Genomic DNA, 57,671 nt, shown 5'->3' with positions numbered 1-57,671 from the left:
ACCGAAGTCCTATCCCTATTCCTACGCCTAAAAGCATGACAAAAAAAACGATAAACATGCTCCTTAGTTAATTTTATCATTTGACGTGATCTCCAGCAATGGAACAGGATAAAAATTATGCTTAGCTGGGTCAAAACTATTTCGACCAACAGCCTGTAATGCTTCTTTTGCTTTCCCCCATCTTCTTAAATCATAGAATCGGGTATTTTCAAGAGCAAACTCCACGATACGTTCATGTTCAATGCGCTTTTTCACCTCATTCGCGGCAAGATTCAATGGTAATGCCGGCATATCCGCTCTCTTACGTACTTCATTAATCAAAGGGATCGCATCTGCGGGACGATTACGTTCATTTAACGTCTCTGCCAATAGCAACAATACATCAGCATAGCGCATTAAGGGAAGGTTGACGGCGGTACGGGATTTATTCAAGTCTGCCTCTGTTTTTGGTAAATACTTTCTGAAACTCGCCCTGTTCGATCCAGGTTCGAATACTTCATCATACTTATAGCCATAAACACCCCCATTTTTTAAATCGTTAAAGTAGGGATCATTGCAGAACACAGTTTGGTACATACGTGAGTCATAACGTCCTGTCGTCGCAATTTTGCCTTCTTTTTTAAACTCGTCCAGTAACATTTTGCTTGGCAGAATTTCATCCCATCCACCAAGTTCACCAACAGCAATCCATTTGTGGAGCGCTGTACGGTAACTCGCGCCGTTAGCTGTGTTGTCGGTAAATTGAAGTTCAAAAATAGACTCTGCGCTGTTTTTATTGGTACCGTCAAACATAGAAAGGAAATTTTTCTCTAAACTATATCCCGATACTGCTTTGAACGCCTGTTCAGCTTTTCCGAGCAGTTCTTCTTTTTTGGCTATATTTTCATATGCTAACGTTAAATAGCTGTAGCCAAGGTATGCATTCGCGGCCCCTCTGGTAGCGCGACCGAGATTGCCCGCTTCCTGTTTCACAGGTAAATTTCCAACCGCAGCTTCCAGATCTCCGATAATAAAAGCCCAAGCTTCTTCACGTGTCGACAACGCTTTATTAATTTGATTCTCGTTTGTGATATATTGATCGCGGATAACGATTTTTTCCCAATTAAGTAACAGTTTTAAATGATAATAAGCACGCAGGAACTTTGCTTCAGCAATAATCTGGTGTTTCTTATTTGCGTCCATATCAATGGGGGCTGCTTTTTCTATCACTTGATTTGCATAAGAAATACCGCGATATGCTTTACTCCAATAGGCCGTAAACTGACTATTACCATTTGTATATGTAAAATTATAAAGCTCAACCCAGGTTTGGTAATTCAATGCATCACTACCGATTTCACAGATATCTTCACGATAAGCTTCCACTGGGAATTTCACTTCAGCAAATTCCCATACATCCGTTGCTGCTTCCAATTGCGAGTAGGCCGCTGAAAGACCCGACTCTGCATCCTCGGCATTCCGCCAAAAGTTATCGGAAGTAAGCTTGTCAGGTGACCTTAAATCCAATTTATCGTTACAGGATAGTGTTGTACTTAGTGCAAATGCAATACAAAACATCCATTTATAGTTATTTATATTCTTTTTCATTTTTTTCTTTATTTATCTACAATACCTTGTTAAATTTTAGAATGTAAACTGAATCCCAAAGGAATAGGACTTGGTAAAAGGAAAGATATAACGATCTACTCCAGTACTTAATACACCAGATGGCGCAAATTCGGGATCAATCCCTTTGTACTTGGTCCATGTATACATATTTTGTCCACTGATATAAAACCTTAGATTTTCTGAACGGATGGCATGCAATAGATTTTTAGGCAAAGTATAACCTAACTGTAGTTGGCGCAGTCTGATAAAGTCTCCCGATTCCAAAAAGCGTGTAGACTCACGGCTATTGCCATTTTGGTCCTCCAACACCGCACGTGGTATATCGGTATTGCGATTATTTTCGGTCCAAGCGTTTAATGTACTGCTCAAGAAGTTGGATCCCGAACTCATGGCTTCAAAAAAGTATCGGTTTCCATTATATAGTTTATGTCCCCAGCCGCTTCCGATCAAAGCCGAAAAATCAAAGCCCTTATAAGAAGCACCAAGGTTCAAGCCTACTTCCAATTTAGGGATCCCTGTCCCACTATATTTCTTATCTTCATCATCAATCACACCATTGCCATCGACATCGACAAAACGGATATCGCCTGGTTTAGCTTTATCTTGAAGAAGCTTTCCATCTTTATTGATGTATTTGTTTACTTCTTCCATACTCTGAAAAATTCCGTCTGTTTGATATAAGAAAAATGCTCCTATCGGATAGCCTGCACGCGTTTGGTTAGGGTAATGCTCTGTCCCAAATTTTAGACCTGTTCCAAAAAGTGTCTGCTCATCATCCGCAAGTCGAACTACTTTGTTTTTTAGAGTGGATAGATTCAAGCCTATATCATATTGAAAATCATTTTTCCGATTTGCATACTTAAGTTCTACCTCGAAACCAGTATTTCGGATTTCGCCAACATTTAACACTGGATCCAATATACCCGCAGATGGAGCTATTTTTCTTGTGATCAATAGATCATTGGTGGTCTTCACAAAATAATTGACCGATCCGCGCAAGACGTTGTTGAATAAACCAAAGTCGGCGCCGATATTTTTTGACTCGGTCGTTTCCCAACTCAGCAAGCGATTCTCAAGCCCCATCGCTATACTACCGGGCCACGGATTACCACTTCCTTTTACATAGCCCATATATAGGCTGTTGTACGTGCTGATAAGGGCCTGATGGTCATAATAACCTAGCGCTACCTCATTCCCCAGTTTTCCCCAACTCCCCCGTAATTTCAGGCTCGAAACAAAGGAATCTTTTGGAAAAAATTCTTCTTCATCCACCTTCCAGCCCAGTGCAACGGAAGGGAAATATCCGTAACGATTATCTCTTCCAAATTTTGATGACCCGTCACGACGCAAAGTCATTTGTACAAGGTAACGGTCAGCATAGGAATAATTGACACGACCAAAAATAGACATCCGATTATAGTAGTATTTGGAACCATCTGCAGAAAACGTCCCGCCTTGTCCCGAACTGATCGTCATAAAATTTGGGTCCAGAAACCCTTCTGCGCTCTCTTTAGTCACTAGCCCTCCATTCTCAACGGAATAGACAATCTTTTTACCTTCTACTCCTACATTATTCCAATTGGATTCCTGCTGATTAAAGGAGGTCCCCAGAAGTGCATTGATGCTATGCTTTCCAAAATCTCCTTTGTAATTTAAAAGATTATCAAAGACCTGCTCCTGCCAATAGCTACGACCTTCCGAATAAAAAGGAAATTCATAAGGGTTCTTTTCATCAGAGGCAAATGGTGGATAATGGAAATAGTCCTGCGTATTAATCGCATTAAAAGCATAACTTGTTTTAAAGGTTAGGCCTTTCATGATGTCTACGCTAACAAAAGCATTTCCTGCGAAATCCTGCTTTTTTGTCCAACTCGTTTTATAATGCTCGTCGGCAACAACATTGACATTATTGGGAATACCACCCCAATTTGTCAAACCAAAACCACCTTTTTGTGCCGTATCATAAACAGGTACCAAAGGTGAAATCATGTAGGCTTCTTTTAAACTAAAATTGGGACCATGATATTTCGAATTCGTGTAGGCCATATTCCCTTCCACGGTGAAAATATTCTTCTTGGTTCCCAATTTCATACGGACATTTTCTTTTTTGAAATCGTTCGCGATAACGACGCCTTTGTCATTACTTAAATTCGCTGACAGAGAATAGCGGGTATTGTCTTGTCCACCGCGGATGGCAACACTATTCGCCGTGGAAAGTCCTGTGCGGAATACCTCCTCTTGCCAATCGGTATTATTGTTACCTGGCTTGTTGATATAGTCAGGGAGTTTGACTGGCGTCGTAGCATACTTATTGTATTCGTCATACATTTGACGGTGCACTTTCACATAACCGTCAGCATCGAGTACTTTTAGTCGATTAGACGTTTCTGTTACATTCGTAAAGCTATTGATGTCTACAAGAATTTTTCCGGCTTTACCAGCTTTCGTTGTGACGATAACAACACCATTGGCAGCCACAGAACCATATATTGCGGCAGCGGCACCATCTTTAAGTACCTCCATGCTCTCAATATCATTCGGGTTGACATTACTGATTGTACCTGGGAACCCATCTATGATATACAGTGGTTCATTACTGCCAAAGGTATTGACCCCACGGATCTTGACCTGTACCCCTGCTCCGGCAATACCACTATTTTTTTGCACATTGACACCAGCAGCTACCCCCTGCAATGCCTCTGCGGGGTTTGTCGTTGCGCGTTTCGACAGATCTTTTGTATTAATGCTCGCTATTGCACCTGTGACATCAGACTTCTTTAATGTACCGTATCCAATCACAACGACCTCCTCAAGTTCTCTATTTCCACTAGTTAAGGTGATATCGACATCTTTTCCCGCTTGTACATTAATTTGTTGGTTTTGGTACCCCACATAGCTAAGCTGAAGTAAATCCTTCGTATTGACTTCCAACGAAAAAGCACCGGATAGATCTGTAGCAACGGTCTTCCCACTGCCTATAGCATGTATACTTACCCCCGCTAGTGGCTCCCCTTTTTCATTTACTACATTTCCTTTTACTTGCCCCTTTTGTTGTTTATTTCCAACCTTAGGTTTTAACAAAATCCGTTTCCCCGCAATGTCGTATGTAATCGAGCTCTCCTGTAACGCATCTTTCAACAATGCTTCCAAGCTGCTTGCCTGACTATCATAGAAAAGTGGTGTCTTGACATCTACATCCGAATTACTGAACATAAATGAATAGCCATACTTCTTCTCAACAATCTCGATAAGTGACTTAAGATTTGAAGACTCCTTTTTGCCCGATACCTGCTGCGCATTTACAGCAAAGAAGGTCTGGCTGAGGAGCAAAAGACTCATCAGAATAGGTTTCTTTTTCATAATTTTTTGGTATATTTTTGTTTTAAGTAGTTTACATCATTAATTTTTGGTTATTGCTTTTTTGAAACTATAGCAACAGATTTGCCAGCTATTGTATAGTGAATTGGTGTAATGACATTGATCAATTCCAAAATTTCACGTAGACTTTCAGTTTTCACTTTGAATGTATAATGTCTATCAGACTCTGCCCCCTTCCAGGCAATATCGACACCATACCACCGCTCTAATTTCTTAAGAACACTTTCCAAAGATTCGTTCTCAAAAACAAGTTCCTCAGATTTCCATGTGCTATATTGTACCGCGTCCAATTGCCGTATCTGCGTATACCGACCAGTCCGTTTATCCAATTGGATCCAATCATTAGGTTTTAATTCTCCGACCAATTGCCCTTTTTTATCTTTTATCGCAACTTTTCCACGCAACAAGGACACCTCTATTTTGGCATCATCCGCATAGGCTGAAACATCGAAAGCAGTTCCTTTCACGACGACATCCAAATGGGAAGTCTGCACGGTGAACGGCATATTTACTTTTTTCACCACATCAAAAAATGCCTCGCCTTCGAGTGTAATCTTCCGATCATGTTGATTGAATGCATGCGAATAGCTCATCTTGGTTCCCGCATTTAACCAAGCTTTGGATCCATCAGGTAATATAACCTGTGACTTCTGCCCCAAAGCAGTATAAACAATTGTCTGCTCCTGCGAAGATGCATTCATTGAAATATTACGCTGGATAAAATACGTTCCCAATGTCCCTGATAGAAAAATAAGAATCGCAGCAGCACTGACCAACCACCAAAAACGCTTACGGTCAAAAACAATAGTTTTTACGACAGGTTGTATACGATCTTGGATTTTATCCCATATCCGTGGACGATCTGCCCGATCGATGATCAGTGGCGATTCTTTGAGATGTATCCATTCGTTTTCCAGCTGCAAAAGATAATGACGATTTTGTTCACTTGAATCGAGCCAAGCTACAATCGCTTCATTTTCCTTTACATCACTCTCTTTTTTTAGATATCGAACTAATTGCTCCAGTGACGGCTTATAACTGCTATTCATTATTTTGGGTTTACGACAAATAGACACCTAGAGCGGAGAAAACCCCTAAAAGATTTTGTATTTTTTTTAAATATTTAAACAAGTGTGGAAAGCCCCGCACCACACATCGTTAAAACCAACAAAATCGAATCTGGATACAGTATTTGATAGCGTTCAAGTATATGTGCCCGTATCTTTTTAGACGCAATGGACATCTGATTTTCGACGGTCTTGATGGATATTTGCAGTTCATGGGCGGCCTGCTGATAGGTCTTCTGTTCTTCCTTACAGTATTGATAGACGATTCTACATTTTTCGGGCAGTTTACCAATCGCTTCCTGATACACAAGGGAAAACTCCTCCATATTGATACACTCCTCTGCCTCCTGACGAGTCATTTCTTCCTTAAACCAACGCTCCAAATGAGCGGTACGTGTACTTTCATTGCGTAAAGCATTGAGTACACGATTACGGGCTGCCCGATAAAGATAGGTCTTGACATGGAAAATATGGATTTGCTCCCGATCTTCCCATAGTTTAACAAACACATCCTGCAAACAGTCCTCCACCAACTGTACATCACGCGTATAATACCCTAAAAAACGGCATAGCTCATCAAAATAATGATGAAACACTTCTTCCAGTGCTTCTTCATTAATCAGCAGTCCATCCATCAAGGTATTTTTACTCATTTATTAGGTTTTGCGACTAAGCTATAAAATAAAACAAGATTTACAAAAAAAAGTAAGTGTGCTCATTTTAACATATTTTACACGGATCTTCACTATTTCTATTTTAAATCTGCATCTACATACTTTAAAAATCTAAAAAACTAAATTTCAGTGATTCTCTGAATACCTTCTCATAAAAAAAGACCTGCCAGTTGTGGCAAGTCTTCTTTTTTATGGATCAGATATTTATCTCAATCTTAGTTCTTGTTTTCGGTATCTATCTCCTGAAAAACTTAGTATCTAAATTCTTTTACGACCTCGATTGCATATTTCACATTATCAAACGGAATATCAGGCATAATACCATGTCCCAAGTTGAATATAAAACCATTCTCTCCACGCATGCGTTCAAATAATTCTATAATTTTCTTTTTGATAACAGGCTTTTCAGCATACAGTACAAACGGATCTAAATTCCCTTGAACTGCTATTCCTTGCGGCAACGATTGTTTCATATTTTTTAGATCTGCGTTCCAGTCGATCGAAACCACATCTGGCTGCGCCTCTACCATCATCGGAGCAAAGACAGATGATCCTTTACAGAAAGATATGACAGGAATATCCTTGCGATTCAATCTGGAGATGATCTGTTTATTATAATAATGTGAAAAATCACGATAATCATTCCATGACAAAGCCAAAGCCCAGCTATCAAATAATTGAATCGCATTTACGCCGGCTGCAATCTGCATATTAAGATATTCTACAGTTACATCAGCAATCTTTTGAAGGATGGTATGTGCCAATTCAGGTTGATTGTTCAACATCAACTTCGTCAATTTGAAATCTTTTGATGAACCACCTTCAACCAAATAACTTAAAATGGTAAAGGGTGCTCCTGCAAAACCGATCAAGGGGATACGATTATCTAGACGCTGTTGAATTACTTTGATGGCATCTGCTACATATTGCAATTTGTCCAGACAGTCAATTGATAATGCTTCTGCATCTTTTACAGAACGAACTGGATTAGAAAAACGGGGGCCTACTCCCTGCTCAAATGACAGATCTCCACCCATTGCCTCAGCTGTGACTAAAATATCCGAAAACAAGATCGCTGCATCTATTCCCAACAAATCTACGGGCAACATCGTTACGTCTGCTGCAATCTCTGGTGTTTTGCACATTTCGAGAAAAGAATACTTGTTTTTGATATCCCAGTATTCTTTCATAAAGCGTCCAGCCTGACGCATCATCCACACAGGAGGTCTCTCCGTTTGCTGCGAAAATGCAGCTCTAATCAATAAGTCGTTTTGTAAAGTAGTACTCACTATAAATGTTTTGAAATTTCGTTTTCTATTTTTGTAATAATACTGGCCTGTCTTGCGGTCAAATGTAATTTGTTGGCCACGTCTGTATACGCCCTTGCTCGTTCATAATCCGTCTTTCGTAGTGCAATATTAGCCAGATTGATCATTACCATACCTTTTTCATTATCTTTTTTCCAAGGCAAGCGGGAAGCCAGCTGAAAATGGTATTCAGCCTCATCGATACGCTCCTCTTTCAAGGCTATATTTCCCATCATAAATTCGTAGAAATTACGACGTCCCTTACGAAGGGTATCCGGATTTTTTATCTCAGACAATAAGCTTTTTGTCTTTTCATAGTCTTGTCGATGAAAAGCTTGTGTTGCCAAGAAAACTGAACCTTCCCGGAAATGGCTCCAGATTAAATAACCAATTCCCCCAGCAAGCAATACAGATGTTTGATAGTGTCCTTGATATAAACCATAGCCCAAAAGTAATGCAGCAATAAAAATAACGGCTATTCTAGCCTTAATCGTCATCATCTTTTATCTACTATGCGTTATTGTCGGTAAACTTATAACCAACACCTCGGATAGAATGGAAATAGATCGGATGCTTTTGGTCAGGCTCAAAATATTTCCGGAATGTCAAAATAAAATTGTCTATGGTACGTGTCGATGGATAGACGTCATAATTCCATACAGTCTCTAAAATCTGCTCACGCGAAACCGCTTCGTTACGACGTTCGATCAACAGTTTCAGCAACATCGTTTCTTTTTTCGTCAATGAGGTAATCGTTCCATCGGCAAGATGCAATTCATAAGAATTAAAATAGATGGTTTTGTCACCGATTTGATAAGAGTTCAATTCTTTCAAATCATCTGGTTTCATACCCCGGCGGACCAAATTTCCAACACGAAGAATCAATTCCTCCAAATTGAAAGGTTTTACCAAATAATCATCGGCACCTTTTTTTAGTCCAGTGATACGGTCTTCACTACTATTTTTGGCAGTCAAAAACATGATAGGAACTTCTGTATTCTGTAATCGAATGGTTTCCGCAACTTGAAATCCGTCAATTTCAGGGATCATAACGTCCAATATAACAAGATTGAAACGTTCTTCTTTAAAAACTTTCAATGCTTTTTTTCCATCAGTAGCCGTAGTAACACGGTAACCTTCCATTTCGAGATTCAACTTGATTGCTTCTAACAAGTGTTCTTCATCTTCGACAAGTAATATTCTTTGTTTACTTTGCATTTCTTTCAAATGTTACTTCAAAAATACTCCCTTTAGGAGTGTTATCTTTAACTTTAATGGTCGCGTCGTGTTTCTGCAACACAGTTTTCACGATGTATAACCCCAAACCGGTACCTTTGGTTTTCCGTGTTGCCTCACTTCCCACGCGATAAAACTTATTAAAGATAAGTTTTTTCTCTTCATCACTGATACCTATCCCATGATCAGCAACAGAAAAAATTATTTTATTGTTCTCCGTATATAATTTAACATCCACCATCGCGCAAGCCGGTGAATATTTAATTGCATTCTCAATGAGGTTTGTCACGACATTACTTATCGCAAATTTATCACCATGGATAACAACATCCGACTCCAGATACGGTTTTAATACTTGTGAGCTACATGAATTTTTTTGAAGCCGATCGACGATTTGCTCCACCAATGAGGTCAAGTTAAAATCCTCCTTCGGCATGCTATAATTGCGGCTGTCCAATTTGGTAGTCATCAAAACATTCTCAACCAAATCATCTAACCGCTCAATATCTTTCAGGGAATTTTTTAAAAAAGCCCGCTGTTGTTCTTTATCTAGGTCTCGTCGCAAAATGGTCTGAATATAAAGTTTGACGGAAGCCAAAGGAGATTTCAATTCATGCGTAATTGCTAAAAGAAAGTTTTGCTGTTGCTGTAATAATTTCTGTTCCCGCTCCACCAGACGCTTTAAACGCCAAGCCCCCCACAAAAAAATGATCAGAAAGAAAACACCCTCTCCTATAATCATATTCTTTTTGCTCGGATCAAAGCGGATGAACATCACTCCCCACCAGATCAGCTGCATCACCGCATAAAACAAAAGGAAATAAAAGAGTAAAAGCGCTTTCTTCATGAAGCAAAAATAGCTATTCATCAAGGTATTCGGAAATATCCTAAAGATTATGACACAAAGAAGAAAATTAGCCGATTCACAATAAGCTAAAATCTCCTCAGAGATGGTATCTTTGTATATGTTTAATCGTGAGAAAAAGGATATTTTCTTTGATTTGGATCACACCATCTGGGATTTTGACAAAAATGCCGAAGAAAGTCTCCACGAATTATATTTTAAATACAAGTTTGACAGTTTATTTGATAAGGAATCTCCTACCCGTTTCATTGAAACTTATACGATCAACAACCATCGACTTTGGGGATTATACCATCATGGAAAGATCTCCAAACCCGAGTTAAGGAAAGCGAGGTTTGCAGATACATTTATCGAGTTGGGTGTAGACCCCGAATTATTTCCGGAAGAATTCGAACTGGAATATCTTACAATCTGTCCCCAAAAGACAAATTTATTTCCCCATGCACATGAAACCTTAGCTTACTTGGACGAAAAATACAACCTGCATTTGATTTCCAACGGTTTCAAAGAAGCTTGTGAGACCAAATTGAAAAAAAGCAATCTGAACAGATATTTCAAAAATATCTTTATTTCCGAAGTTGTTGGCGTAAATAAACCTGACCCGAGGATATTTCAATTTGCATTGGAGACTACAGGTGCAGAAGTACAAAAATCATTGATGATTGGAGATAATCTGGATGCAGATATACGTGGTGCAATGAATGTGGGAATGGATGCGATCTTCTTTAATCCGAACTGTACGGAAAAACCCGAAGATGTACCCCATATGATCTTCGATCTGAAAGAATTACAATCTATATTATAACAAAAAAGCAGCTTTAAAGCTGCTTTTTTGTTATTTTAAAACTTTTACGGTTATGTTTTTAAACCAAACATCGTTTCCATGATCTTGGAGACCAATCAATCCGGATTTACTTTCTCCACCTACATGGCTCAGCAACTCAAACGCCAGAGGCCATTTTTCTTGACTGAATTTACTTTTTTGTAATAGGTCAATCCACGATTTATCCCATAACGTATATTCAACGACCTTCTCTCCATTTTGGAAGTGCTCAACTTTACCATTGTTCACACGGATCTTTACTTTATTCCATTCGCCATAAGGTTTGCTATTTTGTGGTTTCGCAGGAATCATATCATACAATGATGTAGACTTGCGATTCCCATCGACACCCATTTTAGCATCTGGATGGTTTTCGTTGTCAAGAACCTGACACTCGGGTGATGAGATATAAATTGGCTGACCTTCGACTTCTTTGGCCAAAAAGAAAATTCCGGAATTTGCTCCCTTCGCTACCTTCCATTCCAATTCCAATTCAAAGTTTTTGAAGTCATGAGCGAAAATCAAATCACCACCTTCGTCCTTACCCACATTTGCTCCACTATCAAATTTTATTGCGCCTTCATTGATCACCCATTTTTTGGGAACTACAGTTTTATCGTATCCTCTCCAGCCTTCCATCGAAGTACCATCAAAGATAACATATGCCCCGGCTTTATTCTTTTTGAATTTTTTGATATCCACACGTGGCAGATCCAAAATTTTGTAAGCCGGCACCTCTTTTTTTGCTTGCGCTACAGCTGTATTTAGATGGGCTGAAAATGCCATCACCGATACCGCAAGAACTGTTTTTAATAACTTCATTCTTTTTAGTTTTAGGTTTGTTTCAAAATTAAAATTAAGCATTTAGGGTTAAAAAGAGGAATATTTTTTAATATTCCTCTCCCCCACCATTTATCTCGTTGGTGTTTGTATCTTTCTTCTTAGACTTGGTTAGATCCTGCATACCAAAGCGATAGGAAAGCGACAAAGTTACCATTCTCTTCATCCAACGGTGTTCAAAATTAGACACAAGTTGAGATGTCTCTAGCATACCGTTCATTTTTCGGGAATTAAACACATCTCTAACGTTCAGCATAATCGATGCCTTCTTCTTGAATACATCTTTTTTCAGCGCAAGATCCACACCTTTCATCGCATTCATTTGTCCTTGAGCCATGACTCGTGAAGAATTGAATTCTCCTCTCATTTGTGCAGAGAAAGTCGGTGTAAAACGATAATTAGCCGTTAAATTTGCATTGTAAGCAAAGTCCTTTCTTTCTTTTATCTCATAATCTGGATTTGCATTATATTTAATGTGGATCAGGTTGAGATTAAATGTAAAGTCAAAATCTTTTGTTGCGTTGACCTTTGAGATAAATTCAAAACCCGAAAGATTACGGCTGGTCATGTTCTCCCATCGACTGTATGTTCTTCCATCCTCTATTTTGTAAACAAAAGGCTGGATAACCTCGCTGGCGTGATTGAAATAAGCTGAAGATATTAAACTTACTTTTCCAAAAGTTTTCGCAAAACTCATTTCAAAACTGTGTACATCTTCTGGTTTCAGATTCGGATTTCCCTGACGATAATTTAAATCATCGGATACATTTAGAAATGGATTGACCTGCCAACCACGAGCACGTTGCACACGACGTGAGTAACTAAACTGAATTTTATCACCATTATCATCTACATCATAGGTTAAAAATAAGGTCGGGTATAATCTAAAAAAGCTCTGCTTTGCATTGGATTCTTTTTCCTCGGCGTCAGGATCCTTCGAGAGATAAGTAGACTTAAGTTCAAATTGTTCTCCCCTTAACCCGATTTGATAGCCTATTTTATCCGTTAGCCTATTTTGATAGTTAGCATAAATCGCATGGACAGTACTGGTAAAATCAAAATCATTGCTGATTCTATAGTCTGGAAGATATTTACCTGTTGTATCGCGGAGTTCGGAAAATTGCGTATCAAATGACTTTCTAATTTGGGAACGGTAGCCAGCCTCGAATTTGCTTACCTCCGAGAATGGCAACACATAATCCAGCTGAAGATTGATATTCTTACCGTCTTCGGAGGTTGTATTCCTCCGCGCGGTTTCTTTCCGTCCGTCGGTATATTTTTGAGAAAAATCGTTCGTACCATCTTCTTTATCTCTTCCATAGCTTGCATTCCCCGTCAATTCTTCCCCTTGCCGCTTAAATTGATGTTTAAAATCAGCGTTGAATTCATAGCCAAGATCGTCCTCAAATTGGGTAGACTTACGATCGCTGGTTCCTGTTTCGTTTGTTCCTTTAAAGAAACGATAATTTAAGTCCTCTATCCGCTTATTATCTCGAACGCTCAAATTACCGGAAAAACTCAATGAAGTTCGATCAGACATGTTATAGTCAAACCCTGCTTTGACTGTGTGGCTGTTTCCCTTTCTAGACGATTCAGATTCACTATAATTACGGGTGGTATCACTCAAAAAGGTATTGTCCGTCTTCCCACTCCCAACCATGTTACGTTTATTGAAATTATAAGATCCGAAGTAATTGAATTTTCGATCACGATAATTCAATGTTATGCCAGCCATATAATTGTCATAGGAGCCAGCGGATGTATTTACCGATCCGTTCAGCCCTGTTCGAATATTTTTCTTTAAGACGATATTGATAATCCCAGTCTGTCCTTCTGCATCATATTTAGACGAGGGATTGGTGATAACTTCAACTTTTTCTATGGAATTGGCAGGGAGGCTCTGAAGCAAAGATGTGACATCGTTTCCTGCTAGCGCTGACTCCCGGCCATCTATTAGAATCTTGACGCTACTAGATCCACGTAGGCTCACTGATCCATCTTGATCCACCTGAAGCGTAGGTACATTGGCTAACACATCTGTTGCAGTTCCACCTGCACTGACCAAACTCTCTCCAACGTTAAAGGTTTTACGATCAATACCGATCTGCATTGCAGGAACTCTCCCCTCGACAACAACTTCATCCAGCAGCTCACCCGTTGAATTTAGACCAATGCGCCCAAGATCTTTACTACGCGCAGCAAGCACATCAACCCCTTCAATCGTGTGAGTTTCGTAACCAACATAACTAATGCGTACATTATATTTACCCGGTTTGATATCCGAAAATAGAAGAAATCCTTGATCTACAGATTGCGCGCCTTTGACATAGTTATTGCTTGTATCCAGTAGTGCAGCACTGGCAGATGAAATAGGTTTGGAAGTTTTGCTATCGATCAGGATAGCTTTGATTTGACCGGTTTGTGCTAAAACAAGGGTCGGCAGAAAGAGTACAAATACTAGTAAAAATTTAAACGATTTAGCGTTAAATGACATGAGAGCTTCAGCTTAGTTTATAGTTCAGTGCAAATAAAACTAAAACTTATAGACAAACTTGAAGCGTAACCATATTATTACGGTAACAAAAAGGATAGTAATTTACTCCACGGAGACCGTCAATCCTTCTGCTTTCAAAATCTTGCGGTAGATTTCCATTTCCGTGAAAGTGCCTTCTAGAACGGCACACTTTCCTTCTGTGTGCACTTTCCATGCAATTTTTTCAGCTTGCTTTTCTGTATATTGAAGGTGATACATCAGACAATGAATCACATGGTCAAATGTATTTGTTTCATCATTCCATAAAATCAGGCGATTAGAGTCCTTAACAGACGCTAATATCTCTTCTAACGTAAAGGTTTCTTCAGCAGTTTGGGTACCCATGCTGCAAAAATAGAATATTTTTTTCTAAATTAACGACAATATAAAAGGGAAGAATACAATCAATTAGAGGAATTTATTATGTTTCAGTCAAAAATCGCAGGAATTGGCCATTACGTCCCAAAAAACGTATATACCAATAACGACCTAACACGCTTTATGGATACCAGTGATGAATGGATTCAAGAAAGAACGGGTATCAAAGAACGCCGTTATGCCGACCGTATCGGCGAAACGACAACCACAATGGGTGTTGAAGCCGCGAAAATAGCAATTGAACGCGCAAATATTAGCAAGGAAGATGTCGATTTCATCATTTTCGCTACCTTGTCACCAGACTACTATTTCCCAGGCTGTGCAGTTTTACTTCAACGGGAAATGGGAATGAACGAGGTGGGGGCATTGGATATCCGAAACCAATGTTCTGGTTTCATCTATGCGCTGTCCATAGCGGATCAATTTGTCAAAACAGGTATGTATAAAAATGTACTCGTTGTGGGATCGGAAAAGCATTCCTTCGCGCTCGATTTCTCAACAAGAGGCCGTGCTGTTTCTGTTATCTTTGGTGACGGCGCCGGGGCAGTCGTGGTACAACCGACAACCGAAGCTGGTAAAGGAATTTTGAGTACACATTTACATTCTGATGGTGCTGAGGCGGAAAAGCTCGCAATGTATTATCCAGGGGCTTCAAGCGGAATCTGGTTGGATAAAATGCCAGACTGGCCGGAACAGGAGTTGGGCGGCTTATTAATGACCAAAGAAATGCTTGAAGATGGCACTGCTTTCCCAAATATGGATGGACAAGCTGTATTCAAAAAAGCCGTTGTAAAATTCCCTGAAGTAATTCATGAAGCTTTGACCAAGAACAACTTGAAAACTTCTGACATCGACTTATTAATCCCGCATCAGGCGAATCTTCGTATTTCGCAGTTTGTACAGAAAACCTTGGGATTAAATGAGGATCAAGTCTTCAACAATATCCAAAAATATGGAAATACAACAGCAGCTTCTATACCTATCGCGCTATGTGAGGCATGGGAAGCCGGAAAAATAAAAGAGGGCAATCTTGTTTGTTTAGCCGCCTTTGGCGCAGGTTTTACCTGGGGATCCGCATTAATCAGGTGGTAATAAGGGATTACTAGACATAAAAAAGGCGATAATCATATGATTATCGCCTTTTTTATATTTTCTGATTAGGATTAGCCGTTTGACAAAGCCGCTGCTCCAGAAACGATTTCGGTCAACTCTGTAGTAATTGCTGCCTGACGCGCCTGGTTGTAAGATAACTTAAGTGATTTCAATAAGTCACCAGCGTTTTCAGTTGCTTTATCCATAGCTGTCATACGTGCCCCATGCTCAGAAGCATTGGAATCCAAAACAGCTTTGTATAATTGAATCTTGATGGCTTTAGGAATTAATTCTTCGATAATCTTCTCTTTGGAAGGTTCGATGATATAATCCACTTCAGCTTCTATTTTTGCTTTATGCGTGTGTTGCGTGTTTCCCTCCGCAGGTGGTAATAAAGGCAAAATCTGTTCCGCAGTCAGTTCTTGAACTGCAGCGTTTTTGAACTGGTTGTAAACCACTTCAACACGATCAAAATTACCTTCCTTAAATTGTTCCATAATAAATTCTGTCACTGCTGAAACAGATCCAAAATTCAAATCAGAAAACAAATCTGAGTGATTAGCGATCACATTGAAATTACGTTTCGAATAGAAATCGTAACCTTTTTTACCAATACCTATGATACTTAAATTACCCTTTGCATGTTGCTCAGCATATTTGTTAGCGATCAGGTTATTGGTTGTCTTGATCACATTCGCATTGAATGCTCCAGCCAAACCTCTATTAGAAGAAACAACAACGATCAACACCTTATTTGGCTCACGATCTACTGTGAAAGGAGAATTACTTCCCTCCACACTTGCAGAAACATCAGCCAAAATATCTCTTAGTTTATTCGCATATGGGCGCAATTGTAAGATAGCGTTAGTAGCGCGCTTCAATTTAGCAGCCGAAACCATTTTCATAGCTTTCGTGATCTGCTGTGTTGATGATACCGAGGTAATCCGGTTTCTTACTTCTTTTAAATTTGCCATATTTGTTTTAAGTATCAAGTACCTAGTATTGAGTATTGAGTCTAGTCAATGGACTCAATACCAAATACTCATTACTAATTAATATTTTGATGCTAAATCTTTAGCTACTGTTTCTAATACTGCAGTCAACTCATCAGAGAATTTACCAGCTTTGAACGCTGACAAAACTTCTGGATGGCGTTGTTCCAATTGTGTCAAGAATTCTTCTTCAAACGCTCTTACTTTATTTACTGGAACATTACGTAATAAACCTTTTGTTCCAATGTAAATGATCGCAACTTGTTTCTCCACAGAAACTGGAGAGTATTGACCTTGTTTCAAGATCTCAACGTTACGAACACCTTTATCCAATACAGCTTTGGTAGCAGCATCTAGATCAGAACCAAATTTTGCGAAGGCTTCCAATTCACGGTATTGCGCTTGATCTAACTTTAATGTACCAGATACTTTTTTCATCGGTTTGATCTGAGCGTTACCACCCACACGAGATACCGAGATACCTACGTTGATCGCCGGACGAATACCAGCATTGAATAAGTTAGATTCCAAGAAGATCTGACCATCTGTAATCGAGATTACGTTGGTAGGGATATATGCTGAAACGTCACCTGCTTGTGTTTCAATGATCGGAAGTGCAGTCAATGAACCACCACCTTTAACCAAATGCTTGATAGACTCAGGAAGGTCGTTCATATTACGAGCGATATCATCAGAAGAGTTGATTTTCGCTGCACGCTCTAATAAACGGCTGTGTAGGTAGAATACGTCACCTGGGTACGCTTCGCGGCCTGGAGGACGACGTAACAACAAAGAAACTTCACGGTAAGCCACAGCTTGTTTAGATAAATCATCATAAACGATCAACGCTGGACGACCTGTATCACGGAAGAACTCACCGATAGCAGCACCCGCCATTGGCGCGTAGAATTGAAGTGGAGCAGGATCCGCAGCAGAAGCAGCGACAACAACTGTATAAGCCATTGCACCTCTTTCCTCCAAGGTACGAACGATATTTGCTACTGTAGAATTCTTTTGACCTACGGCAACGTAGATACAGAATACAGGTTGACCTGCATCATAGAATTCTTTTTGGTTTAAGATCGTATCGATACAAACCGCAGTTTTACCTGTTTGACGGTCACCGATGACCAACTCACGTTGACCACGACCTACTGGAATCATTGCATCAATCGCTTTGATACCTGTTTGTAAGGGTTCAGTTACCGGTTGACGGTAGATAACACCTGGAGCTTTACGCTCGATAGGCATTTCATACAATTCACCTTGGATAGGTCCTTTACCATCAATTGGTTGACCCAATGTATTCACTACACGTCCCAACAAACCTTCTCCAACTTTGATGGATGCAATACGGTTGGTACGTTTAATCGTATCTCCTTCTTTAATTTCGTCAGAAGGGCCTAGAAGTACAACACCCACGTTGTCTTCTTCTAAGTTTAATACAATACCTTGTAATCCGTTATCAAATTCAACCAACTCACCGGACTGAACTTTAGTTAAGCCGTAAATACGAGCAATACCGTCACCTACAGCAAGTACGGTACCCACTTCCTCTAGTTCGGCTTCTGATTTAAAGCCCGACAATTGTTCTCTTAGAATTGCCGAAACTTCATCTGGTCTTACCTCTATCATTTTAATTATTATAAGGGGTTTTTTGATTTATTTTACTTCAAGTATCAGAATAACTTAGTTACCCTGATTCAAATATCTTTCTAATTTATTCAACTTACCAGCAATACTTGCATCAATCTGGCGGTCACCAATATTAACCACAAATCCACCGATCAAACTGCTATCGACTTTGTTGTTCAATATCACCTGAGCGTTAGTCTCTTTTGCAAGTACATCTTTCATCGCCGCCAAATTAGCATCAGAAAGTGGTGCTGCAGATGTAACTGTAGCTTTCACAATACCTTTTACCTCGTTATACTCACGGACAAATTCCTGAGCTGTAGCATATACTATTGTACCACGACCTTTGTTGATCATGATCTTAAAGAATGCCAAGATATTCGGATTGATCTTATCTTTAAATAAAGCATCCAATATGTTTTTCTTCTTGTCCAAAGGAACAATAGGATTGGCCAAAACAGCCTGCAATTCTGAACTGGATTTTAAAACAGCAATGAATGAATCCATATCTGTCTTGATGGTCTCCAGTGAGCCTTGCTCGCTAGCCAAGTCAATTAATGACTTTGCATATCTCGATGCTACTTTAAATACTGACATAATTCTATTTCGTAATTTGAGTGACCGGATTAGTTCAATTTAACATCATTCAGCAAATCTGCTACTAAAGCCTCTTGCTTACCTTGGTCCTCAAATTCTTTTGTTAACACTTTACGGGCGATATCCAAAGACAAAGAAGAAACTTGTGATTTTACCTCAGCCAAAGCTTTATTCTTTTGTTCTTCAATCTCCTCTTTCGCTTGAGCAATCATTTTAGCACCTTCGGTTTGGGCCTGTGTTTTCGCATCAGCAACGATTTTCTCTTTTAGCTCTTTAGCTTCTTTAAGGATAACATCACGTTCCGCACGAGCCTCTTTAAGCAATTGTTCGTTTTCATTTGTCAAACGAGCCATTTCTAATTTAGCTTTCTCAGCAGCTTCCAATGCATTGGCAATTCCTTGCTCACGTTCATCCAAAGCGTTGACGATAGGTTTCCAGGCAAACTTGCCCAATAAAAAGATCACAACCAATAAGATGATTAGTTGCCAAAAGAACAAACCGTACGAGAACTGATTAATTAATGCTTCCATTTATATACAATTGTAAATTATAATTTTCTTTTGTTTGTATTTTTTTGTTTAAATACAGTTTGCAACCAACCGTTGCAAACTGTATTTAGTAAACTTTTAATCAGCTTGGATTATTTACCTAAGATTAAAGCACCGAATGCTAAACCTTCAACTAAGGCACCAATGATGATCATCGCAGTTTGAATTTTAGATGCTGCTTCTGGTTGACGAGCGATAGCTTCCATAGCTGAACCACCGATTTTACCTAAACCTAAACCTGCACCGATTACGATTAAACCTGCTCCAATTAAGTTGTACATAATAATTATTTTATAAAATTTAACAAAAAAATTCGATTAATGATGTGCGTGTTCTTCGACTGCCATTCCGATAAATAGGGACGACAACATGGTAAAGATAAAGGCTTGCAAGAACGCAACCAATAACTCTAAGAAAAACAACACTAAGGTTAACAACATAGAAACCCCGATACTACCACCTACGGTCAATTGTTGTTGAAATAAATAGACGATTGCGATCAAACCCATCACAACAGAGTGACCAGCGGTAATATTCGCAAATAAACGCAACATTAAAGAGAAGGGTTTAGTAAACATACCCAATACCTCAATTGGTGCTAAAATAAATTTAAAAGGAACCGGAACACCTGGCATCCAAAAAATGTGTTTCCAGTAATCTTTATTTGCTTTAAAGTTGGTAATAACGAAGGTGAACAAAGCCAAACACAAAGTAACTGTAATATTGCCTGTTACGTTAAAACCTAGAGGTGTCATACCCAACAAGTTTAAAACAAAGATCAAGAAAAATACAGATAACAAATAAGGCATAAATTCTTTATAACGATGACCGATATTAGGAACAGCCATTTCGTCACGTACATATAAAACCAAGGGCTCTAAAACACGACCAACGCCTTTTGGAAGGTTATTAACACCTTTCTTATACGTTTTAGCTAAACAGATAAAACCCCAAAACAATAAGAACGCAGCCAATAATAGGCCAACTACATTCTTTGTAATCGAAAAATCTAAAGGTTTTGCATTCGTAGGATGATGAGCTTCATCAAAGTTTAAAGTACCAGCAGCATCTGTTTTGTAGATTTTACCGTGGTAAAGTGTATAATATTGACCGTTTTTCTCAACAACAGACTCACCATGATGAAACTCGCCAGAAGAAAAAACAACCAACCCATTATCAATAAGAATTACTGGCAATGGAAAACCGTAATGTTTTCCTGCTTTTTGATCGGAGAACAAAGAAAAATAATGATCATCCTGTAAGTGATGTTGACTATACTCTTTAATTTCCTCAGCTTGGGTTTTAGGCGCATCCCCATGCGCTTCCTCAGCTGCTTTTAAGGTAAAAGGATTGACAGCAAGAAAAATTACTGCAAATAATAAAAGTGCTCTCTTAAGATTCACCATTTCAGATTACTATTGAATAATAAAAAATTTTGCGCAAAAATACAATTTTATTTGGCATAAATCACCATTTGTTCAAACTTTTTCCAAAAATAGTTTAAACCTTTTTATCTGCTTGATTTAAAGCGCTAAATGCAACATATACATCCACAAATAAAGCAATGAAAAATACAACCAAAAAGTTATATTCGATAAAGTTGTTTTCAATGGTCTTTAAGCCATCTTTGATATAAATATAACCCGCAACAGCCTTCAGGAGCACAAGCCCCAGAAATATGACGCCTAATTTTTCGGGCATCGACCAGTTTGCAAAAAAAACCAAGACCGCAACCAGCAACGAAGAACAGAAGCCAAATGCATACATCCCAACGAGGCTGTAAGCTGTCTGCGACCAATACTGCCCCACATTCATACCGGATATCACTAAATAATGCGCAGCAAAACTTGCTACAAAAACGATCAGCAGTACAAGTACGCTTTTCAGATAACTATTCATTCTTATTAATTTGATTTGCTTGCTTGATGAACTGATACAGCGATACAACTACCCCCAAAAGCGTCAGTCCCTTCATCCCCCATTCACCCGCAATCGCGTATTTATTGTCCAACCAGCTCCCCACCCAATAAAATAAATATATTGTCACGCCCATTTGTATTGGCATGGAAGTAAAAACAATCCATTTGTTAATCTTCTTATTGGTTTTCTCCTCTTTCAATTAGTTTATAATTAAAGGTTGACAAATATACATCATAAATCCTTACGGACTACAATCCTAAAACTTTTTGTCCAATTTTAATATCCGGATAGTCTATATCCGCCCCTAAAAGCATCTTGAGTTCCGAAGAAGATTTATCCGGATTTGCACGAATAACATCAAGGATACGATCCAGTTTCCCTTGATCAATTAATTCCGTTGCTTCGACCTCCGTACCCACAAAATTAATCAAATGCCCATAGATTGTACCTGCGACCATCCCGCGTTTGTCCGCAATATCCGCGATTGTCATACCCTCTTTAAACATCTCTAAAGAAATATCTTTGGTATCCAATTTCTTACCTCCCTCCTCATCGGCACTTTGCGCTGCAAGCACCTCCTTTTCTTTTGTTTTGACCTGAACAGCCACATCAAGCATCGCTGTTTGAAAATCCTCTCTTTTTGATAGTGTTTCAGCAATAATTAAACAATGCTGTAGCTGTTCACGCTTACGTTTATAATCCAACAATATCGCTTTCAACTCATCAACATATTTCTTTGTCCGCTTACGGATCTGGTACTCTTCAATATGCTTTGTCAAAGCTTCAATAAGATCCTTATCCATCCTTGGCAAAAACCAGTTAACTGCAGCAGTTGAACGCTCGCAAATCAGATCGTAATCAATCGCATCTTTATCCCGAAGAAGATCATAAAGGACAACAATAAATTTATGTGCCACTTTTTCCTGTGTTTGGAGCTGTTTAACGATCTCCTGGAAAAACTGAATAGCCTTTTCCTTCCCATCAATATTCCGCTCTTCCATCGATTTAAGCAGTTCTGAAGTTTCTACCAACAGTCCATCCCATCGAAAACCATTCATCAGAATCTGCCCCAGATAATTTCGTTGGCACTGTTCCAATATTTCATTAATATTGGACTGAGACTGTGCTCTTTGTGCAAACTCGACTACCTGATAGTCTGTACGGATAGCATAAGATGGAATAATGGATTTAAGTACAAGTCCATCCAAGCTTGTTAAACGGCTTAACGCAACATAGACCTGTCCGGCGGCAAAGGAGGTACCCGCATCGATAATTGCTTTCTGAAAAGTCAGCCCCTGGCTCTTATGGATTGTAATAGCCCAAGCCAGTCGCAACGGAAATTGAGAAAATGTGCCCAGGATCTCCTCTTTGATTTGATCCTGCCCTTTATCATAATTGTAACGGATATTCTCCCAGGTTTCTCTCTTGACTGTCACCTCTTCAGAGCCGTCAGGAAAAGTGACAGATACTGTTCCTTGGATTGTATCAATATGTTTTACCGTACCGATCTTACCATTGTAATACTTCCGCTCATCACCTGAGTCATTCCGTATGAACATCACCTGCGCCCCTATTTTTAAGGACAGTGTTTCTTCGGCAGGATAAGATCCCTGCGCAAAGTCATCTTTCACAACAGCTTTTAAGTTGAGCATCTTTCCAGATAATGAAGCCAGTTTTGCACTGTTGATCTCATCGGCATTCCGATTATGGGAGGTCAATGTAATATATTGCTCCTCCTCCTTTGGAACGAAATCCTTTTGGTAGTAGCTATTTAAGGTCGCGAGCATCTCATTGGTACATTGGTTATTCCGTATCGCATTCAAGATGGAAATAAATCCCTCATCCTGCTGACGATAAATCTTATTAAGCTCCAGCATGACCAAAGGGCTATCCCTTAAAATCTTCGCATTGAAGAAAAATACAGACGAATAATGATCGCGGAGAATATTCCATTCCGCATCTTTGACCACAGGAGGCAATTGATATAAATCGCCAATAAATAACACCTGCAAACCACCAAACGGACGCATATCGCGGCGAACGGACTGCAAGATCACATTGATCGCGTCCAACGTGTCGGCCCGCACCATCGAAACCTCATCAATGACCAATAGTTCCAGTTCCTGCAAGATTGCCCGCCGTTGTTTCGTTAGTTTTATCGTGCTGAAGAGCCGGGATTTATTGTAAATATGGCTATCCTGCTCGTCCCAGCGCAACTCATAGTCTTCAACAAAAGTTCCAAAAGGAAGCCAAAACAAGGAGTGTAAAGTGGTACCGCCTGCATTCATGGCCGCTACTCCCGTTGGCGCAGTAATCGCCATTTTCTTATAACTATGTTCCCGAATATACTTCAAGAAAGTCGTCTTTCCCGTACCTGCTTTTCCTGTAATAAATACATTCTGATTGGTTTGGTTAACAAATGCAACAGCCTGCATAAAGGCTGTGTTTTCTCGATCGACTTGAAAATTTGACATATCCTGAAATTAGATTGATCACAAAACTAAGGATTTCATTTTGAAAACATATCCTACCGATCAATTGTATATTTTATAAAAAAGTATATTTTATTAATGATTTTAATAAAGCTAAAACGGTTAACTAAAATTATTAATGATTTTTTTCTATATTTAGCTGCTGAATTAATGATCAATAAATTTTTAGAAATTTTACAAGATGGCTATAGATAAAACCGCATTATTTGAAAAAGTGCAAGAGATGTTGACATCCAAAGGATTCAACATTGAGAAATCGGATGCAGCGCGCCCTTGGGGTGGCTTTTTCGTTATCGACGAATCCCAGGCACAAGAGTTCGCAAATGAGTATTTTGGCGGATTAGACGTTCAGGAATTAAGAATTTCAGGAAAATTAAGTCCAAAAATTCTGATCGTTGCTCCAGAAAAGAGACTTTCTTGGCAATACCACCACCGCCGTGCCGAAATCTGGCGTGTTATTCAAGGCAATGTAGGCGTTATGGTTTCCGATACAGATGAGGAGTCTGTGGTATCTACTTTGAAAGAAGGTGAAACAATTCGATTACGTCAGGGACAACGTCACCGTCTAATTGGCTTGGATGGTTTTGGTATTTTAGCTGAAATTTGGCAGCATACCGATGCGAACAACCCTTCAGACGAAGACGATATTGTACGCGTTCAAGACGATTTTGGAAGGTAGAAAATTCCGCAACGATGCTCTCAAAGATTTCCAATACTAAATTGGAAATCTTTGTTTTTAATGACACCCAAAATCTGCCCCGCTTATCCTAAATTCTCCACTGTTCTTTTTACAAATCTTGGGCATTACAATATTTCATGACGTATTACTCATTAATTTGCCACTAGTATTATTCAGAAAAGCTGTATAATAAGAAAATTCAATTACCAATAGACAAATAACCTCCGCACACATACTATAGCGCGAATGTATTACATATCGCCTTGCCTAAAGACATCTTCGTGGTATTTACATTGGAATTAACGGGAGCAGCCTCTCGCCTCCATTCGGACCATTAATTAACCTGATGATGATTTCATTCTGATAAATTTAGCGATCACAATCTTAATTTTTATTATTTTAGTGTAGTATAATAATATAGCGTATTATGAGCAACAACGAAAACCAAAGAAGTTCCGGAATATTAAACAGTCTTAAAAAATTAATTTTCGAAGATGATCAGACAAGCTCTGCCCCTCAGTCTCCGGCGCCAGCACCTGCTGCTCCCACACAAGAAAAATTAAATGCCCCCGCACCAACATATACGTCGGTAGCACACCCCGTAGCAACCGGCAAGACCCCTCCTCCTATCCCCATTACAGCCAACGATGGTTCTACAGACCGCAATGAAATGAAACTAAAGGTATACGCCATCCTCGAAAAACTAAATGAGCAAGGTGTCGATTTTTTTGAAGTATGGAATGCTGCCGCCGCAATGGGCAAAGTAGAAGAAAATACCTTAAAAGCGGCATACACCTCACTTAAGTTTGTTGATAGTTCGCTATCGAAGGAGAATCTTGTGGCAACTGGCACAAATTATGCTAATAAGCTTAAAGCAACCATAGCCAAAGAATCGGAACAGAAACAGGAAGAGAAGAGAAGGACAGAACAGGACCGGACCATGGAGATCGCAAATTTGAACAGTGAAATTAAAGCATTAACTGAAAATATAAACAAATTGCAGGATGATCTACAGAAAAAACAAACAGCTCTGGGACAGATTAATGAAAAGTATGAGCCAAAAATTAAAGAAATCGAACAAAAAATAGCAATAGGCAACGCTGCTGTTGACGAGGTCATTACCGAAATAAACAACGCATTGCACATGATTAATCAATCAATTACATAACTATAAATCAATGGAAAGAAAAGATCAATACATCAATATTCCTGCTGAAATAAAAACACAACTCCCTATATTTCAAGTTTTGGGGGATCATTTACCCGCACAATTGAAGTCTCCGGAAGCAAAAAAAACGGTTTCCACAATTTTCTTTTGGGCGCTGATACTGGGTGGCGCATTTGCTTTTTTCAAATATCTCCCCATTATGCTCGAATATGCTGGAAAGAGCATTTTATTTGTGATCTTCAGTATTATTCTGATTACCTTACTGCTTTTAGCACCTAAGATTATTGCGCTATTGCACCGTTTGGGCACTGTACTGCTATTCAAGGGTGAGAAATCCATTATCCGAAACAATCCGATCGAGACTTTACAATTGTTGTCCCGCGACGCTAAAGATACCCTAAAACGTGTAAAGGAGAAGATCAGTAATGTGGATGGAGTTCGCATCGACATGATTCAAAGCGGTGAAACTGCGCAAAAAACTGCCGAAGAAAAGTACAGTTATGCAAAAAGGTTTACTGCTGAAGCCGCCAATCTTGATGAAAAATCAAAAGAAGAAGCAAGCAAAAATAATGCAGAGAAAGCTAATGCGTATGCTAGAGATGCCAAGGAAACGCGTACTAAAGCATTCTTGCTAGGTAAAGAAGGAGAATCCGAAGAGCAAAATGCACGTAGCTATGTACAATATGCCAATCAGTTTGCGAAAGTACTGGAAGTCCTTAAAGACAACGAAAGTGCAGCACGTATCTATGTAAGCACATTGGACAGCAGTATCTCTATCATTTCTAAAAAGTTAGAAGCAACACAAAAAATGAAAAATGCAACGGATGGGCTTGCCGATGTATTTAATATCAAAGATGGATGGGCTTTTCAGGAGGCCATGAATGCGGCTACAGGTGCTATCAGTCAAAACATCGCATCGATTAGATCCAACCTGGATTTCTTGGACCAAAACAACAACATCACGGTCGGTGGCGCCCCTTCACAAGGAGAATTGGAAGAATTTATCCGTAAGGTTGACGAACGTAATTTGAAAGTACTCAATGTCACTCAGATGTCTGATGCGAGCTACGAACTCAAGCCCGAGGAGAAAATCGATAAAGGCTTTACTTTACTAGATTAATTAACAAAACAAATATCATATTATTCAAAATTATGGAAGAGAAATCGACATGGGCTAGATTAAGATGGCCTATAAAAGCAATTATTATCGCCCTACCTATTCTTGCTATCGGCTACTGGGCCATGCAATCAGGCAAATTCGACGCGAATCCAACTGTCAATAAAGCAGATTCCACCAGCGTCAATGTTGCTGGCCCCGCAACTTCAGGATCGGAAAATACCCGCTCATTCAATTATCAACCTGAAAAACCGATTGATGGAGAGTATAAAGGAGTTGTAGAAGTTGGTGCTTCAGGATTCAATTCCTTTGTTGTCAATATGGATAAAGAAAATCGCTGGGAGATTGTCTCTAAAGATTTCGGTAAATCCTTTGCATATGAAGGTTTGGCCAATACCGAAGATATCCGCAAGGGATTAAAGGATTATATTGGAATGATGCTCGATAAAGGTGTAAAATCCAAAAATATACACTTTGTAATCAGCTCCGGCGCACAGAAAGAACCTAAAACGACTGTAATCAGTTCCGAACTTAGAAAAATGGGGTTTGTTGTGAATTTAGTTACCGCCGAACAAGAAGGAAAGCTAGCGCTTAAATCCGTTCTTCCAAAAGCTTATGAAGACAACTCCTTTATCGTCGATATCGGCTCAGGCAACACCAAAATCTCCTGGATTGATGGCGACACGAAGTCTGTAGAAGCTCCGGGTGCAAAGTATTATGAAAAAGATCTAAAAGACGATGCCGTTTATGCGGAAGTGAAAAAACTAGGCGAAACTATACCAGCTTCAAAAAGAGAAGTCTGCTTTATCATTGGGGGTGTTCCTTTTGAGTTAGCATCTCAGACTCGTCAAGGCGAAGAACGGTTCACAGTATTGAACGATCCTACTTCTTATAAAGCTGATAAAATAAAAACCAAAAGTGGCGTCAACATCTACAAAGCAATTAAAGATGCGACCAACTGCGATACCTTTGTATTTGACTGGGACGCCAACTTCACAATCGGTTTCCTGCTGTCTTTAAATAAATAAGAACATTTTAAAGCAACAAAAAGAGCTGTGCTTTGAGGAAAAAAGGCACAGCTCTTTTTTTGTATCATGAGTACAAAAATTAGCCCATAAAGCTCAACAGATAGAACAAAATAAGGATCAACAGGACCAGAAAGGCGATTTTCCAAAAGCTATAAGGTCTTTGTCCATAAACATTACCATTGAAAGCATTTACCATGATCTGATAGCTCTTGCCTTTATACTGGTAAGCAGAAAGCCAGACCGGTAATAAAATATATTTCAATCTGATCGACTTAAAATCACTATCGATGGAATCAATGTCCTGTGTATCTCCACCAATATCATCTTCTACCTGTCGTACAATTTCACGATCCATAATAGCGCGGGCAGTTCCGGCAGCCGCCACGTGATCAACACTGAAAGTCTCCGCTATAAAACCACTTAGATACTGTTCATTGAACGGTTTCAGGTAATCCAAGTTCCAAGGGCCTATTTTGTCCGAAAACTTTTCGGGTAGTGAAGTTGATCCAGAGATAACGATATCCCTAAATCGACTATAGATGGTTCCCGAAACGGGGTACCAATTCGTACGGCGCTCTTCATATTCCTCTGTTTCGCCTTCAGCATTACGTCTTGTCCGCGTTACATAATAATATTCCCCCCGAGATCCTTGATAAGCGGAATATACATCCGAATCGTATGACCAAAATGGAATATATACCCCCTTCAGACGATCGTTCCGCGTATTAAAGATTCTTTTGAAATCATTGGGCGCAAACCAGACTTTTCCTGCCCATTGAGTTAACAAGCCAAATGCCTGCTTATAATCCACCATAAAAGGCACAAGCCCATGGGGCTTAACGATACGTCTCTGCTGATGATCAATTACCAATGGCGAGGCACAGAATGCACAAACATCCGCTGTGATATTCGGGTTCAATCTCGAATTAGCCCCACAGTTATTACAATGGACCACCTCCGCTACATAGCTATAACGTTCATCTGCCACATCATCCATCGCCTTACCGAAAACTTTATAATCCGTTGCTTCAATTTCACCGCCTTCCGGCATGTTGTCAGCAATTTCATTTTCAGTACCACAATACGAACATTCCAGGTAGGAAGTTCCGGGTCGGTATGTCAAAACAGCACCACAACCCTGGCATTTTAACCCCCGCTCTATTTCGGAAGTCTTCTCTTCAAAACTCATACGCGTGATAGCACTTAGATCTCTAAACTCCAGGAATAGGCGGCGGAGTTTGCGAAAACAAATCCTTCAATTCAACGATTTTGTCCGCTTCCGTCCAGTTATCAAGACCTTCCTTCCATACTAATGTTGAATTGGTCAATGTACCTTCACGTTGTAATCCACGCAATTGCTCCTGATCAAAAGGTCCTTCCTGTTTTCCCTTTATGGCTAGATAATAAGCAACCGCCTTAGGTAATGGTGGCGGTCCAGCTGATCCTGCTGCTACGGTTCCTGCGCCCGCAGCGCCAGTAGGATTATTCCCGTCAAAATTATGCTGTTGAAATACATTGCCCATCTGACCAACCATTCCAGCACCTAAACCAGCACCAAAACCCGCGCCGACAATACCTCCGCTGCTAGGATTTTCCGCGGCTTTCTCCATGGAATTCGCAGCTTGAAATTGCGCATAAGCCCCAAGATTTCCAACCACGCCCATGCTACTTCTTTTATCCAGTGCTTTTTCCACTTCTTCCGGAAATGAGATATTCTCAATCAAAAATTTGGTCAGGCCTAATCCGATCTCCTCAAAATCTCCCGTTATCTTTTGCTGGATCAGTGCAGAAACCTCATCGTAGTTGGATGCTAAATCTAATGCTGGAATTTTTGACTCCGCTATGGCATCCATTCCTCTTGATACCGCAATATTGCGCAATTGCTCAGTAATATCGTCTACCGTAAATACCGGAGTCGTCGCCACCAGCTGTTTCATAAATACAGAAACATCTTTCACCTGGAAGGAGAAATTTCCAAATGCACGGAGTCGTATCGGTCCAAATTCTGGATCGCGTAACATGATCGGGTTTTTAGTTCCCCAACGTTGATTGACAAACTGACGGAGATTGACAAAATAAACATCAGCCTTAAAAGGGCTATTAAAGCCATACTTCCAACCTCTGATGGTCGTCATAATCGGCATGTTCTGCGTTGTCAATTCATATCTTCCGGGTTGAAATACATCAGCAACCACCCCCTCATTTAAAAATACGGCTGCTTGTCCTTCCCGTACGGTAAGTTGCGCTCCCATTTTGATCTCATTCTGATACCGTGGAAATTTCCATACAATCGTATCCGTACTATTATCGACCCATTCGATAATGTCAATAAATTCATTTCTGATTTTATCAAATAACCCCATAAATTTTTCTCTTTACAATTACTTACACTAAATGTAAACATTTCCGTGCAAACCAACAATTTTCCGAATCGAACAAGAATCTGCCGATATCTAAAAAATTTAGCCTTTTAAACTACTTATCGTAGTTTATTTTTTATATTTTTGTTAGCTAAGTTCTACATAAATTTATGAGTACATATAACGAAGACAGTATTAGGTCCCTGGATTGGAAAGAGCATATCCGCCTTCGTCCGGGAATGTACATAGGAAAGTTAGGGGACGGTTCGGCCTACGATGATGGCATCTATGTTTTATTGAAAGAGGTCGTCGACAACTCGATTGACGAATTTGTGATGGGTGCCGGTAAAACCATTGATATCACCGTAAACGAAAACAAAGTTTCAGTACGTGACTATGGTCGTGGGATCCCAATCGGCTCCGTCGTAGATGTAGTTTCCAAAATCAATACCGGTGGTAAATACGACAGCAAGGCCTTCCAAAAATCCGTGGGATTAAATGGTGTGGGTACAAAAGCAGTCAATGCATTATCAAGCCAGTTTACGGTACAATCTTATCGCCAAAATATAACACGTATCGCACAGTTCGCTAAAGGCGAATTGATCAATGACGAACAAAAAGATACTACCCAGCGCAATGGTACATCGGTAACATTCTATCCAGATGATTCTATTTTCAGAAATTACAAATACCGTTCGGAATTTGTAGAGAATATGATCTGGAACTATGTTTTTCTAAACTCAGGTCTTACCATCAACTTCAATGGCCAACGGTTTGTTTCTGAGAATGGCTTAAAAGATCTATTAGAGAGGAATATTGATGCCGAATCCATGCGCTATCCGATCATTCACCTTCGAGGTGATGATATTGAGATTGCGATGACCCACGGTCAACAATATGGAGAAGAATACTATTCTTTTGTTAACGGTCAACATACTACCCAGGGGGGGACACATCAGGCAGCCTTCCGAGAAGCAATTGTCAAAACAATCCGCGAGTTCTACAAAAAAGAATTTGACGCATCCGACATTCGATCTTCAATTATTGGGGCGATAGCCATCAAGGTACAGGAACCCGTTTTCGAGTCCCAAACAAAAACAAAATTGGGTTCTCAGAGCGTCGGACCTGAAGGCCCGACTGTAAGAGGTTTCATTAATGACTTTGTCAAAAAAGCATTGGATGATTATCTGCATAAAAATCCAAGTACAGCAGATGCGCTTCAAAAACGTATTCTTCAATCTGAAAGAGAACGTAAGGATATTGCTGGGATCAAGAAATTAGCCAACGAAAGAGCTAAAAAAGCATCTTTACACAACCGTAAATTGCGTGACTGTAAAGTCCATTTCAGTGATAAAAATGAACGCAACCAAGAGACTACACTTTTCATAACCGAGGGGGACTCCGCATCAGGGTCAATTACCAAGTCACGTGATGTACAGACTCAGGCGGTTTTCAGTTTAAAAGGAAAACCATTGAACTCTTTTGGCATGTCCAAAAAAATTGTTTATGAAAATGAAGAGTTCAATCTCTTGCAACATGCGCTCAACATTGAAGATGGACTCGATGGACTGCGATACAATAATATCGTCATCGCTACCGATGCCGATGTCGATGGAATGCACATCCGTCTTCTATTATTAACGTTTTTCTTACAGTTTTTTCCCGATTTGGTTAAAGCAGGTCACGTATCTATCCTTCAGACACCATTATTCCGTGTTAGGAACAAAAAAGAGACTATTTATTGCTACTCCGATGAAGAAAGGCAGAAAGCAATTGCAAAGCTAGGAGCCAAACCCGAGATCACTCGATTTAAAGGTTTAGGTGAAATATCACCTTCCGAGTTTGGCCTATTTATCGGAAAAGATATCCGTTTGGATCCAGTCATTTTATCAAAAGACAATAAGATTCAACAATTATTAGAATACTACATGGGCAAAAATACACCAGATCGACAAAAACATATTGTTGAAAATCTACGTGTAGAAGTAGACCTTGAAGAAGAACTAACAAAAAAAGCGGGTTAAATTAACCCGCTTTTTTACAGCCTACAACCAATATTCCATGCACGACCAAACCTTAATTCTGATCCAATGTCAAGATGCCGTTGGATTGGTAGCCAATATATCCAACACCCTGGCCAAATATCAGCTTAATATCGTTACCATGCGAGAGTATGTGGACGAAGAAGCAAATAAATTTTTTGTTCGCGTTGTCTGTAATGGTTTATTTCCTGACCAGGCTCAGCTCAGCGATTCGCTGGCTGAAGTACTTCCGCCTTCTGCCCAAATTCAGGTCAACCCCAGTAATCGAAAAAAAATTGTTGTCCTTGTCACCAAAGAACATCATTGTCTAGCAGATATTCTAGTTCGACAGCATTTTGAAACCTGGGGTGCTGAAGTACAGGCAGTCATTGGTAATTATGATACTTTGCGATCGTTCACAGACAAATTTGATATACCTTTTCATTGTATTTCACACGAAGGCTTATCCAAAGAAGATTTCGAAACACAACTGATTACGCAAATCAAACAATACAGTTTTGATTATATCATCCTAGCAAAATTTATGCGCATCCTATCGCCTCTTTTTGTTGCAACATTCGCAAATAGGTTGATCAATATCCATCATTCTTTTCTACCTGCATTTATTGGAGCGAATCCCTACAAGCAGGCACATTCCAGAGGGGTAAAAATTATTGGAGCTACAGCACATTTTGTTACCGATCAGCTTGATGAAGGTCCTATCATCGTTCAGGATATCCGTCACGTCAATCATACCTATACCGTTAAAGATATGGTAACTGCAGGAAAAGAAATTGAAAAAGCAGTTTTAAGCAGAGCGATACGCCTATTGAGCGAAGACCGTGTGATGCTCAACGACTATAAGACCATCGTTTTTGAATAGTGATCACAATCACCACTTTAAACGTATAGTCATTATTTTTTAATCGCGTTATTCTTGATTATTTCGTAAAAGAACTATTTAAGAATGACGCACACTTTCCATATCCCTGTATTGGGGCTAGCTTTTTCAATAGACTCAGCCATTAAAGTCGCACAATACGGAATTTCATCCGTGATGTCCATTGTTGATGATGAACTCATCGAGCGTATGCGCTGCTATTATTGCGGGCAATATCAAATTCAATATCATCCCATCCTTACGACAGATGCTGATTATCGTGCAAATAGAATCACAGCTTATCTCGATCTCGTAGAGCAGGTGGTCAACAGGCAGATAAATTCCCTGAAACATCAATCCTTTACGGAAAATTCGGAACTGACCAAATATTTCCAGCTTCTACCGGATTCACATCCCTCCAAACCGATCTATCATGCGATGGAAATTGAAACAAACCGTGCGGTTAAAACTGCACTACAGGATCTATTGATCACTTACCTGAAACCTGGAGACATTGATGTGAATATCATGTCCAAAGTGGATAAAATAAATTACAGGAACGGCATCGCTTTAGCGCAGCAGCATTCGGATGCCTTATCTGCTTTACGCGGATTCGCCAACTCCACCTTACATTCCGCAGTCGTTCTATCTGCGGGCATGAACCCCCATCTATATGCTTATCTTGCCGAATTACCAGCATTCTTCCCTAAGGAAGACGGCACCTTTGATAAGAAAGTTATATTAAAAGTCAGCGATTTTAGATCATCACTTATCCAAGCAAAATATCTTGCAAAAAGAGGCGTTTGGGTTTCAGAATTCCGTGTAGAATCCGGTTTGAATTGCGGGGGACATGCTTTCGCGACCGACGGCTTTCTATTGGGGCCTATCCTCGAAGAATTCAAAGAAAAAAGAGAAAGCTTGCAAGCTGAGCTCTTTGCAATTTATCAGCACTATTGGCTTACACATGGTGTATCGTTGACAGATTCCCCCCAGATCAGGTATACTGTTCAAGGAGGAATAGGCACTGCCATGGAACATCAGTTTTTATTGGATTATTATAAATTCGACGCAGTAGGTTGGGGATCCCCATTTTTAATGGTTCCGGAAGCTACAACGGTAGACAGTGCAACATTAAAAGCACTCGAGCAGGCTGAACAGACAGACTTCTATTGTAGTGGAGCCTCGCCTTTAGGTGTTCCCTTTAATAATTTCAGGCCCAGTAGTGCTGAAAAACTACGATTGGAACGTATCCAAAAAGGAAGACCCGGAAGTCCTTGTAAAAAAGAATATCTTGTTTCTAATCGGGAATTTGGAGACAAGCCCCTTTGTACCGCTTCACGTGCCTATCAGTATCAAAAGATTCAAGATCTGCAAAAACAACAACTTAGCGCAGAAGAATATAGCAAGGCATTCGATACCATTACCGAAAAAACCTGTCTCTGTGAGGGGCTAGCAGCTCCGGCTTATCTCAAATATGGTATCCAACAAAAAAGAGAGCAGACAGCAGTCTCCATTTGTCCTGGGCCAAATCTGTACTGGTTTAAAAAACAATATTCGTTAAAGCAGATGATTGATCACATCTATGGTCGTGTATCGCTACTGGAGCATGCTGATCGGCCATTTGTACTGATCAATGAATTAAACCTGTATATCGATCATATCCAAAAATATGTGAGTGATAATCAAGATAAACTTAATGACAAGAAAGTAAAATATGTCGATAAATTCAAGGCACAATTACAGGCGGGGATAGATTACTACCATACGCTACAGGATCAGTTTTCCTGTTTTCCTAAAAACACGATAGAAGCGATACCCTTACAACTGGAACTTGCTACCGTCCGCTTAAAAAATATTCATATTTAGGCAAGTTGATATCGGTGAGATCCTAAAAATAAACGCGGCAGGTTTGGTAAACCTGCCGCGTTTTATGTTATTATGGACTTTCCTTTACAAATGGTAAGGTCTACTTTGCAATTTTACGGAATTTCCCAAAAACACCTAATGGTAGTTTTGGTCCTGCAGTAGCCTGTAGAAAAAGCTCACCGATTTCCAAATTCTCTACTTTTGGAAAGGCAGTTTTTATTAAATTCTCCACAATGACCGAAGAAAAACCCAATGAATAGGTATTTAAGATCAAGAAATGCTCTTTAGGATCCAATAATTGAACAACCTCAGTCATCATCTCCATAATATGATCTTCAAGCTTCCATTTCTCCCCTTTTGGCCCATGCCCATATGCCGGTGGGTCCAAAATAATACCATTGTATGTATTTCCGCGTTTAAGCTCACGCTTGACGAACTTCAATGCATCCTCAACTACCCAACGAATATTATCCAGATTGGAAATCTCCATATTTTCATTGGCCCAGGTCACTACCTGCTTGATGGAGTCCACATGTGTTGTGTCTGCTCCTGCGGCCTTGGCTATTAAAGAAGCACCACCTGTATAAGCAAAAAGATTTAAAACTTTAGGTTTTTCAGTTTTGAAGGAACGGACAGACTCCGAAATATAATCCCAATTAACAGCCTGTTCAGGAAATATTCCGACATGCTTAAATGAGGTAAGCCCCAATCTAAATTTGATTGCTACATCATCGTTTTTATATTGAATATGCCAACGGTCCTGAATTTTCGGATTTTTTTTCAACCATTCTCCGGAAGTAGCCGACCGTCCTTTGAATTTGATATGGTAACGTTTGTTCCATTCTGCATCGCTCAAAGCCTTGGGCCATACTGCCTGCGGTTCAGGTCTGATTAATATCAGGTCGCCAAAACGTTCTAATTTTTCAAAATCACCACAGTCAATGAGTTCATAGTCTTCCCAATGTTGTGGGGTCAATAGTTGTATATTTGTAGTTGCCAAAATCAAAATTTTCCGACAAAACTAAGCTAAATTTCTTGCATATTGAAATTTACCACTCCACATCCTCCTTAAAGACATACATCACACTAACAAACCGCATAAAAAACTCATATGAAACAATATGGTGAGCTTATAGAAAAACAACGGCGCCAATCTCGTAGTGCTGGCACACATCATTTCTACCTTATTGCCCCATAGATGCCTTGGCGCTTTTCATCAATGGACTTGCAAACACGAAATTATTTAATTCTTCGACATCCGACCGCATCATATCCTTATTGGATCCCTCCCAAAATTTCTGCCCTTTATATAAGAACAGAATATATTCCCCAATCCCCATAACAGAATTCATATCGTGAGTTACAACGACGGTAGTGCATTTCAATTCCTGCGTAATTTTAAGTACCAATTCATCAATAACAATAGAGGTTTCCGGATCTAGGCCTGAATTGGGTTCATCACAAAAAAGGTATTTGGGATTCATACTGATTGCACGTGCAATACCTACACGTTTTTTCATCCCACCGGATAATTCCGCTGGAAATAACTTGTTTCGTCCCTCTAAATTCACTTGTTCCAAACAATGATTTGCACGGTCTAACTTTTCCGATTTAGACATATCCGTAAACATGTCCAGTGAAAACATAATATTCTGTTCAACCGTCATTGAATCAAACAAAGCTGAATTTTGGAACAGCATACCTATTTCTTTCCGGATCGGGACGCGTTCCTCAAAATTCATCCGTGTGAAATCCGTTTGATCAAACAATACCTTTCCCTTTTCCGGATGATGTAACCCGACAATACACTTAAGCAAAGTACTTTTCCCAGAACCGGATCCGCCAATAATTAAGCTTACTTTTCCCGGTTCAAAACTCGCACTGATACCCTTTAGAACATGATTATCACCAAAGGATTTATTTATATTTTCGATTTGAATCATAGAATCTCCTTAAAGCATTAACGCTGTAATGACATAATCCGCAGCTAGAATGGTAATACAGCCCACCACAACAGCTTCTGTACTTGCCTGGCCCACTTCAAGGGCTCCCCCCTTCACATTATACCCTTTATATGCCGACACCGAAGTAATGATAAAACCAAACACCACCGCTTTTACAAGTGCTACTGTGACTGTAAAGCCATTAAAATTATCCTGAATACCCAAAATATAATCTGCCGGCGTTACAGCTCCAGAAAGAGAACCGCCCAATAGCCCCCCTACTAATGCGCAGACAATAGCGATAATAACCAACATCGGTATCATCGTCACCCCAGCCAATATTTTGGGCAATATCAGGTATCCAGGAGCATTAATACCCATAATCTCCAAGGCATCGATCTGCTCTGTCACACGCATTGAGCCAATTTGAGAAGAAATGGATGAACCGATTTTCCCCATCAATACCAATCCCGAAATAGTAGGCCCTAACTCTAAAATATTTGAATCTCTATTGATAGAACCAATAATCGAATTGGGAATAAGGTCGGAAACCATCTGAAAAGCGATCTGCATTGTCATTACCGCCCCGATAAAAGTCGAAATGATCACAATAAGTCCCAACGATCCTATCCCGATATCCGTCATGGCCAATAAAGTTTCTTTCCAATAAATCTGTCCTTTCTCAGGTTTCTTAAAGACTGACTTCAGGAGTATAAGATATGCACCAATGTGATGAAAAATCATATTATCAATTTAAATTCCACGTATTATACATTCTAAACGTCATGTTTTGTCCATGTATCCACTAAAGGTAATTAATTCCAACAAATATATAAACAAGCAGAATCCCAAAAAGTGGGAGAAAAACGAAATTACTTACCGACCAATTAGTCACATTTACCGAATTTTTATGTATAATAGCCTAATCTTTCATACAGTGTCCAATAAAGCGATTTACTTTTGGGGTATATAACAAAACGGAATTAGTCATGAATACACAACGTATAACAACTGGAATTACAATTCTTTTTATAGGGATTATTCTTTTACTATCCCAACTCAATAGCATCTCCTTTAACTGGGTTGGAATTTTCAGGTATTGGCCCTTATTCATTGTCCTTGCCGGGATCCGCATGTTGGTACCGAAGGATCAACAAATAGGACAGTTTATTGCCATAGGTGCTACTGTGGTCATATTGGGCTTTCTTACTTATATCGGTTTATCCACTCCGAAAGAACCTTTATTAACGCAATTACTCAAAAATAAAGGTTTGCACATTCATAGTGACGACGATCCGAACGATAAGACCAACTATACAACACAAAAACTACAGGTACCCTTGGACAATAAAATCCAAAGCGCAACTTTGAATATCGATCTTGGAGCTACTTCTTTAAAAAACGATAGCACCACAACATCGTCCATCTTCACCGCGTATAATACCTCCGGTGATTACCTCTTGGGGATGACGACTCATGGCGAATCTCCAGATAAAATAAACATCAACTTAAAAGGTAAATCCAAAGACAAAGATTTTAACAGCAAAAACAACAATACCTACATTGCACTCAACCCGGCTATCGTGTGGAAGCTAAACTTTGATATCGGCGCCATCGATGCCAAACTGGATCTTTCACCCTATAAAGTTGAAGTATTGGATATTGATGCTGGTGCGACAAGTCTAAGATTAAAACTTGGACAACCTTTAGCGAATACAAAAATATCCATGGATGCCGGAGCATCATCCATTGAAATTTCCATTCCAAAAAATGCAGCTTGCCGCATTACTAGTGATAATGCCTTATCATCAACTTCTTATGAAGGCGATTTCCTCAAGACAGATGGTATGGTGAAATCCACAAATTATGATGCTGCGACCGAAAAGTTTGATTTCAACATCAATGGTGGAATTACATCAATAAAAATCAGAAGATATTAATTGACAGCGAATTTTTAGTCAAGAAAAGCTAACTTTGTGTTATATATGAACACAAGTAATATGTTGACTTTACCGGGAATCTATTGCAATTCCAAGGTAGAATATTCGAGATGGAAAACCAGGGAAATTCAGATTGGTGATATCCCTATGGGTGGAGACAACCCCATCCGTATTCAAAGTATGACTACGATGGATACGATGGATACGATGGGTTCTGTTGAACAGACCATTCGCATGGTAGAAGCTGGTTGTGAATATGTTCGTATCACTGCACCTAGCATAAAAGAAGCCCAGAACCTAGCAAATATAAAAAGTGAGCTTCGCAAAAGAGGCTACCATGTACCCTTAGTGGCCGATATACACTTTACGCCAAATGCGGCTGAGGTAGCTGCCCGTATTGTCGAGAAAGTTAGGGTCAATCCCGGCAACTATGCCGATAAGAAGAAATTTGACCTGTTATCCTATACAGAAGCGGAATATAAATTAGAACTTGAACGAATCTATGCGAAGTTTACACCACTGGTCAACATTTGCAAGGAGTACGGTACTGCGATGCGAATTGGCACAAACCATGGTTCGCTTTCAGATCGGATCATGAGCCATTATGGTGATACACCGGAAGGAATGGTAGAATCCGCCATGGAATTCATCCGGATGTGTGAAGATCTCAATTTCTATAACCTATGCATTTCGATGAAATCCTCCAATCCTCAGGTTATGGTCAAAGCCTATCGTCTGCTGGTTGAAAAGATGGTTGCCGAAAACATGAACTATCCCTTACATCTTGGTGTAACGGAGGCCGGTGATGGAGAAGACGGGCGTGTGAAATCTGCCGTAGGGATAGGCACCTTGCTGGAAGACGGACTTGGAGATACGGTAAGAGTTTCCCTGACCGAAGAGCCAGAACGCGAAGCTCCGGTGGCAATAGCTTTGGTCAATAGATATAGCAAGCGAAAAGCAACCTTGGCCAATCAACCGACAGCAGAAATTGTACAACTCTCTCCAGATAGCCCCACTATTCCCTATCAGAGCCAGGAGGTCAATACCTTCATTGGCGGTTCGCTGGTACCCCGGATAGTGACAGATATCTCAAATGAGAATCTAAAAGACGCGCAAATTCTAGCCAAAGTTGGTTACCGCTATGACCTGCTTTTGGATAAATATCATATGGGTGAGCAATCCGTAGATTTTGTTTATCTAGGAGATCATCTCCCTTCATTTAATATGCCCGCAAATTTAAAACAGGTATATAATTTTGGGACTTGGTCTAACCTTAAAGACAAAACAAATATCCATCCACTCTATACATTGGAAGAGTTTGTTCATGCAGAAAATAAGGACAGTGTGCTGAATATGGTAAAAATTCGTAATACGGACTTAACGAGCCCGCTATTTGAATCCTTACCGCTAGACAAGACCGTTGTATTTATATTAGAAACCGATCATACACACGGGATGGCCGATCAACGGCAATTTTTCCGAAATCTGCAAGAAATCGGTATCGATAATCCCGTTATTATCAAAAGGTCCTATCGTAAAGAGTACTTTTCAGGTCCTATGGGTGAATTTATGGATCCAGAGGAACCGATCTCGAAAATACAATTGTATGCTTCCACAGACATGGGAGCATTATTAATCGATGGTTTAGGTTCGGGTATATGGATTGATTCTCCGGCTACACCATTAGAAAATATCGCATCTCTTTCCTTTGGAATATTGCAGGCAACCCGTTCGAGAATATCAAAAACAGAATACATCTCTTGCCCGAGCTGTGGTAGAACATTATTTGATCTTCAGGAGACTACCCAAATGATACGTAGTCGTACCAATCACCTCAAAGGCCTTAAAATAGGCATCATGGGTTGTATCGTGAATGGTCCCGGCGAGATGGCAGACGCGGATTATGGTTATGTTGGTGCTGGTCCTGACAAAGTAACCCTATATAGAGGCCAAAAGGTTGTCAAAAAGAATGTAAGTTCCGCAAAAGCATTAGACGAATTGATCAAGATCATCCAAGAGGATGGGCTATGGGTTGATGAAGTTCAAGAATAAATTAAAAAAGAAGGGAATCAAATGATTCCCTTCTTTTTTTTATAATGATTTTGATTTGTCAAATCTTATCTTATTATCAAAAAATTAGCGAACAGAAAATCTTTTTACCACAGTCTCTGATCCCGCAACGACCCGCAGGAAATAAAAACCGGTTGTTAATTTACCGCCATGTTCAAAAGAAAGATTCTGCACACCAGCCTCAAGATTTCCGTTCATTAGTTGTAAAATTTCGTTGCCTAAAGCATCCATGACTTTAATAGATACAGCAGACGACTTTGCTAATTTAAAGGAAAGGTTAACCTGTTCGGCGATAGGATTATAGAATACTTTCACATTATTGATTAATTTCTCGGTATCCTTGATATTATTATCTCCAAATTCCGCATTTTCATTCCAAGTAGCTTGCAAAGAAGTATGGTTATCAGGAGAATTCGCATACACCTGTCCTACCCCGCTGCACAAAGTCAGTGCGGTAATAAGTGTTAAATAAGCTGCTTTAAGTAGATTTCTCCTCATAGTGTTAAATTAGACTTCAAATATTGGTTACGGTTTAATCAAATATAACGCTAACTATTTGAATTATCAACAACAAAGTTAGTATTTTGTTTAAAAGTTTTTTAGTGAAAGTAAGGATCGGTAGATTCTTTTAACAAATTTTAACAGCTATTGCGCATGTCAAATGAAATGCTAAAATTTGGCGCAGTAAATGTACTTGTTTAAAGTACAAACAAAAAGTATATTTTTGCATTATATTTTGAAATAAAATAATCATTAAATGACAGATAACAGTCATCACAACAGTATCAATAAAGTAAGCTTCGCTGGATTATTGATCAGTTTAGGAATCGTGTTTGGAGATATCGGTACCTCACCGCTATATGTCTTCAAAGCAATCATGGGACAAGGTGCCATTCAAAAAGATCTTGTTTTGGGTGGTCTCTCCTGCGTATTTTGGACACTGACACTGCAAACAACCATCAAATACGTTTGGGTAACCCTGCGTGCGGACAACAAAGGCGAGGGTGGGATTCTTTCACTTTATTCTTTAGTTCGCAAACGGGCACCATGGTTGATTTTCCCTGCAATGATCGGCGCAGCAACGCTACTAGCTGACGGGATGATTACACCAGCCATCACCATATCCTCTGCGATAGAAGGTTTGGACATTAAATTTCCAGGGTTACCCACTGTACCTATTGTCGTTACAATTATTTCCCTACTTTTTATTATTCAACGGTTTGGTACTTCTGTTGTTGGAAAGGTATTCGGCCCATTAATGACCATATGGTTCACCATTATTGGTGTCCTTGGTTTATCTCACCTACATTTGGCACCGGAGGTCATGAAGGCGATTAATCCATATTATGCCTTTCATATCCTAGTAACTTACCCACACTCCTTACTCTTGATCGGGGCAGTATTCCTCTGTACAACAGGAGCGGAAGCCTTGTATTCAGATATGGGACACTGTGGCAAGGCCAATATTCGCATTAGCTGGATCTATGTCAAGATCACATTGGTATTAAATTATTTTGGTCAAGGCGCCTGGTTATTAACACAGGAAGGTCGTGTTTTAGGTGGAGCAAATCCGTTTTACTCCATTATGCCAGATTGGTTTATCGGTTACGGTATTGCTATCGCAACTATTGCTGCCGTGATCGCCAGTCAGGCCATGATATCCGGATCCTATACCTTAATTTCAGAAGCTGTACGTCTAAATATCTGGCCCAAAGTCGCCATCCGCTACCCAAGCGAGCATAAAGGGCAACTCTATGTACCTTCGATCAACCTTATTCTCTGGATTGGCTGTATGATTGTTATCTGGGTTTTTGAAGAATCGAGCAAAATGGATGCAGCCTATGGTCTCGCCATTAACTTAACGGTACTGATGACAACCGTTTTAATGGGATATTTCCTAGCGATGAAGAAAGTCAATCGCGTACTGATTGGCGTTTTCTTAGTTGCCTATTTTGTGATCGAATTAACCTTTTTGATCGGTAACGGTGTAAAAATTGCCCATGGTGGCTGGTTGACACTTTTGTTGGCAATCGCCCTGTTTGGTACAATGTATTGTTGGTATACCGCGCGTAAGATTAAAAATCGTTTTGTCAATTTTATCAATATCAACAAATACTATCCGATTATATCGGAATTGAGTGAAGACAAGTCCGTACCGCCTTTTGCTTCACATTTGGTATACTTGACCAGCGCAAATTTCAAATCTGAAATTGAAGCAAAAATTATCTACTCCATCATTAATAAAAAACCTAAGCGCGCTGACGTTTACTGGTTAGTCCATGTAGATGTGATGGATCATCCCCACACCCGGGAGTACTCCATTGATCAACTAATCCCTGGAAAACTTATACGGATCGACTTTAAATTAGGTTTTAGAGAAGAACAGCGTATCAGTCTACTTTTCAGGAAAGTCGTTGAAGACATGGTTAAAAAAGGCGAAATCGACATTACAAGCCAATACGACACATTGCGTAAACATAATATCCCTGGAGATTTTAAATTTGTTGTACTGGAAAAAGTACTGTCCAAAACCAACCAGATGTCCTGGATCGAAAAAGTCATTATGGATATTTACGGATACCTGAAAAAAATGAGCTTATCGGAAGAAAAAGGATTCGGTCTGGACTCCAGTTTCGTTACGATTGAGCGGGTTCCGTTAAACTTTCCGCAGACATCGGAGGTTCATCTCACACGGAAAGATTAAGTCATTAAAGGTGGTGCAAAAGCATCACCTTTTTTATTCAATAGAATTCCATTACTTTTGTTGCAAATATTATAACATGGCAGACGCTAATCCAACAAAGAAATTACACCCTCGAAATAGACATCTCGATAATTACAATTTTGACGAGCTTAGCAAAATCGAACCCTCATTAAAAGATTTTGTTACACTCAATGCCTATAAAATCAAAACGATTGATTTTAACAATCCCGAAGCTGTTAAAGTATTAAATCAAGCACTTCTAAAAAAATACTATCACATCCAACATTGGGATATTCCAAAAGAAAATCTATGCCCACCTATCCCAGGCAGAGCAGACTATATCCATTATGTTGCTGATGTACTTGCCAGAGATAATAATGGCGAAATCCCAAAAGGGGGGAAAGTACGGGTCCTCGATATCGGCGTGGGAGCGAGTTGTATCTATCCTATTATCGGCCACCAAGAATATGGGTGGAGTTTTGTTGGCTCAGAAATTATTAAAAGAGCTTATAAAAACGCGATTGAAATTACGCGTACCAACATGAGCTTAAAAAAGAACATCCAGATAAGATTACAAAACAATCCAAAAGCGATTTTCAAAGATATCATTCTTCCAGATGAAAAATTTGATATGATCATCTGCAACCCGCCCTTCTTTAGTTCCCAAACAGAAGCATTACAACAATCCGTACGTAAAACCACGGGTATAAAAAATGCTAAATTAGACGAGAACACTGTTGTGCAGACTTTTTCAGGACAAGGAAGTGAGCTTTGGTGCGATGGTGGCGAGAAAGCCTTCTTGACTCGCATGATATTTGAAAGTCAGTTCTATAAAGATCAGGTTAAATGGTTCTCTTCATTGGTGGCTCACCGTGAAGATGTCCGTTTCTTACAGCATAAACTAAAAAAAATCAACGTAAAAGAATCTGAAGTCATCCGCATGGAACAAGGCAACAAAGTAAGCCGAATCCTATTGTGGCGATTTTAAATTAAACAAAAAAGGAGCTTTAAAAGCTCCTTTTTTGTTTAAAGAATTAGATTCCAGCACTAAATAGATACCGATTTATTTAACTTGGAATGTTTATAGCCATACATAAAATAAACGCCCAGTCCAATCACCAACCAAATCACAAAAATAATCCAGTTACTGGCCCCGAGCTCCGTCATCAGATACAAATTGATCAAAATTCCAATAACAGGCAAGAGCGAAAAATTCATCTTAAAGCTATAAACGCTCAACCCCAGCCAGGTAAGCCAAAAAATAATCACCAACATTTTATGCTCTAGGATTTCAACCAGTGATAAAGACTTCCACTCCTGTATGGTCTCCTTCGCATAGATAGAAATCATTACTATTGCGACAAGAAGTCCTAGTCCTACTATATATTTACCATTGATGTATGGAACTTTAAATTTAGATTTGGCCGATAAGCCCGAATAGTCCATATACAGTACACCAGCACACACTAAAATAAAAGCAAAGAAGGTACCGACGCTTGTCAAATCGACAAAAAAGTCCATCTTGAAAAATAAAGAAGGAATTGCGACGACTAGACCCGTTACAATTGTTGCGAAAGAAGGTGTTTTATATTTTGGATGAATTGTCGCAAACTTCTTCCACAATAAACCATCCCGGCTCATTGTCATCCAAATCCTTGGTTGAGCCAATTGATAGACCAAGAGTGCGCTCGTAATCGCAATAACCGATGTTACCGATATAATGCCAGCCATATGGTCAAATCCGACATATTTAAACACGAACGCCAAAGGATCTTTGACATTAAGTTCGGTGTAGTTTACCATACCTGTAAGAACCAAAGTAATAGCAACATACAATACCGTACAGATCAGTAGGCAATAAATCATGGCTTTAGGCAGATCCCGTTGCGGATTTTTACATTCCTCAGCAGTTGTGGAAATCGAATCAAACCCGATAAAAGCAAAGAATACGGCAGCCACACTTCCAAGCACCCCTTGTAAGCCATTTGGCGCAAAAGGAGTCCAATTTTCAGGTTTCACGTAAAATATACCACCAAAAATAACCGCTAGGATGATCCCGACCTTGATCATCACCATAATCATACTCGCTTTTTGGGACTCCTTGATGCCTATATAAACAAGCCACGTAACCAAAAATGTAATTACACCTGCCGGCAAATCAAATATAATAGGCATTCCTGCGATCCGAGGAGCGCTGTTAAAAGCTGCTAGACCATGTTGGTCAATGGCCGTAAGGCTTGCTACACCGTGTTGGTTCATTTTATCAACAGCATCATAAGCGTATCCGGGCGCCATGGAAAGCCAAGCGGGGATATGTAAACCAAAGCCCTCCAGCATCGAAACAAAATACTGCGACCAGGAAATAGCAATAACAGTATTGGAAACCGCATATTCCAACACGAGCGCCCAACCTATAATCCAGGCAAACAGTTCTCCAAAAGCCACATAAGCATACGTATAAGCCGATCCGGAGACGGGTACAGTACTAGCAAACTGTGCATATGCCAGAGCTGTAAACACGCAGGCAAAGGCCGTAAAAATAAAAAGAAGAGAAACAGCGGGACCACCTTCATAACTCGCTAATCCGATGGTGCTAAAGATTCCAGCGCCCACAATAGCGGCTATACCCAATGAAACCAGATCGGTTACCCCCAAAACCTTCGCGAGGCCAGTTCCACCCTCCTTTTGGGTATCCGCTAGGATCTGATCAACACTTTTCTTCCGAAAAAGTCTATGTGACATGTAAAATTAGTTTTATACGTAAAATTATGCGAAAATAAATATTTTCAAGGTCTTATACTATTGGTATTTTTCAGGTAGACTATTTAAAGTCGACCAATTCATAATGAATATCATGGTAAATCTCCTGATAATCCCCCATATGATGCTGTAAATAAGAAATCAACTGAGAAGTCAATAATTCACGTTGCTGCTCCTGAACCTCAAATTGCCATACACGTTTACAGATATTGAAAAGCGCACCAGCAATTTTTTCAATATGTGCATAATCATAGATGTATTTCCAGTCAATAAATTGATGGTAAAATTTCTCAAATTTAGGGATATCATCTAATTGGTTTATTTTGAGAAATTTTCGCACGGCCTCGTCATTCACCTGAGACATTGCAGTGTAGAATTTATCTATGGAAACCGCTTTTTGCTGTGTCAGGATATGATCCAATAATAGCTCCAATGCAATATGTGCCATAAAGGAAGGCCGAATTGGCAGTCCCTGTAAACTGGACTGTATCTGTAACTTTAATTGATGTGTATGATGAAAAAAATACGTTGAATTATGAAAAAGGCGATCAACTTCAATATGACGGTTCCAGCCGATATAAAGTTGTTCCAACAAGGGATTATCCAGCAGTTGATCTTCGTATTGTCGGGGCTTGAGCACAAAAGTTTTATCGGCATTTTTTAATAAGTCGGGTAGCAATCCACCGATTATTCGCTCGGGATTGGTCGCAAACCGCTCAAAATAAAAATGGGATAAAAAATTCATATTAGCTTATTAGCGTGTGCTTTTATCAGGAATTATTCGCTCAATATACGCTTAATCTCCTATCTTTGCATCTTGTAAATTAAAAAATTAAATCCATTTAACAATGAGCTTTGTAGAAGAATTACGTTGGAGAGGCATGTTGCAAGATATTATGCCTGGAACTGAAGACTTACTGAATAAAGAAAAAGTCGCTGGCTATATTGGCTTTGATCCCACAGGAGACTCTCTACACGTAGGACACTTAACTCAAATCATGACCTTGATCCATTTCCAAAATGCGGGCCATAAACCCGTGGCATTGGTAGGTGGAGCAACAGGAATGATTGGAGACCCTTCTTTCAAATCTGCAGAGCGTAACTTACTTGACGAGGCAACTTTACAACATAATGTTACCTGTCTAAAAAAACAGTTAGGCAAATTTCTTGAATTTGGAGAAGGCGAAAATGATGCCCAAATGGTTAATAATTACGACTGGTTCAAAGATTTCAAATTTTTGGATTTTATTCGTGATATCGGTAAAATGATTACCGTAAACTATATGATGGCAAAGGATTCCGTAAAAAAACGTTTAGAAGGGGACAATGGTCTATCATTTACGGAGTTTACCTATCAATTGATTCAAGGTTACGATTTTTATTACCTATGGAAACACCACAATTGTAAAATACAAATGGGTGGATCTGATCAATGGGGTAATATTGTCACCGGAAGTGAAATGATCCGTCGCCAGGATCAAGGCACAGCTTATGCAATCACCACACAATTGATTAAAAAAGCAGATGGCCAAAAATTCGGTAAAACAGAATCTGGAGCAGTGTGGCTTGATCCAAAGAAGACTTCACCCTATAAATATTACCAATTCTGGTTAAACACATCCGATGACGATGCTAAAAACTGGATTAAGATCTTTACGCTTAAACCACAGGCTGAAATTGAGGCGATCATTGCTGAACATGACGCAGCACCACATTTACGCATTGTCCAAAAAGCATTGGCCAAAGATATTACCATTCGTACGCACTCCGAAGAAGCTTATGAAACTGCGATCAAGACATCTGAGTTTCTTTTTGGCAATGGCACATTGGAATTTTTAGACAACCTGGATCACGAGGCTGTAATGGAAGTATTTGAAGGTATTCCGCAGTTCGAAGTAACAAAAGAAGATCTAAAGGCAGGAATCAATATTCTCGATCTTTTAGCTGTAAATACGCAGGTTTTCCCTTCAAAAGGCGAAGCACGTAAAATGCTCCAAGGAGGTGGTGTTTCTATCAACCGCGAAAAAGTAACAGATAGCGAGCAAATTATCACCGAAAGCAATTTGGTGAATAATAAATACATCATTGCACAGCGAGGCAAGAAAAACTATTATTTGATTATTGCATAAGTGTAGTTTTATTTAATAAAAAACCCTTTTAACCGTGTTAAAAGGGTTTTTTATTTCTGATAAATAGCCACTCCACTAGGTCACAAGAACCTAACCCATTTTAAACTCATTTCGGCCCTTTAACCATTTATTTCAATAGCTTTTCAAAAGCACGACGGGAGGCACCGCGAAAATACACCTCCCCGCAATATTGATAGCCCAACTTGTCAAATACATGTAACATACCGGCATTATCAAAATTCGTATCTACCTTGATACTATATACAGCATTCTGGACAGCGATTTCTTCCACTCCTTGCATAATAGCCGTACCAACACCTTTTATATGGGGATCCTGAGCCGAAGCCAAACGGTGAATGCCTACATATTCACCATCGCTAAGCCATTTACCATCAATATCATTGTAAGCAGGCTCAATATCGAAAATAATAGCAACATACCCAATGATGTTACCATCAAATTCCAACACATGCCCATATTCTCTATCGATATCAGATTGCACTACATCCTCATTTGGATAACCGTCTTGCCACTGCCGGCTCCCCTGCTCCTTGCGCAATGCTATTGCCTGCTGTATAATCTCCCAAATTCTTCCTTTATCAGTTTGTTTCGCTTTCCGTATCTGAAACTTATTCATAATGCCTTAATTTGATCAGTAAAGCTACATAATTTACTTTAACTCTAAAAGACAGACCAAACAGGACTATTCTTTCCTGTTTACCGCTATCTTAATAGCAAATCTCTTCTCAGGGCATAGTATTTGCTAGTTATAATTGCTATTATTCATTTAGTAGCCTATCTGAAATTATTCGTTTATGAAAAAAATACAAACTTAAAATAATAGTCTACATGATCTTCAAAATACTATCAAAATAACTAAGTTTGTAAGCAGTATAATTGTGAGCTTTTCAATGTCAAATAAAGGAAATACATTTAGGCAGGCAGGAAATTCAGTTTCTGGCAAGCGTGCCCTATCAAAAGAATCGGCAACATTTAAAAAGGAAAAAAGTCAAAAGCCCAGCATCCCTAGAGATTATTCAGATGCCCAGCAGAAGACTGTCAAAATTTTAGGGATTTTGTTGATCTTACTTTCATTGGCCTTTGCCACCGCTTTTGTTTCCTATCTTTTTACCTGGGAAGATGACCAAAGTTATATCGCCAAAACAAATGGCGGTTGGAGCACCCTTTTTAGTTCGTCCGAAGAAATTCACGATGAGGCTGTCGAACTACCTGTCGTTGACAATAAGTTAGGAAAATTTGGAGCCTTACTTGCCAACCAGTTTATGTATGAGTGGTTTGGGGTTGCTTCTTTCCTTTTTATCCCGGTATTGTTCATTTTGGGCTATCGTTTATTATTCAAAAAATCATTACTTCCACTATACCGCACTGTCGTTTATTCATTTGTAGCGATTGTTTTTATTTCAGTCACATTGGGATTTTTACACGGTTTTATGGCAGATACACCACATATGCTGGAAGGTAAATTTGGTTTTTGGACCAATAAGCTCTTGGAAGCACAGGTGGGAGTTGTGGGTGTGGGCTGTATTTTAGCATTCGCGTACCTGACGACATTGATACTCTTGTACAATTTAGATTTTAAATTCGTCTTGTTTAGCAATCGCAAATCCAAATCGTTATCCGAGGATCTCGAGGATGAAGACGAAGAAGATTCCTATTCCACAAATAGTTTAAGGACGAAAGTTCATGTTGAAGATGATTCGATACAATCTGTGAGAGAATCCTTCCAACGGCCAACTTCAATCAATGAACGGTTTCAATCCAATCGGGAGAAAAATTTACAGGAAGAGCTTGAGCGCCCCGCATTTACGCATCATCCCATACCAGAGGCACAAATAGATCCAAAGGACAAGGTTGTCCTCACCTTTGATGATAGCCCGCTGGAACGCACAGAACATACGCCCTCAATTAGCTTCACCATTGATCAACCGGAGGATGATAACGAAGATGAAGAAGATACCCTACACCTTCAGGCGAATTCCAGTCCGAGCATATCGATTGCAGCACCTGCGGAGCCAGAACCTCCTCTTGAGGTTGCTGTAATCCCAGGTCTAGTTGTCGAAGACATCAAAGAGGAAAAGGAAATAACAGCAAGTGATCTTGTTGCCCAATTTGGTCAATATGACCCAAAATTAGACCTATCAGGCTATCAACATCCGACACTTGACTTGCTCAGAGATTACGGAACAGGGAAAATAACGATCAATCAACATGAACTTGAAGCCAACAAAAACAAGATTGTTGATACGCTTAGAAATTATAGCATTGAGATTGAAAGTATAAAAGCGACAATCGGACCTACGGTTACCTTATATGAGATTATCCCGAAACCAGGTGTACGGATTTCAAAAATCAAAAACCTGGAAGACGATATTGCCTTAAGCCTTGCGGCACTCGGAATCCGGATTATTGCACCAATGCCAGGTAAAGGAACCATCGGGATCGAGGTACCAAATTCGAGTCCAGAAATGGTCTCCATGCGCTCGGTTTTAGCGACGGAGAAATTCCAAAAAACGGATATGGATTTACCAATTGCCTTGGGAAAAACCATATCCAATGAAGTGTACATTGCTGATTTGGCAAAGATGCCCCACCTTTTGGTTGCGGGAGCTACGGGCCAGGGTAAATCAGTCGGTATCAATGCGATTTTGACATCCCTATTGTACAAAAAGCATCCTGCTGAGCTTAAATTTGTGCTTGTCGACCCTAAAAAAGTGGAACTTTCTCTATTCAAAAAAGTTGAACGCCATTTCTTGGCCAAGCTACCGGATGAGGAGGAAGCGATCATTACAGATACAAAAAAGGTAATCAATACCTTAAACTCACTTTGTATTGAAATGGACCAGCGTTATGACCTATTGAAAAACGCACAGGTTCGGAATTTAAAGGAATATAATGCAAAATTTATCAATCGTAGATTAAACCCTGAGGAGGGTCATCGATTCTTACCATATATCGTTCTTATTGTTGATGAGTTTGCCGATTTGATGATGACTGCCGGAAAAGAAGTCGAAACCCCTATTGCACGATTGGCCCAATTGGCCCGTGCCGTGGGAATTCACCTGGTCATTGCGACCCAACGTCCTTCAGTCAATATCATTACAGGTACAATCAAAGCCAACTTCCCGGCACGTCTTGCTTTCCGTGTATTATCGAAAGTAGATTCGCGAACTATCTTAGATACGGGCGGAGCAGACCAGTTAATTGGTCGCGGGGATATGCTACTGGCTACTGGAAGTGATTTGATACGTATCCAGTGTGCATTTGTCGATACACCAGAAGTTGAACAGATTTCCGATTACATCGGAGCGCAACGCGGTTATCCATCGGCATTTATGCTGCCGGAATATGTAGATGAAAACGGAGAGGGTTCAGGTAGTGTAGATTTTGATCCAAAAGATCGCGATCAATTGTTTGAAGAAGCTGCCCGTTTGATTGTCATGCATCAACAAGGCTCTACATCCTTAATCCAACGTAAATTGAAATTGGGTTATAACAGAGCTGGACGAATCATCGATCAACTGGAAGCCGCCGGAATTGTAGGCCCATTTGAAGGAAGTAAAGCACGTGAAGTACTTTATCCCGATGAATATTCATTAGAACAGTATTTGGAGACGCTAAGAAACAATTAACATGAAAAAACAACTCGGATTAGTGCTGAGCTTTTTGCTACTTATAGGGAGTCAATATGGCTATGCACAAAATGACGCAAAAGCATTACTTAATAAAATAAGTCAAAAATACAATGGATATAAGACCATACAGGCTGGTTTCACATTGGACATCAGACAAGCAAATGGCGGTACGCACAGCGATGTAGGCACACTGTATCTCGACAAGGCAAATAACAAATACCATGTCAACACCAAAAATCAAATTCTGATTTCAGATTCCAAAACGCAATGGAATATCATGAAAGCAGAGAAAGAAGTTGAAATATCGGAAGCAAGCAACTCGACAAATGAGATCAATCCCACAAATATTTTCTCGTTTTATACCTCCGGGTTCAAGTATGCTTTAGCACGTGCGGAAAAAGCAAAGGGAACGAGTTTAAGTGTTGTGGAATTGACACCGGTTGATAGCAAAAAGAACTATTCCAAAATTAAATTGCGGATCAATAAAGCGAATAATTTGATTTATGATACGACTATTTTTGATAAGAGTGGTAATCGTTATACCTACACCTTGAATGCACAGGAAGGAAACAAGAACATTGCATCCAGCTTCTTCACTTTCAACAAAAATAACTACGCGGGATTCGACATTGTCGACCTAAGATAAGATCTGCCAGCACATTGGATCAAACCGCTGGCCAAATAACGTAACAAAAAAGGATTTCCCAATGGGAAATCCTTTTTTGTTAATGTCTAGTCGCTATATCTACAGCATATTAGGTTCTTTGTCCAGCGTCTCTGTCTCTTTATCTGCATAACGGGAATAACCGTGTTTCTGTGGATGCTCGATAATTTCCTTCATGGAAACCAATTTATACACATAAGATCCGGTCTCATTGTTCAATTTCAAAGCAAAGTAATCATCCTTTTTCTGCCTTCTTATCGAACCTTTTAAACTACCATCACCTACATTGTAAGCGGCTGCCACCAACGTCCAGTTACCGAATTGAGCGTAGAGGTATTTTAAATAACGGGCTGCCGCATGAGTAGATTTTATGAGATCCTTTCGATCATCCACTGCGCCGTTGACCCGCAGACCATACAAGCGTGCCGTTGCTGGCATAAATTGCCAATAACCACCAGCCCCTTTAGAAGAAACAACAGCCTTGCTCAGACCGCTCTCCACCAATGGGATGTACTTAAAATCTTCTGGAATACCATGTGATTTCAGGATCTTGGCGATCGTAGGCAGGTAGGTTTCCGCCTTTTTATGCATATCATACGATCCTGTTTTTTTAAATGAAAACCTACTGAAGAACTTCCGCAATTTGCTTTCCACCAAGGGGCGATCCATCGGTAATGAATCTTCAGCAAACGTTAATGAACTCAGGTAAGATTCAAAAGAATTCCTTTTTTCTTTTTTCTCTTCGTCGCCTCCATGATGAGCTGGAGTTTCGACCAACTTCGCCGCAACGATCTTATCGCTGCCAGAAGTGTTGTTGTGTGGGGTTGAGTATAATTTTGACAGCAATAAAGCAAACAAAATCAAACTACTACATAATACTTTCTTTCTTATCATTCACTCCCTTAATGCTATCCTATCCACGAGTAAATTCGATCAAAAAATAGCTTGGTTCAAATTCAAGGGTACAAAGATAAATAGTATTTATTTAAAAAACAAATAGTTACGTTACAGCTATCTTAAAGGGCTTTTTTTAGCGCTCAAATCACTAAAATGCGAGAAAAGACAAAAAGATAAGGATTTTTTCGCAAAACCCAAAATTATGCCTAACTTTGCAGTTCACATTTTAGCAAAACACAATGCCATTCAGCAATAAAAGGAACAGTCGTGATGACAACTCCAGAAAGTCACGGGGCAACTCAGATAACTTCAAATCTAGAGGCGACAAGAACAATAGTTTCGGTAAAAAATCATCCTTTGGTTCAAAGGACCAATCTGAAAGAGGTTCTTTCAGAAAAGATGACAACCGTGAAAACAGATCATTTGGATCTAATAAATACGCAGACAAACCTTCATTTCGAGGGGAAAGCAACTCCTTCCGTTCAAAAGATAACGCAGACAGACCTTTCAATAGAGGCGGTCGTTCATTTGACAGAAATGAATCATCAAGATCTTTTGACAAGAGAGATTCCTTCAACAAATTTGATAAATCTGAACGTCCTTTCGATAAAAAAGATAATTTCAAACGTTCGGATAGAAATGATTCTTCTAGATCTTTCGATAGAAAAGAAGGTTCATTTGATAAAAGAGATAGCTTCAAACGTACAGACAGAAGTGATTCATCACGGTCTTTTGATAAAAGAGATGGTTTCAGACGCTCGGATAGAAATGATTCTTCAAGATCTTTCGACAAGAGAGATACGGCACGGTCTTTTGACCGCAGAGAAGGTTCCTTTGAAAAAAGAGACTCGTACAAACGTTTTGATAACAATGAGCGCTCCTCAAACGATCGCAACAAAAGTTTCGACAGACCTTATAAACCATCCAATAGAAAATTTGATGGCGATAGAAACAGAAACTTTGATGAAAACAAAAATTTTGACGAGAAGCAATATATTAAGCGTCCTAAAAAGAAAGCTGAAACTTCAACAGAAGATGACGGCCTAATCCGCTTAAACCGATATATCGCCAATGCGGGCATCTGTTCCAGACGTAAAGCGGACGAATTAATCGCTGCAGGAGTAATTTGGGTAAACGGAGAGCCGGTTTCTGAATTAGGGACTAAAGTTGATCCTGCGACAGACGAAATCCGTTATAACAACGAACGTCTAAAGCGCGAGAAAATGGTCTATGTTCTACTTAATAAACCAAAGGACTATATTACGACTACGGATGATCCTCAGGAACGTCATACGGTAATGGAGCTAGTTTCCAAAGCAACCAAAGAACGGATTTATCCTGTTGGCCGTCTTGACAGAAATACCACAGGATTACTTTTGATGACAAACGATGGCAATCTTGCGGAAAAACTTTCCCACCCTCGCAACAGCATCAGCAAAATTTACAATGTAGAGCTTAACAAGAGTCTTACTCAAGGAGATTTCAATAAAATTAATTTTGGTATTGAATTGGAAGACGGTGTCATCAAACCAGATGATTTAAGCTATGTACAAGGAGGTTCCAAAAGAGAAATAGGTATTCAGATCCACTCTGGTAAAAACCGTATTGTACGCCGTATTTTTGAATCTTTGGGTTATGAGGTCGTCAAGTTAGATCGTGTTGTTTATGCAAACCTGACGAAAAAGGATTTACCACGCGGACGTTGGAGATATCTGGAAGAGAGAGAAATTGTGCAATTGAAACATTTGATTTAATCAAATTACATTTGATACATAAAATAAAGGACGGTCATTCAGTTAACCGTCCTTTATTTTTTATATTTGCTCCTGATAAGAAGAGTATAAAAAATTAAAGAATATGACTGATCCAAAAACACTTTCATCCGTAGCGGAATTCCATAAGACATTTCAACATCCGATCTTGGATGCACCGACGATTCCTTCCGAACAAAGATGTGCCTTACGGGTTTCTTTGATCGCTGAAGAGCTAAAAGAGCTCGAAGAAGCTATTCAGGACAAAGATCTTGTGGAAATCGCAGACGCCTTATGTGATATTCAATACGTCTTGGCTGGAGCTGTTCTTGAATTTGGCTTAAAAGACAAGTTTTCAGCGCTTTTCGATGAAGTACAGCGCTCTAACATGAGTAAAGCATGTAAGGACGAAGCCGAAGCTATCGCCACCCAAGAACATTATAAACTGAAAGGAGTAGAATCTTACTATAAAGAAGTTGACGGGAAATTTTTAGTCTTTAGAACAGCTGACAATAAAACACTCAAATCCATTAATTATTCTCCAGCGGATCTCAAGAGCATTGTCGAAGGATAATTTGCCATAGGGTATATCCTAAAATAAATACGGCCTCCTATGGAGGCCGTATTTATTTTAGGATATCTTAATTTCCAATCTTTATGGAATGTTATAATCTATTTTTCATCGGAGAACTCTATTAATTGCATTGAAAGAGACTGCCTTGCACTACTTTCCGGGCCTCTAGCCCTTTGTCGATATAGGTCTGAATACCTGACTTCGGCAATCCCCAGTTAGGCGCGATCAACAGCTCCTTATCGGCAATACCGAAAATACGCTGAATAATCAGGTCTGAACGCAAACGTGGTATAAATTTGGACAAGAAATCCGTATAGCCTTCCATAGAAAATAATTCAAAAGGCTCACGCTTGTATTTTACGCCCATAATAGAGCCTTCCACAATATGTAAATGATGCAGTTTGACGAACTTAATTTGCGGGAAGCGATTGATCTCATCCGCATACTTTAACATCATTTCCTCAGTCTCCCATGGAAATCCGAAAATTGTATGGACACAGAGTTCCAAAGGTGTATCCTTTAGCATATCCATCGTTTTAACGAATTCGTCGTGCGAGCATCCTCTGTTGATTTTATCCAAAGTATCGTTATAAATAGACTCCATACCCATTTCCAGATCGACATCATAACGATCTGTATAGGATTCCAGCAAGGCTATTTTTTCAAAGTCCAGACAATCCGGACGTGTGCCCACGGAAAGACCTAATGTATTTTCGGGATCTATGCTTAACGCTTCATCATACATCATTTTCAACAGATGTGTGGGTGCATAGGTATTTGTATTGGGCTGGAAATAGATGATAAACTTTTCCGCACCGTAGCTATTACGCGCTCTTTCAATCCCGGATTCAACCTGCTCGCGTATCGAAGGAATTTTACGGGCTGTATCTGGTGTAAAAGAATCAACATTACAGTAAGTACAGCCACCATACCCTTTACTACCGTCACGGTTGGGGCATGTAAAATTGCCATCCACAATCACTTTAAACACTTTCTGTCCGTTATACTTTTGCTTTAAATAAGCCCCGTAATGATTATACGGTTTAATTCCGTTATCCAATAATGTACCCATTGCGCTGCAAAGTTACTTAATAAAAATCACAAATAGATTACTGCTCAGGAACAAAGCTTGAAAGCGTCTTCCATTATTGTGTCATTTTCAAAGATACTTCTGCCCAAGCAAACAATATTCTGAAGACTCATATGGTCACTGCGTGCTATATGAAATCCTATCAGTACAAAGGGGACTTATTATAGGTTCTGCCTAACAGTTAATATAGATATCTAGTTTTGTAAAAGAGCTTGTGGACTGCAAACGATTGTCCAATAAAATCCTGTTGCAGGAATAAAGGGACTGTACGGAACTTCCCATCCAGCCCTGTTGGCTGCCCCAGAAAAGCAAGAGAAGAGTAAAGTATGCAAACGAAAGAAGCCCTTGACTGTTTCCAGCAAGGGCTTCCGTGTAAAAAAAGGCACCGACCT

General features: G+C 39.6%; 51 protein-coding genes (1 of these 51 running past the window's edge). 18 read left to right on the top strand and 33 right to left on the bottom strand.

The window, feature by feature from the left end; genetic code table 11:
* From ACK8HY_RS15665 to ACK8HY_RS15625, 9 genes are all read right to left on the bottom strand, one after another.
* On the bottom strand, positions 1-58 hold the start of the coding sequence (locus ACK8HY_RS15665; protein WP_077437672.1) for a LysO family transporter. Its footprint begins 218 nt before the window's first position; only the first 58 of its 276 coding nucleotides appear in the window; its start codon is at positions 56-58; its stop codon lies off the left edge, out of view.
* 5 nt (positions 59-63) lie between these two features.
* Positions 64-1,587 carry a RagB/SusD family nutrient uptake outer membrane protein gene (locus ACK8HY_RS15660; RefSeq protein ID WP_077437673.1) on the bottom strand — a complete coding sequence of 508 codons (1,524 nt, stop codon included), beginning with the start codon at positions 1,585-1,587 and terminating at the stop codon, positions 64-66.
* 36 nt (positions 1,588-1,623) lie between these two features.
* Positions 1,624-4,968, bottom strand: a complete 3,345-nt coding sequence (locus ACK8HY_RS15655; RefSeq protein WP_077437674.1) for a SusC/RagA family TonB-linked outer membrane protein — start codon at positions 4,966-4,968, stop codon at positions 1,624-1,626.
* A 50-nt stretch (positions 4,969-5,018) separates the two neighbouring features.
* Entirely contained in the window at positions 5,019-6,035 is a 1,017-nt protein-coding gene (locus ACK8HY_RS15650) for a FecR family protein (RefSeq protein WP_416134173.1), read from the bottom strand.
* A gap of 74 nt (positions 6,036-6,109) precedes the next feature.
* On the bottom strand, positions 6,110-6,706 hold the full coding sequence (locus ACK8HY_RS15645; protein ID WP_077437677.1) for an RNA polymerase sigma-70 factor: 597 nt from the start codon (positions 6,704-6,706) through the stop codon (positions 6,110-6,112).
* A 272-nt stretch (positions 6,707-6,978) separates the two neighbouring features.
* Positions 6,979-8,016, bottom strand: coding sequence for a uroporphyrinogen decarboxylase (gene hemE, locus ACK8HY_RS15640; protein WP_077437679.1), 1,038 nt, complete (start codon positions 8,014-8,016; stop codon positions 6,979-6,981).
* Complete coding sequence (locus ACK8HY_RS15635; protein ID WP_254846265.1) at positions 8,016-8,534, bottom strand: hypothetical protein; 519 nt, start codon at positions 8,532-8,534, stop codon at positions 8,016-8,018. The genes hemE and ACK8HY_RS15635 overlap by 1 nt, the downstream gene beginning before the upstream one ends.
* A gap of 10 nt (positions 8,535-8,544) precedes the next feature.
* Positions 8,545-9,252 (bottom strand): response regulator transcription factor, encoded by a 708-nt coding sequence (locus ACK8HY_RS15630; protein ID WP_077437681.1) that lies wholly within the window; start codon positions 9,250-9,252, stop codon positions 8,545-8,547.
* A complete protein-coding gene (locus ACK8HY_RS15625; RefSeq protein WP_077437682.1) occupies positions 9,242-10,117 on the bottom strand; it encodes a sensor histidine kinase in 876 nt (291 codons plus the stop codon). Before ACK8HY_RS15625 ends, ACK8HY_RS15630 begins: the two co-directional genes overlap by 11 nt.
* A gap of 103 nt (positions 10,118-10,220) precedes the next feature.
* Between ACK8HY_RS15625 and ACK8HY_RS15620 the strand changes: the two genes are divergently transcribed.
* Positions 10,221-10,940, top strand: coding sequence for a YjjG family noncanonical pyrimidine nucleotidase (locus tag ACK8HY_RS15620; RefSeq protein WP_416134172.1), 720 nt, complete (start codon positions 10,221-10,223; stop codon positions 10,938-10,940).
* A 30-nt stretch (positions 10,941-10,970) separates the two neighbouring features.
* On the opposite strand, the gene ACK8HY_RS15615 is transcribed toward ACK8HY_RS15620, so the two are convergent.
* The 3 genes from ACK8HY_RS15615 to ACK8HY_RS15605 all read right to left on the bottom strand — a co-directional run bounded on the left by ACK8HY_RS15615 (position 10,971) and on the right by ACK8HY_RS15605 (position 14,676).
* Entirely contained in the window at positions 10,971-11,780 is an 810-nt protein-coding gene (locus ACK8HY_RS15615) for a DUF1080 domain-containing protein (protein ID WP_416134171.1), read from the bottom strand.
* Between the two features lie 67 nt (positions 11,781-11,847).
* The gene (locus ACK8HY_RS15610; RefSeq protein WP_077437685.1) at positions 11,848-14,292 is read right to left on the bottom strand and encodes a TonB-dependent receptor domain-containing protein; all 2,445 of its coding nucleotides are present in this window, start codon (positions 14,290-14,292) and stop codon (positions 11,848-11,850) included.
* Between the two features lie 102 nt (positions 14,293-14,394).
* Positions 14,395-14,676 carry an ATP-dependent Clp protease adaptor ClpS gene (locus ACK8HY_RS15605; protein WP_077437687.1) on the bottom strand — a complete coding sequence of 94 codons (282 nt, stop codon included), beginning with the start codon at positions 14,674-14,676 and terminating at the stop codon, positions 14,395-14,397.
* Between the two features lie 78 nt (positions 14,677-14,754).
* Between ACK8HY_RS15605 and ACK8HY_RS15600 the strand changes: the two genes are divergently transcribed.
* Entirely contained in the window at positions 14,755-15,801 is a 1,047-nt protein-coding gene (locus ACK8HY_RS15600) for a 3-oxoacyl-ACP synthase III family protein (protein ID WP_416134170.1), read from the top strand.
* Between the two features lie 71 nt (positions 15,802-15,872).
* Here ACK8HY_RS15600 and atpG read toward each other — a convergent pair whose 3' ends face one another.
* The 9 genes from atpG to ACK8HY_RS15555 all read right to left on the bottom strand — a co-directional run bounded on the left by atpG (position 15,873) and on the right by ACK8HY_RS15555 (position 23,967).
* Positions 15,873-16,775, bottom strand: coding sequence for an ATP synthase F1 subunit gamma (atpG, locus tag ACK8HY_RS15595; protein WP_077437691.1), 903 nt, complete (start codon positions 16,773-16,775; stop codon positions 15,873-15,875).
* 78 nt (positions 16,776-16,853) lie between these two features.
* On the bottom strand, positions 16,854-18,428 hold the full coding sequence (gene atpA / locus ACK8HY_RS15590) for a F0F1 ATP synthase subunit alpha (RefSeq protein ID WP_077437692.1): 1,575 nt from the start codon (positions 18,426-18,428) through the stop codon (positions 16,854-16,856).
* Positions 18,429-18,482: 54 nt separating this feature from the next.
* Entirely contained in the window at positions 18,483-19,025 is a 543-nt protein-coding gene (locus ACK8HY_RS15585) for a F0F1 ATP synthase subunit delta (RefSeq protein ID WP_077437694.1), read from the bottom strand.
* Positions 19,026-19,054: 29 nt separating this feature from the next.
* On the bottom strand, positions 19,055-19,555 hold the full coding sequence (locus tag ACK8HY_RS15580; RefSeq protein WP_077437696.1) for a F0F1 ATP synthase subunit B: 501 nt from the start codon (positions 19,553-19,555) through the stop codon (positions 19,055-19,057).
* 110 nt (positions 19,556-19,665) lie between these two features.
* Positions 19,666-19,854: an ATP synthase F0 subunit C gene (gene atpE / locus ACK8HY_RS15575; RefSeq protein WP_028070619.1), complete on the bottom strand. Its 189-nt coding sequence runs from the start codon at positions 19,852-19,854 to the stop codon at positions 19,666-19,668.
* 36 nt (positions 19,855-19,890) lie between these two features.
* Positions 19,891-20,979 carry a F0F1 ATP synthase subunit A gene (gene atpB, locus ACK8HY_RS15570; protein WP_077437697.1) on the bottom strand — a complete coding sequence of 363 codons (1,089 nt, stop codon included), beginning with the start codon at positions 20,977-20,979 and terminating at the stop codon, positions 19,891-19,893.
* Between the two features lie 94 nt (positions 20,980-21,073).
* On the bottom strand, positions 21,074-21,472 hold the full coding sequence (locus ACK8HY_RS15565) for a hypothetical protein (protein WP_077437699.1): 399 nt from the start codon (positions 21,470-21,472) through the stop codon (positions 21,074-21,076).
* A complete protein-coding gene (locus ACK8HY_RS15560) occupies positions 21,465-21,692 on the bottom strand; it encodes an AtpZ/AtpI family protein (RefSeq protein WP_254846267.1) in 228 nt (75 codons plus the stop codon). Before ACK8HY_RS15560 ends, ACK8HY_RS15565 begins: the two co-directional genes overlap by 8 nt.
* Before the next feature lie 49 nt (positions 21,693-21,741).
* On the bottom strand, positions 21,742-23,967 hold the full coding sequence (locus tag ACK8HY_RS15555) for a helix-turn-helix domain-containing protein (RefSeq protein ID WP_077437701.1): 2,226 nt from the start codon (positions 23,965-23,967) through the stop codon (positions 21,742-21,744).
* 199 nt (positions 23,968-24,166) lie between these two features.
* On the opposite strand from ACK8HY_RS15555, the gene ACK8HY_RS15550 reads away from it, so the two are divergent.
* From ACK8HY_RS15550 to ACK8HY_RS15535, 4 genes are all read left to right on the top strand, one after another.
* Positions 24,167-24,664: a cupin domain-containing protein gene (locus ACK8HY_RS15550; RefSeq protein WP_077437702.1), complete on the top strand. Its 498-nt coding sequence runs from the start codon at positions 24,167-24,169 to the stop codon at positions 24,662-24,664.
* Positions 24,665-25,091: 427 nt separating this feature from the next.
* Complete coding sequence (locus ACK8HY_RS15545; RefSeq protein ID WP_416134169.1) at positions 25,092-25,832, top strand: hypothetical protein; 741 nt, start codon at positions 25,092-25,094, stop codon at positions 25,830-25,832.
* Positions 25,833-25,842: 10 nt separating this feature from the next.
* A complete protein-coding gene (locus ACK8HY_RS15540; protein WP_077437705.1) occupies positions 25,843-26,952 on the top strand; it encodes a hypothetical protein in 1,110 nt (369 codons plus the stop codon).
* A 32-nt stretch (positions 26,953-26,984) separates the two neighbouring features.
* Positions 26,985-27,977: a hypothetical protein gene (locus ACK8HY_RS15535; RefSeq protein ID WP_416134168.1), complete on the top strand. Its 993-nt coding sequence runs from the start codon at positions 26,985-26,987 to the stop codon at positions 27,975-27,977.
* A gap of 79 nt (positions 27,978-28,056) precedes the next feature.
* On the opposite strand, the gene ACK8HY_RS15530 is transcribed toward ACK8HY_RS15535, so the two are convergent.
* Both ACK8HY_RS15530 and ACK8HY_RS15525 read right to left on the bottom strand, forming a co-directional pair.
* Positions 28,057-29,166 carry a zinc finger domain-containing protein gene (locus ACK8HY_RS15530; RefSeq protein WP_416134167.1) on the bottom strand — a complete coding sequence of 370 codons (1,110 nt, stop codon included), beginning with the start codon at positions 29,164-29,166 and terminating at the stop codon, positions 28,057-28,059.
* A gap of 22 nt (positions 29,167-29,188) precedes the next feature.
* Positions 29,189-30,340, bottom strand: coding sequence for an SPFH domain-containing protein (locus tag ACK8HY_RS15525; protein WP_077437711.1), 1,152 nt, complete (start codon positions 30,338-30,340; stop codon positions 29,189-29,191).
* A gap of 167 nt (positions 30,341-30,507) precedes the next feature.
* On the opposite strand from ACK8HY_RS15525, the gene ACK8HY_RS15520 reads away from it, so the two are divergent.
* From ACK8HY_RS15520 to ACK8HY_RS15510, 3 genes are all read left to right on the top strand, one after another.
* Positions 30,508-32,361, top strand: coding sequence for a DNA topoisomerase IV subunit B (locus tag ACK8HY_RS15520; RefSeq protein ID WP_077437713.1), 1,854 nt, complete (start codon positions 30,508-30,510; stop codon positions 32,359-32,361).
* A gap of 37 nt (positions 32,362-32,398) precedes the next feature.
* Positions 32,399-33,241: a formyltetrahydrofolate deformylase gene (gene purU, locus ACK8HY_RS15515; protein ID WP_077437715.1), complete on the top strand. Its 843-nt coding sequence runs from the start codon at positions 32,399-32,401 to the stop codon at positions 33,239-33,241.
* Between the two features lie 84 nt (positions 33,242-33,325).
* Entirely contained in the window at positions 33,326-35,104 is a 1,779-nt protein-coding gene (locus ACK8HY_RS15510) for a hypothetical protein (protein ID WP_077437717.1), read from the top strand.
* A 100-nt stretch (positions 35,105-35,204) separates the two neighbouring features.
* On the opposite strand, the gene ACK8HY_RS15505 is transcribed toward ACK8HY_RS15510, so the two are convergent.
* The 3 genes from ACK8HY_RS15505 to ACK8HY_RS15495 form a co-directional block, all read right to left on the bottom strand.
* Complete coding sequence (locus ACK8HY_RS15505; protein WP_077437719.1) at positions 35,205-36,110, bottom strand: class I SAM-dependent methyltransferase; 906 nt, start codon at positions 36,108-36,110, stop codon at positions 35,205-35,207.
* A gap of 178 nt (positions 36,111-36,288) precedes the next feature.
* A complete protein-coding gene (locus ACK8HY_RS15500) occupies positions 36,289-37,047 on the bottom strand; it encodes an ABC transporter ATP-binding protein (protein WP_077437721.1) in 759 nt (252 codons plus the stop codon).
* A 9-nt stretch (positions 37,048-37,056) separates the two neighbouring features.
* Positions 37,057-37,791, bottom strand: a complete 735-nt coding sequence (locus ACK8HY_RS15495; RefSeq protein ID WP_077437722.1) for an MlaE family ABC transporter permease — start codon at positions 37,789-37,791, stop codon at positions 37,057-37,059.
* 245 nt (positions 37,792-38,036) lie between these two features.
* On the opposite strand from ACK8HY_RS15495, the gene ACK8HY_RS15490 reads away from it, so the two are divergent.
* Positions 38,037-38,987, top strand: a complete 951-nt coding sequence (locus ACK8HY_RS15490) for a LiaI-LiaF-like domain-containing protein (protein ID WP_139351199.1) — start codon at positions 38,037-38,039, stop codon at positions 38,985-38,987.
* 45 nt (positions 38,988-39,032) lie between these two features.
* Positions 39,033-41,039, top strand: a complete 2,007-nt coding sequence (gene ispG, locus ACK8HY_RS15485; protein ID WP_175992085.1) for a (E)-4-hydroxy-3-methylbut-2-enyl-diphosphate synthase — start codon at positions 39,033-39,035, stop codon at positions 41,037-41,039.
* A gap of 84 nt (positions 41,040-41,123) precedes the next feature.
* Here the strand turns inward: ispG and ACK8HY_RS15480 are convergent, their stop codons facing one another.
* Positions 41,124-41,555, bottom strand: a complete 432-nt coding sequence (locus tag ACK8HY_RS15480) for a T9SS type A sorting domain-containing protein (protein WP_077437729.1) — start codon at positions 41,553-41,555, stop codon at positions 41,124-41,126.
* Positions 41,556-41,814: 259 nt separating this feature from the next.
* On the opposite strand from ACK8HY_RS15480, the gene ACK8HY_RS15475 reads away from it, so the two are divergent.
* Together ACK8HY_RS15475 and rlmF are read left to right on the top strand one after the other, a co-directional pair.
* A complete protein-coding gene (locus ACK8HY_RS15475; protein ID WP_077437730.1) occupies positions 41,815-43,761 on the top strand; it encodes a KUP/HAK/KT family potassium transporter in 1,947 nt (648 codons plus the stop codon).
* A 76-nt stretch (positions 43,762-43,837) separates the two neighbouring features.
* Entirely contained in the window at positions 43,838-44,749 is a 912-nt protein-coding gene (gene rlmF / locus ACK8HY_RS15470; RefSeq protein WP_077437732.1) for a 23S rRNA (adenine(1618)-N(6))-methyltransferase RlmF, read from the top strand.
* A gap of 59 nt (positions 44,750-44,808) precedes the next feature.
* On the opposite strand, the gene ACK8HY_RS15465 is transcribed toward rlmF, so the two are convergent.
* Entirely contained in the window at positions 44,809-46,503 is a 1,695-nt protein-coding gene (locus ACK8HY_RS15465; protein WP_077437733.1) for an amino acid permease, read from the bottom strand.
* 79 nt (positions 46,504-46,582) lie between these two features.
* Positions 46,583-47,266, bottom strand: a complete 684-nt coding sequence (locus ACK8HY_RS15460; RefSeq protein ID WP_077437735.1) for a hypothetical protein — start codon at positions 47,264-47,266, stop codon at positions 46,583-46,585.
* Positions 47,267-47,369: 103 nt separating this feature from the next.
* On the opposite strand from ACK8HY_RS15460, the gene tyrS reads away from it, so the two are divergent.
* The gene (gene tyrS / locus ACK8HY_RS15455; RefSeq protein ID WP_077437737.1) at positions 47,370-48,650 is read left to right on the top strand and encodes a tyrosine--tRNA ligase; all 1,281 of its coding nucleotides are present in this window, start codon (positions 47,370-47,372) and stop codon (positions 48,648-48,650) included.
* 127 nt (positions 48,651-48,777) lie between these two features.
* Here tyrS and ACK8HY_RS15450 read toward each other — a convergent pair whose 3' ends face one another.
* The gene (locus ACK8HY_RS15450) at positions 48,778-49,287 is read right to left on the bottom strand and encodes a GNAT family N-acetyltransferase (protein WP_077437738.1); all 510 of its coding nucleotides are present in this window, start codon (positions 49,285-49,287) and stop codon (positions 48,778-48,780) included.
* A 274-nt stretch (positions 49,288-49,561) separates the two neighbouring features.
* Between ACK8HY_RS15450 and ACK8HY_RS15445 the strand changes: the two genes are divergently transcribed.
* Both ACK8HY_RS15445 and ACK8HY_RS15440 read left to right on the top strand, forming a co-directional pair.
* The gene (locus ACK8HY_RS15445) at positions 49,562-52,300 is read left to right on the top strand and encodes an FtsK/SpoIIIE family DNA translocase (protein WP_077437740.1); all 2,739 of its coding nucleotides are present in this window, start codon (positions 49,562-49,564) and stop codon (positions 52,298-52,300) included.
* Position 52,301: 1 nt separating this feature from the next.
* Positions 52,302-52,949 carry a LolA family protein gene (locus ACK8HY_RS15440; protein WP_077437741.1) on the top strand — a complete coding sequence of 216 codons (648 nt, stop codon included), beginning with the start codon at positions 52,302-52,304 and terminating at the stop codon, positions 52,947-52,949.
* 99 nt (positions 52,950-53,048) lie between these two features.
* Here ACK8HY_RS15440 and ACK8HY_RS15435 read toward each other — a convergent pair whose 3' ends face one another.
* Positions 53,049-53,861 (bottom strand): lytic transglycosylase domain-containing protein, encoded by an 813-nt coding sequence (locus ACK8HY_RS15435; protein ID WP_077437742.1) that lies wholly within the window; start codon positions 53,859-53,861, stop codon positions 53,049-53,051.
* A 242-nt stretch (positions 53,862-54,103) separates the two neighbouring features.
* Here ACK8HY_RS15435 and ACK8HY_RS15430 point away from each other — a divergent pair, with 242 nt between their 5' ends.
* Complete coding sequence (locus tag ACK8HY_RS15430; protein WP_077437743.1) at positions 54,104-55,618, top strand: pseudouridine synthase; 1,515 nt, start codon at positions 54,104-54,106, stop codon at positions 55,616-55,618.
* Positions 55,619-55,721: 103 nt separating this feature from the next.
* Entirely contained in the window at positions 55,722-56,189 is a 468-nt protein-coding gene (locus ACK8HY_RS15425) for a nucleoside triphosphate pyrophosphohydrolase family protein (protein WP_077437744.1), read from the top strand.
* A gap of 121 nt (positions 56,190-56,310) precedes the next feature.
* Here ACK8HY_RS15425 and ACK8HY_RS15420 read toward each other — a convergent pair whose 3' ends face one another.
* A complete protein-coding gene (locus ACK8HY_RS15420) occupies positions 56,311-57,261 on the bottom strand; it encodes a TIGR01212 family radical SAM protein (RefSeq protein WP_077437745.1) in 951 nt (316 codons plus the stop codon).
* A 192-nt stretch (positions 57,262-57,453) separates the two neighbouring features.
* The coding region (locus ACK8HY_RS15415; RefSeq protein WP_416134166.1) for a hypothetical protein at positions 57,454-57,671 on the bottom strand (218 nt) is incomplete at its 5' end.

Origin of the sequence: Sphingobacterium sp. NGMCC 1.201703, assembly GCF_047784615.1 — a bacterium.
In the GTDB taxonomy this organism is placed as follows: Bacteria; Bacteroidota; Bacteroidia; order Sphingobacteriales; family Sphingobacteriaceae; genus Sphingobacterium.
The sequence above is the reverse complement of the archived record's forward strand: the minus strand, read 5'-3'. Positions and strand labels throughout refer to the sequence as shown.

Excerpts from the sequence above, each read along its gene's own strand:
- ACK8HY_RS15660 (WP_077437673.1), bottom strand. The coding sequence starts at position 1,587 with ATGAAAAAGAATATAAATAACTATAAATGGATGTTTTGTATTGCATTT.
- ACK8HY_RS15655 (WP_077437674.1), bottom strand. The coding sequence starts at position 4,968 with ATGAAAAAGAAACCTATTCTGATGAGTCTTTTGCTCCTCAGCCAGACC.
- ACK8HY_RS15650 (WP_416134173.1), bottom strand. The coding sequence starts at position 6,035 with ATGAATAGCAGTTATAAGCCGTCACTGGAGCAATTAGTTCGATATCTA.
- ACK8HY_RS15645 (WP_077437677.1), bottom strand. The coding sequence starts at position 6,706 with ATGAGTAAAAATACCTTGATGGATGGACTGCTGATTAATGAAGAAGCA.
- ACK8HY_RS15635 (WP_254846265.1), bottom strand. The coding sequence starts at position 8,534 with ATGATGACGATTAAGGCTAGAATAGCCGTTATTTTTATTGCTGCATTA.
- ACK8HY_RS15630 (WP_077437681.1), bottom strand. The coding sequence starts at position 9,252 with ATGCAAAGTAAACAAAGAATATTACTTGTCGAAGATGAAGAACACTTG.
- ACK8HY_RS15625 (WP_077437682.1), bottom strand. The coding sequence starts at position 10,117 with ATGAAGAAAGCGCTTTTACTCTTTTATTTCCTTTTGTTTTATGCGGTG.
- ACK8HY_RS15620 (WP_416134172.1), top strand. The coding sequence starts at position 10,221 with ATGGTATCTTTGTATATGTTTAATCGTGAGAAAAAGGATATTTTCTTT.
- ACK8HY_RS15615 (WP_416134171.1), bottom strand. The coding sequence starts at position 11,780 with ATGAAGTTATTAAAAACAGTTCTTGCGGTATCGGTGATGGCATTTTCA.
- ACK8HY_RS15610 (WP_077437685.1), bottom strand. The coding sequence starts at position 14,292 with ATGTCATTTAACGCTAAATCGTTTAAATTTTTACTAGTATTTGTACTC.
- ACK8HY_RS15605 (WP_077437687.1), bottom strand. The coding sequence starts at position 14,676 with ATGGGTACCCAAACTGCTGAAGAAACCTTTACGTTAGAAGAGATATTA.
- ACK8HY_RS15600 (WP_416134170.1), top strand. The coding sequence starts at position 14,755 with ATGTTTCAGTCAAAAATCGCAGGAATTGGCCATTACGTCCCAAAAAAC.
- atpG (WP_077437691.1), bottom strand. The coding sequence starts at position 16,775 with ATGGCAAATTTAAAAGAAGTAAGAAACCGGATTACCTCGGTATCATCA.
- atpA (WP_077437692.1), bottom strand. The coding sequence starts at position 18,428 with ATGATAGAGGTAAGACCAGATGAAGTTTCGGCAATTCTAAGAGAACAA.
- ACK8HY_RS15585 (WP_077437694.1), bottom strand. The coding sequence starts at position 19,025 with ATGTCAGTATTTAAAGTAGCATCGAGATATGCAAAGTCATTAATTGAC.
- ACK8HY_RS15580 (WP_077437696.1), bottom strand. The coding sequence starts at position 19,555 with ATGGAAGCATTAATTAATCAGTTCTCGTACGGTTTGTTCTTTTGGCAA.
- atpE (WP_028070619.1), bottom strand. The coding sequence starts at position 19,854 with ATGTACAACTTAATTGGAGCAGGTTTAATCGTAATCGGTGCAGGTTTA.
- atpB (WP_077437697.1), bottom strand. The coding sequence starts at position 20,979 with ATGGTGAATCTTAAGAGAGCACTTTTATTATTTGCAGTAATTTTTCTT.
- ACK8HY_RS15565 (WP_077437699.1), bottom strand. The coding sequence starts at position 21,472 with ATGAATAGTTATCTGAAAAGCGTACTTGTACTGCTGATCGTTTTTGTA.
- ACK8HY_RS15555 (WP_077437701.1), bottom strand. The coding sequence starts at position 23,967 with ATGTCAAATTTTCAAGTCGATCGAGAAAACACAGCCTTTATGCAGGCT.
- ACK8HY_RS15550 (WP_077437702.1), top strand. The coding sequence starts at position 24,167 with ATGGCTATAGATAAAACCGCATTATTTGAAAAAGTGCAAGAGATGTTG.
- ACK8HY_RS15545 (WP_416134169.1), top strand. The coding sequence starts at position 25,092 with ATGAGCAACAACGAAAACCAAAGAAGTTCCGGAATATTAAACAGTCTT.
- ACK8HY_RS15540 (WP_077437705.1), top strand. The coding sequence starts at position 25,843 with ATGGAAAGAAAAGATCAATACATCAATATTCCTGCTGAAATAAAAACA.
- ACK8HY_RS15535 (WP_416134168.1), top strand. The coding sequence starts at position 26,985 with ATGGAAGAGAAATCGACATGGGCTAGATTAAGATGGCCTATAAAAGCA.
- ACK8HY_RS15530 (WP_416134167.1), bottom strand. The coding sequence starts at position 29,166 with ATGAGTTTTGAAGAGAAGACTTCCGAAATAGAGCGGGGGTTAAAATGC.
- ACK8HY_RS15525 (WP_077437711.1), bottom strand. The coding sequence starts at position 30,340 with ATGGGGTTATTTGATAAAATCAGAAATGAATTTATTGACATTATCGAA.
- ACK8HY_RS15520 (WP_077437713.1), top strand. The coding sequence starts at position 30,508 with ATGAGTACATATAACGAAGACAGTATTAGGTCCCTGGATTGGAAAGAG.
- purU (WP_077437715.1), top strand. The coding sequence starts at position 32,399 with ATGCACGACCAAACCTTAATTCTGATCCAATGTCAAGATGCCGTTGGA.
- ACK8HY_RS15510 (WP_077437717.1), top strand. The coding sequence starts at position 33,326 with ATGACGCACACTTTCCATATCCCTGTATTGGGGCTAGCTTTTTCAATA.
- ACK8HY_RS15500 (WP_077437721.1), bottom strand. The coding sequence starts at position 37,047 with ATGATTCAAATCGAAAATATAAATAAATCCTTTGGTGATAATCATGTT.
- ACK8HY_RS15495 (WP_077437722.1), bottom strand. The coding sequence starts at position 37,791 with ATGATTTTTCATCACATTGGTGCATATCTTATACTCCTGAAGTCAGTC.
- ACK8HY_RS15490 (WP_139351199.1), top strand. The coding sequence starts at position 38,037 with ATGAATACACAACGTATAACAACTGGAATTACAATTCTTTTTATAGGG.
- ispG (WP_175992085.1), top strand. The coding sequence starts at position 39,033 with ATGAACACAAGTAATATGTTGACTTTACCGGGAATCTATTGCAATTCC.
- ACK8HY_RS15480 (WP_077437729.1), bottom strand. The coding sequence starts at position 41,555 with ATGAGGAGAAATCTACTTAAAGCAGCTTATTTAACACTTATTACCGCA.
- ACK8HY_RS15475 (WP_077437730.1), top strand. The coding sequence starts at position 41,815 with ATGACAGATAACAGTCATCACAACAGTATCAATAAAGTAAGCTTCGCT.
- rlmF (WP_077437732.1), top strand. The coding sequence starts at position 43,838 with ATGGCAGACGCTAATCCAACAAAGAAATTACACCCTCGAAATAGACAT.
- ACK8HY_RS15465 (WP_077437733.1), bottom strand. The coding sequence starts at position 46,503 with ATGTCACATAGACTTTTTCGGAAGAAAAGTGTTGATCAGATCCTAGCG.
- ACK8HY_RS15460 (WP_077437735.1), bottom strand. The coding sequence starts at position 47,266 with ATGAATTTTTTATCCCATTTTTATTTTGAGCGGTTTGCGACCAATCCC.
- tyrS (WP_077437737.1), top strand. The coding sequence starts at position 47,370 with ATGAGCTTTGTAGAAGAATTACGTTGGAGAGGCATGTTGCAAGATATT.
- ACK8HY_RS15450 (WP_077437738.1), bottom strand. The coding sequence starts at position 49,287 with ATGAATAAGTTTCAGATACGGAAAGCGAAACAAACTGATAAAGGAAGA.
- ACK8HY_RS15445 (WP_077437740.1), top strand. The coding sequence starts at position 49,562 with ATGTCAAATAAAGGAAATACATTTAGGCAGGCAGGAAATTCAGTTTCT.
- ACK8HY_RS15440 (WP_077437741.1), top strand. The coding sequence starts at position 52,302 with ATGAAAAAACAACTCGGATTAGTGCTGAGCTTTTTGCTACTTATAGGG.
- ACK8HY_RS15435 (WP_077437742.1), bottom strand. The coding sequence starts at position 53,861 with ATGATAAGAAAGAAAGTATTATGTAGTAGTTTGATTTTGTTTGCTTTA.
- ACK8HY_RS15430 (WP_077437743.1), top strand. The coding sequence starts at position 54,104 with ATGCCATTCAGCAATAAAAGGAACAGTCGTGATGACAACTCCAGAAAG.
- ACK8HY_RS15425 (WP_077437744.1), top strand. The coding sequence starts at position 55,722 with ATGACTGATCCAAAAACACTTTCATCCGTAGCGGAATTCCATAAGACA.
- ACK8HY_RS15420 (WP_077437745.1), bottom strand. The coding sequence starts at position 57,261 with ATGGGTACATTATTGGATAACGGAATTAAACCGTATAATCATTACGGG.